This is a genomic window from Jhaorihella thermophila, assembly GCF_900108275.1.
In the GTDB taxonomy this organism is placed as follows: Bacteria; Pseudomonadota; Alphaproteobacteria; order Rhodobacterales; family Rhodobacteraceae; genus Jhaorihella; species Jhaorihella thermophila.
Window position 1 is genome coordinate 1 of sequence record NZ_FNVD01000017.1, and the last position, 49,051, is coordinate 49,051.

Here is a 49,051-nt window from a genome sequence, read left to right on the forward strand (position 1 = left end):
ATCCGGGCGAAGATGCCCTTGTCGCTCCACCGCTTCCAACGATTGTAGAGCGTCTTGTGCGGGCCGTATTCCTTGGGCGCATCGCGCCACCGCAAGCCATTGCGATTGATAAAGATAATCCCACTCAAGCCGCGCCATCTGCGCATCCGTCAGCCAGAAAAGATCAGACATGTTCACCGCTCGTTTTCGGAACGACGAATCACGCAGCAGACCGAAAATCAATGGGGCCTGACCCTACTTCATGCGCATCAGGAGGAAGCTGTATTACCTGGAGCGTCCAATCCCCTCGCACGCCAACGCGAACCGCCTCTACTATGGCTACAGCGCCTACGATCCCAAGAGAGTGGTTCAAAATCTGGAGATCTTTCGAGTGTAAACGAACTACATCCGGAGGGATGCGAAGGGTGAAACTCCGGCCAAGAAGTTCGGTTTGGCCAAGGGCCCGGTGAAATTCGAGGACATCCTTTATTGGCGGCCGTTTGGCTGATGTTGGCTCGAAGACCGCGGCAGCGCATCGGATGATCGCCGGAAAGGCGTTGACGCGGCGAGGCCAGACGCTGTTCGAGTGGTCAGGCAACGCCCGACATGATCGAGGAGGCTCTACTCATCAACAGGGCTGATTTGCCAACTACCGCCGAGTGTCATTTTTGAAGGTCTTTTCGACGATCCGTTGCCCAGATCGCCGCACTGTCGGTGGGCGGGCGCAGAGGCCCGCCCACCGCCCGCCTTGATTACTGGTCGCCGGCAAGTTGGCTGTAGAGGCTTTCCCCGCGCTGCAGAGGCGCCATGAAGTGGGGGTATTCGGGCGCCAGCGCGCTCACCGCGTCGAGCCGAGCCATCTCCTCGTCGCTGAGCGAAATCGCCGCCGCGCCGAGATTGTCGATGAGCTGTTCCTCCTTGCGCGCGCCGACGATGACGCTGGTCACGCCGGGCTTGTGCAGAAGCCAGGCCAGCGCGATTTGCGGCACCGAGGCGCCCTTGGCCGCGGCGATCTCGCGGAGGGTATCCAACACGTCATATCCCCGTTTCTTGTCCACCGGCGGGAAGTCGAAGCTCACGCGCCGGCCTGCGGCCTCGCCGTCGCGGGTATACTTGCCGCTGAGGAAGCCGCCCGCCAGCGGGCTCCAAATCAGCGTTCCAAGGCCCAGATCCATCGCCGCCGGGATGATCTCGCGTTCCAACTCGCGGCCCACGAGGCTGTAATAGGCCTGCACCGAGCAGAACCGTTCGGTGCCCATCTGCCGCGCCAGCCCGTCAGCCTTGGCGATCTGCCAGGCGGCGAAGTTCGACAGGCCGACATAGCGCACCTTGCCTTGGCGCACGAGGTCGTCGAGTGCGCGCAGGGTTTCCTCGAGCGGCGTGGTGGGGTCGAAACTGTGCACCTGGTAGAGGTCGATCCAGTCGGTGCCGAGGCGCTTGAGGCTGCCTTCGACCTCGCGCATGATCGCCAGCCTGCTGGTGCCCAGATCATTCGGTCCGGCGGTGCCGCTGAAATAGACCTTGGTGGCGATGATCGCGTCCTTGCGCCGCGCGCCCAGGGCCTTGCCCAGCATGATCTCGGATACACCATCGCTGTACATGTTGGCGGTGTCGAAGATGTTGATCCCGGCCTCCAGCGCCAGATCGACCATGCGGGTTGCCAGATCCTGACCCGTCGCGCCGAGGGTCTGGCCGAACGCGCTGTCTTCGTTGGCAAAGGTCATCGTGCCAAGGGTCAGTTCCGAGACGTAAAGCCCGGTCTTGCCGAGGGGTTTGTATTTCATGGGATTGCTCCTGTGGTTTTCTGGATGGAAATGTATGCGGGCACCACACCCGGTGCCCCGCCAGTCACTTGTCGAAGAACGCGGCCACGGCGTCGGTCGAGGCTTTCACGGCCTCGGGCTTGTAGTAGAAATCGACATGGCTGAATTCATCGAAGGCCAGTACCTCGTGATCATTCGTCAGCTTCTCGACGAATTGGGTTGAACACGGCGCGGTAAAGGCCGTTGCGCTGTAGACCACCAACGCGGGCTGCACGATCTTGTCGGCGTAGTGTTCGCTGAGCGAGAACATCGACTGCATGGCTTGATCGGCGATATGCATGTTGGTGAAACTCGGCACCGCCTTCGGCCCCTTGACGCCATCGCGGCCGTAGTAGTCATAGCTTTCGCCGGCCATCTCCGGATAGGCGGCCGCCGCGATGAATTCCTCGCGGGACATCTCGTCATTCAGGCCGAAGGGCGCGACGTAGATCGGCGCGCCGGTTTCATACATCTTCTGCTTTGCGGCATTCGCGGCGGTGATCTGCTGGTGTGCCGCCTCGCGGTCGGTCCACTGGAACGCATCGGCCGCCATCATGCCCGACACCATGGCGATCTTCTTGATGCGGTGGTCGGTCACCGCCGCCGAGGCGATGATCGCGCCGCCCTGGCAGACGCCGAGGCCGTAGATCTCGTCCACGAAGGGGAGCGCGCCCAGATAGGACACCGCGTCCCAGGTGTTCTCGATCAGCCGGAACATGTAGCGGGACTGCTTGTGCTCGCCGGGCAATGCGGGGCTTTCGCCCATGCCCAGGTAGTTGAAGCCCAGATAGATGAAGCCGCGCGCGGCCATTTCCGGTCCGTAGGTGGCCGGGATCTGGTCCTTGACCTGCGGGAACGGGCTGGCGCCGACGATGGCCTTGTATTTTTTGGACGGGTCGAAGCCTTCGGGAAGGTAAAGATCGCCCGCCAGATCCACGCCAAAGGATTTGAAGGTGACTGCGTCCTTGCCGGCAGTGAGGGTCATGGCTTGCGTCCTTGCTTGCATAAGTAAATCGTGGTGTTTACATATGTGGGGGGGTCGGATGTAAACGTTATTTTTTACTTTTCACGGCGCAGAAGGCGGAAAATCGTGAAACTCACTGAAAAGAAACGAAAAGATATCATCGAGGCGGCGATCGTCGAGTTCCGGGAAAACGGATTCCTGGCCGCCAAAACCACGAGCATCGCCAAGCGCGCGGGGGTGTCGAGTCGCACGCTCTACAAGCATTTCGAAACGAAAGAGGCGCTGTTCGACGCGATCACCGAAATCATGATCGAACGCAACGCGGCGATGGCCCCGGTGCCCTACGATCCGGGCCGCCCTGTGGCCGAACAACTGGTCGAGGCGCTGGAACGCTATGTGGCGGTGATCACCGAGCCCGAGGCGATGGGTCTGACCCGCATGGTGATTTCCGAGTTCTTGCGCGATCTGGACCGTTCACGGAAGTTCTTCGCCGAGTCCGCCAAACACGACTACCCCGTCAAGCGGCTGATCGAAGAGGCGATGGCCGCCGGCGCCCTGCGCAAGGCCGACCCGGAACTGGCCACGAACCAGCTGCTGGGGTTGGTGAAGGCCTTCTTCTTCTGGCCGGAATTCCTGGTCGGCGAGAAACCGGAAACCGAAGGCGTCATGCAGGATTGCGTCGCGATGTTCTTGTCGCACTATGGGGTCGAGGATTAGTCTGCCGTTCAGGTCCAAGAGGTCGTCATCGACGATTGATACTCGTAGTGGACCGAAGAGAACTGTTTTCAGAATTCGGCCGGAGAATAGCCTTTCACCACAATTTTTTATCCGGAAATACTACCTTAAGTGAGCTCTGGATATCGAACTACGAAATGTAGCCGCGACACTCCTGTCGCGGCTACGATTAAGTGGACGGCTGGGGTCAGATGTTGACCGGCCCCGTTCCTGGTTCCGCTCTTGCGGGCTTACTCGCGATTGCCGAGCAGCTGCAGCAGGAACATGAACATGTTGATGAAGTCCAGGTAGAGCTGCAGGGCGCCCATGATCGCGGCCTTGCCCAGCCACTCGCTGTCGCCCGAATGGGCGTGCTGCAGGTAGGTCACCTTGATGTTCTGGGTGTCATAGGCGGTCAGACCGGCAAAGATCAGCACGCCCAGCACCGAGATCGCGAAATAGACCGCCGGCGAGCCGAGGAAGATGTTGATGAGCGAGGCCACGATCAGGCCGATCACGCCCATGATCAGGAACGACCCCCAGCCGGAGATGTCTTTTTTCGTGGTGTAGCCCCACAGCGACAAACCCGCGAAGGAAATCGACGTCACCAGGAACACCTGTGCGATGGAAAAGCCGGTGAAGGCCACGAAGATCCAGCTGAGCGACAGGCCCATGACCGAGGCGAAGGTGTAGAAGAACAGCTGGGCGCCCGCCGCCGAGAGGCGGTTGATGGCAGCGCCAAAGGCAAACACCATGATCAGTGGCGCGAACATGACGATCCAGCCCAGGATGTTCGGGCTCATCGTCACCGGATCGCGGAAAATCCCCAGAAGCTGCGGACTGGATCCCACGGCCCATGCGACGAGGAAGGTCAGCAGCATGCCGACCGACATCGTTCCATAGACCTTGTTCATGTGAGCGCGCAGACCCTCGTCGATCTGGGCCGCGCGGGCGCCGGCCACCGTCTGGCCCGTCATCCGGCGAGTGTCGAAGTCAGCCATCAATTCCTCCTTAGCATACCTTTTCGGGCCGCCGGTGCATCCGGCGGCATCCATGGGCAACATATTGGGGCGAAATCACACTGTTTCAAGCGAGATTTTCGGAAACAATCCGGTTGCCGCGCAATTCCTTGCCCGGTTTCAAACCACCCGGTCGCGTGATGCAACAGGGCCGCCCCCAAGGGACGGCCCGCCAACCCGTTGTCGGTTCAATGCGCCGTCAGCAGCGCCAGGTATCCGGCGCGTCCCACAACGGGCGGGCGGCCTCTGCCTCGGCTTCGGCGCGGGTGATGCCGATGTCTTCCAGTGCCCGCGCATCGAGCTTGCGCAGCGCGCGGCGCTGCTGGCGCACGACGATCATGCGTTTCACTTGCGACCACAGATCGGTCAGGGCCGGACGGCGGGAGATACGGGTATCGGTAAAAAGAGTCATGAGTTTTGTCCTTTCCTTCATCTGTGATGCATTTTTCGGGTTGGATCAATTTCCTTGAACCATATGGCATTTCGTGGTTCATTTGGAAAACGAATGTTTTTGATCCCAATCATCAAGGATTGTGAAGGTGAGAAACCTGGACATCACGACGCTGCGGTCCTTCATCGCCGTGGCCGATTCCGGTGGCGTCACTCGCGCGGCGGGCTTTCTGCATCTCACCCAGTCGGCGGTGTCGATGCAGATCAAGCGGCTGGAAGAGACGTTGGGGGTGGAACTTCTGGACCGGTCGGGGAGGACCATTGCGCTGACCGCGGCGGGCGAACAGTTGCTGGTTTATGCGCGGCGGATGGTCGGGTTGAACGACGAGGTGGTCAGCCGCCTGACCGACCAGGCGTTCGAGGGCGAAATCATCCTCGGCGTGCCGCATGACATCGTCTATCCGGTGATCCCGCGCGTGCTGAAGCGGTTCAATGCGCTCTACCCCCGCATGCGGGTGCAATTGATTGCGTCCTACACCCGACGCCTGCAGGAACATTTCGCGCGGGGCGAATGCGACCTGATCCTGACCACGGAGCCGACCACCGGGACGGAGGCCGAAACCCTGACGGAACTGCCGCTTTGCTGGGTCGGGGCGCCGGGCGGCGCGGCGTGGCGGCGGCGGCCGCTGCGGCTGGCCTTTGGCCGGCAATGCATGTTCCGGCCCAAGGTGATCGCAGCGCTTGATCAGGCGGGGTTGCCGTGGGAATTGGCGGTCGAGACCGATTCCGACCGCACCATAGAGGCCACCGTCAGCGCCGATCTTGCGGTTCATGTGGTGCTGGAAGGCACCGAGCCGCCGCAGCTGGAGCGGATCGACCACGGCGGCGCACTGCCCGAACTGCCGGCGCATTTCATCAATCTCTACGGTGCCGAAGCGGCGGCCAGCAAGCCGGTCGAAGACCTCGTGGATCTGTTGCGCGACGGGTTCAGGCCGGCAGGCGCGGGGCGGATGCGGGCCGTGGGCTAGGGGTCAGGGCGTGATGATGACCTTGCCGGTCGCCTTGCGGCTGCGCAGCAGGCCCAGCCCTTCACCGGCCCTTTCCAGCGGCAGGACGTGGCTGACATGGGGTTTCAGCCGTCCCTCCGTAATCCAGCCGATCAGCGTCTCGAAGCTGCTGCGCACCACGTCGGGGCGAAACTTCAGGTAGCCGCCGATATAGAAGCCGATGACGGTGAGGTTCTTGACCAGCAGGTGATTGGCCGGGATCTGCGGCACCTCGCCCGAGGCAAAACCGATCGGCAAGAGCCGCGCCTCGGGCCTGCAGGCGCGGAAGGCGGCGGTCCAGGTGTCTCCGCCCACCGCGTCATAGACCACATCGGCGCCGCCCAGTTCCAGCACGCGGGCGCGCAGGTCTTCTTCGGCGTCGATCAGGTGGTCGGCCCCGGCCGCACGCGCGACCTCCAGTTTGTCACGGCCGCGGGCCTGGGCGATCACCGTCGCGCCCATCAGCTTGCCGATCTGCACGGCGCTCAGGCCCACGCCTCCGGCAGCGCCGGTCACCAGCAGGGTTTCGCCCGGTTGCATTTTCGCCCGGTGATCCAGCGCGATGTGGCTGGTGCCGTGGGCGATCTGAAAGGCCGCGGCGTCCTCGAAGTTCATCGAGTCGGGGATCCGCACGACGCGGGTGGCCTCGAAGACGCCGAAATCGGCAAGCCCCCCTTGGCCGGCATAGACGGCCACACGGTCGCCGGGGCGCAGACCTTCCACACCCGGGCCGACCGAATCGACAACACCCGATACCTCCATTCCCAAGGTGAAAGGGGCCTCTGGCGTGTCCTGATACGTGCCCTTGATCATCAGCAGATCGGCAAAGTTCAGCCCGCAGGCGCGGATGGCGACGCGGATCTGCCCGGGGCCGGGTTCCGGCGTTTCGATTCGCGTCAGTTCCGGTGTTGCGTTGGGTCTGGAAACTCGAAAGGCCCGCATTGATTTCCCCCTTGGATGGCGTGGCGAGAGAACCCCGGAAACCGGAGCAAAGTCAAACGCCTCTCGAAATCCGCCGCGCGAATCGCCGAGGCTGGGCCGGGCGGTGTCATCGAACCGGTCGGTTCAACCACAGGTCACTCTCGTCAGCGGTGGAAACAACTCACTTGAATTCAACCGCGAAGGTTGTAAAGTGATCACTCATGAATTCGTCCGGCGCGTTGTGGGTGGGTGCGCCTTCGGAAACTCTTCGACGACGCCGCCGGTGCGAACCGTTCGGGCCGGTCGGCCGGACGCAAGGTCAGTAACGTAGGAGTAACTCATGCCCCATCCCGTAGATGTTCATGTGGGCAAGCGTGTGCGGCATCGCCGGTGGCTGATCGGCATGACGCAGCAGCAACTTGCCGAAAAGGTCGGCATCAAGTTCCAGCAGATCCAGAAGTACGAAACCGGCGCGAACCGGATCAGCGCCTCGCGGCTTTGGGACATTGCTGAGGCGCTGGACGTGCCGGTAAGCTTTTTCTTTGAAGGTCTGGAAGAAGCCTCCAAGCCCGAGGCCGACAAGCCCGCGGTCCCGGCGGACCTGATGGGCGACAAGGAGGCACTGGATCTGGTGCGGTCCTACTATTCCATCCCGGAGAACCAGCGCCGCCGTCTGTTCGAACTCGCCCGCGTGTTGAGCGACGTCGCCTGAACGGGCATGGCCTTTGCCATCCGGCCGGACCGCGACGCGCGGTCGGCCCTATCCGTCTGCGGGGCTTGCATCGTCTCGCGGACAAGGGCTAACCCGTCCGCATGACTGACCCCGAACTCAGCGATCTGGAAGTGGCCCATCTGCTGGCGGACGCCGCGCGCGCGGCGACGCTGCCTTGGTTCCGCCGCCAGGGCCTGCGGGCCGAGGACAAGGGCTCTGCCGGCTACGACCCCGTGACTGTGGCTGACCGCGCCGCCGAGCGGGCGATGCGCGACATCCTTGCGCGGCACCGGCCCGACGACGCCATTCTGGGCGAGGAACTGGGCAACACCCAAGGCAGCAGCGGGCGGACCTGGGTTCTGGATCCCATAGACGGAACGCGCGGCTTCATTTCCGGCACGCCGACGTGGGGCGTCCTGATCGCGCTCGGCACCCCCGAGTGTGTCATTCTCGGCATCATCGACCAGCCCTATACGGCAGAACGCTTTGTCGGCGCCCCCGGCGTGGCAGCGGTCAGCGGGCCGTTCGGCACCGATCCGCTTGGAACGCGGCGGGGTTCGACCCTTGCGGACGCGATCCTGTTCAGCACTTTCCCCGAGGTCGGAACGCCGCAGGAGCGCGCGGGATTCGAGGCCGTGGCCGACAAGGTCCGGCTGACACGGTTCGGCATGGATTGCTATGCCTATGCGCTGGTGGCGGCGGGGCAGGTGGATCTGGTGATCGAGGCCGGTCTGAAGCCCTATGACATCCAGGCGCCGATCGGCGTGATCGAGGCCGCGGGCGGCATCGTGACCGACTGGCGCGGCGGCCCGGCACTGCAGGGCGGGCGGGTGATCGCGGCGGCGAATCAGAGGGTCCATGCCGAGGCGCTCGACATCCTGTCGAAGGTGCCTGCGGACTGATCCCGGCTTGTCCGTGTCGCGCCTGCCAGGGGGCCGATCGGCCGCCAGCCGCCGGCCTATAGCGGCCAGAAGAACGGGATCAGCGCGGATGCCAGCACGCCGATGCTGACATTCAGCGGCACGCCCACCCGCATGAAGTCGGTGAACCGATAACCGCCGGGGCCATAGACCAGCATGTTGGTCTGGTAACCAATCGGCGTGGCGAAGCTGGCCGAAGCGGCGATCATCACCGCCACCACCAGCGGTCGGGCGTCGATCCCCAGCCCGCCGGCAAGACCCACGGCGATCGGCGTCATTACCACCGCGACGGCGTTGTTGGATACCATTTCCGTCAGCACCGAGGTCAGGAGATAGACCGCCCACAGGATGAAAAACGGCGGCAGGCCGGCGATCAGGGGGGCGATCGTTCCCGCCACGAGGTCGATGCCGCCCGACGACTCGAGCCCGGTCGCAACCGCCAGCATGGCGAAGATCAGCGCCAGAAGGCGGCCATCGACAAAGGAAAAGGCCTCGTCCGAATCGATGCAGCGGGTCAGGAACACGACCGCCATCGCCAGCACCGCAAGCAGCAACAGCGGCGCCACGCCAAGGGCCGCCAGCAGCACGATCCCCGCCATGGCTGCCAAGGCGATCGGCGCGTGGCTGCGGCGATAGGCCCGTGCCGAAGGTTTGCTGACGTCCACCATTCCCATGTCGTTCGCCAGACGCTGGATGTCCTCGGGCGCGCCCTCCAGCAGCAGCGTGTCGCCGACCTTGACCTCGACATTGTCCAGCTGCCGGCCGATGTTCTGGTCGCGCCGGTGCACGGCCAGGACATAGACCCCATAGCGCCGCCGCAGCCGCAGATCGCCCAGCCTGCGCCCGACCATGCGGCAGCCCGGCGTGATCAGCACCTCGACGGTGGTGGTTTCCACGGCCGAGATCTGATCGACCCGCTTCAGTTCCTTGTTGCGTTGCAGGCTGAGCAGTTCCGATATCTGCGACCGCAGCACGACCCGGTCACCCACCTGCAGCCTGACCCCTTGGAGATTGCGGCGCAGCGAGGCATCGCCGCGGATCACGTCGATCAGCCGCACGCCGGGGCGTTTGAACAGTTGCACGCCGGTGACTTCGCGGCCGATCAGGTTGCTGTCGGGGGGGATCACGGCCTCGGTAAAGAACTTCTTCTTCGACTTGTCGCCGCCCAGCATCGCCGCCAGGCTGACCCGCTCCGGCAGCAGGCGCGGCGCGATGAAGCGCAGGTAGATCACCCCCCACAGCACCAGGATCGCCGCCAGCGGCGTGATTTCGAAGATGGTAAAGGGGCGCAGCCCCTGCGCCCGGGCCACACCATCCACCAGAAGGTTGGTGGAGGTGCCGATCAGCGTCAGCGTGCCGCCCAGGATCGCGGCGTAACTCAGCGGGATCAGCATCTTGCTGGGCGCGATCCCGAGCTTGCGCGACAATTGCATGAAGACCGGGATCATCACCACCACAACTGGGGTGTTGTTGACAAAGGCGGATGCCAAAATCACGAACAGCATCAACGCGCCGACGGCCAGGGCGGGCCGCGTTTCGGCTTGCGCTTCGGCGCGCCGGGTAAACCATTCCAGCGCGCCCGTGCGTACCAGCGCGCCCATGACCACGAACATCGACGCGATCGTCCACGGCGCCGGGTTGGACAGAACCCGCAGCGCCTCGTCATAGGGCAACAGGCCCAGCGCCAGCATCGCCGCCGCGCCGCCGATGGCGACGACTTCGGCGGGGTATCTTTCGCGCATGAACAGCGCGAACATCACCAACACCACCGCAAGCGCCGCAATCGCGCCGCCGGTATCGGAAAACTCAATCAGCTGCATCGTGTCGTCCGCTGCTCTGCCGGCGGCTCATCCTGACGGCCTTTGCCTCCGGGGGCAAGTGCCGAAGGATGGCAGTCGAAATCGGCCACGCCGCCAGTGCTTTCGGCCGTGCCGGACCTTGCCCGGCGCCGCCTGCGTCCAGGATCACGGCGTGGCCTGTTCCAGCCGCCCGCCGAGGCGGATCATGCGGGCGCGTTTCGCCGCACCGGTGCGGTCATCGGTTTCGACGAAGAGTCCCGACAGCGTAGCCTCGCCCAGCGCCGGCGTGAACCGGCCGCGTATCATGCCGGTCACAAAGCGGCGCATCGGTTCCTTCTTGTCCATGCCGATGACGGAATCGTAATCGCCGCACATGCCGGCGTCGGTCAGATATCCGGTGCCGCCCCCCAGCACCTGCGCATCGGCCGTGGGCACATGGGTATGGGTGCCCACCACCATGCTGGCGCGGCCGTCGCAATAATGCCCCATCGCCATCTTTTCCGACGTCGCCTCGCAATGCATGTCCACGATCACCGCCTGCGCCAGCCCGCCGCGCGGATGGGCCTTGAGCACCGGCTCTATCGCCGAAAACGGGTCATCATAGGGCTGTTTCATGAAGACCCGGCCCAGAACCTGCGCCACCAGCACCTTGCGCCCGCCCGCGGCGTCATACAACCGGTGCCCGCGCCCCGGCGCGCCCTTGGCCAGGTTCAGCGGGCGGATCACGCGCGGCTCGGTTTCGATGAACTGCAGCATGTCCTTCTGGTCGAAGGCATGATCGCCCAGCGTGACGCAATCGGCCCCCGCATCCAGCAGGGCGCGCGCGTGATCGGCGCTCAGCCCCATGCCGTTGGTCGCGTTTTCGCCGTTGACCACGACGAAATCCAGCCGCCATTCGTTGCGCAGACGCGGCAGGTTCTCGGTGATGGCCCGGCGCCCCGCGCGGCCCATCACGTCTCCCAAAAACAGAAGTCTCATGCAGGCGGTCCTAGGCGCTGGGGCCGCCAATCTCAAGCCGGAACCGTCCGGTCCGTGCACTCGTGCAGGGACAATCGCGCAGCGCCAAGGGGCGCCAGACGGCGTGGAACGGTTTGCCGGCGCGATCCTGCGCGGTTGGAAATATGCGCAAATAGTATCCAGTGGTGTTGATTTTTTGCTGTTTGTTTCCGGCCTTGATTGCGAATTTCGCCGTTGGCGGCGGCGGGCATCGAATCTCCCCCGATCCGCCGATTTCGTGCATAATTGCGAAAGGTTTCGCCTCGGTATTGGTTGCAAGGAGTTTTTCATGGCTGCCCCTGTTCTTCCGCTGGATCCCGAAACGCTGTCTCTTTCGACGGCTGCCGCGCGCGAGGCGGCCGCGCGATGTGCCGAGGACTACCAGTCTCGCTCGCCTTACCCCTATGGCGGCTATGACGATTTCCTGCCCGCCGAGATTCTCGACCGCGTCGTGGAGGAACTCGAAACACTGCCGGAACCCGAGGACAGCTTCGACCGCCCGCAAGAGAGGCTCAAGACCTCCTACATCCCCGAACGTCTGCCCGAATACACGCGGCGGCTGTTCTACGTTCTGAATTCCCGGCCCGTTCTGGCCTTTGTCGAGGAACTGACCGGCATCAAGGGGCTGATCCCCGATCCCTATTTCGCGGGAGGCGGGGTGCATGTGGTTTCCAATGGCGGGCATCTGGACATCCATGCCGACTTCAATCATCACGCTAAGCTGAACCTGGAACGCCGGGTCAATCTTCTGATCTACCTCAACCGCGACTGGAAGGAGGAATACGGCGGATCCTTCGAGATCTGGAACGACGACATGACCGCCAAGGTGGACAGCTTCGTGCCCGTCTTCAACCGCGCCTGCCTGTTCTCGACCAGTTCCTCCAGCTGGCACGGGAACCCCGAGCCGGTGAACCATCCCGAAGGCAAGCCGCGCATGTCGATCGCGCTGTATTACTACACGGCCACCTGGGACGCGACGCGCAAGTCGCACACGACCCTGTTCCGGCCCCGGCCGGGAACGGTGGACCGGCCCGACCGGCAGGTGGCGCGGCGCGAGGCGCTGGAGAATGTCCTGCCGCCCTTCATCTACCGGCGCGTGATCGGACGGTTGATGAAGTTGGGGTTCTGACGACCCCTTGCGGATGGCCGTGCGGGACGGGGACCGATGACATTTTCGGCATCGGGGGGCGGCGGCGCTCGGCCTGCGAGGCTTGGATGTGGTAGCCTGACGGGTATCGGTCCTTGTCCATGGCCAAGACAGGAGAGAAAGAGAGCAAGCCTTGCCGGATCAAGTTCCGCGATCACGGGCGATTGTCATTGTCGGCATCGTCCTTCTGCTCGGCGTCCTGGCCGGCGGGACGATACATGCGATCGGCCAGGGTATCCTGTCGGGGCCGGAGGAGATGGCCGACTGGGTGCGCGGCTTCGGGCCCTGGGCGCCTGCGCTTCTGGTCCTTCTGATGGTGGCGCACAGCTTTGCCCCCGTCCCCGGCGAATTGCTCGCGCTGGCTGCGGGCACGGTGTTCGGTCCCGTGGAGGGGGCGGCGCTGATCTGGATCGGGGCGATGATCGGGGCAGTTATGTCATTCTGGCTGGCGCGCTGGCTGGGGCGGGATTTCGTGGCCAGCCGATTGCCGGAACGCCAGCTTGCGCAACTGGAGGCGTGGAGCCGCGACTGGGGCGCGCTCACCCTGCTGAGTTGCCGGTTGATGCCGGTGATCGCGTTCAATCTGATCAATTATGCCGCCGGGCTGATGCCGGTGCGCTTCTGGACCTTTCTCTGGACCACGGCTATCGGGATTCTGCCGTTCACGCTGTTGATGACCTGGTTGGGCGCGCGCATAATGGAATTGTCCTGGCCGACGATCCTGGCGATGTCGGGGGCCGCGATTGCCCTGACTTGGTGGGGATATTGCCTGTCGCGGCGGAAGCGATGATCGCGGTTAGCGGGAAATGCCGATGACGCGGGTTTCGGTCACCACCATGTCCAACGGCTGATCGGTGGGCTCAAGCGGCAGGTTCTCGGCCTCCTGCGCATCATAGGCAAAGCCGATTGCGAGCGTGGCCCGTTTCGCGCGGAGCATCTCCAGCGTGCGGTCGTAGAATCCGCCGCCATAGCCCAGCCTCCCCCCGCGCGGATCAAAGGCCACAAGCGGCACGATCAAGATCTCGGGTTCGAAAAAGTCATCTGCCAGCGGCACCCTCGCGCCGAACGGCCCGTCGCGCATGGGCATGTCCGGCTCCCACCGGCTGAACTTCAGCGGCTGACCAGCGCCGATGATGACCGGCACGCCCACCGGGCCGTGGGCGGCGGCCTCGGCCATGGCGGGCAAGGGGTCGATCTCGGTGCGGATCGGCATGTAGCCGGCCAGCGGCACGCCGCGATAGCCGGCCAGTACTTCGGACAGCCGCCCGGCGGTGCCCGGTCCGGCGGCCTCGTGCGCGGCCTTGCGGCGGGCGAATGCGGCCTTGCGCGCCGCGGCCTTGATCTCGGCAAGATCAGTCACAACAGGATCCACCCCGCCAGCCCGAGGAACAGGAAAAAGCCCACCACGTCGGTCACGGTCGTCACGAACGGCCCCGAGGCCAGCGCGGGGTCGATGCCGATCCGGTCCAGCAGCATCGGAATGCCGAACCCGCCCAGCGCGGCCGCTACCAGAGTCAGCAGCATCGCCACGCCGATTACCGCGCCCAGCATCGGCACGCCGAACCAGAACGCCGCGACCAGCGCCATCGTCACCCCGAACAGCAGCCCGTTCAGGGCGCCGACCGAGATTTCCCGCCACAGCACCCGCAGGGCGTTTTGCGACGTGAGGTCGCGGGTGGCGATGGCGCGCACCGTCACCGTCATGGTCTGGGTGCCCGCATTGCCGCCCATCGAGGCGACGATTGGCATCAGCACCGCCAGCGCGACCATCTGGTCGATCGTCGCGGAGAAATAGTCGATCACCAGCGACGCCAGGATCGCCGTCAGCAGGTTCACGAACAGCCAGGTCGCCCGGCCCTGGACGGCCTCGAAGATCGTGTCCGACAGGCTGGAATCCTCGGCCACGCCGGCCATGCGCAGGATGTCTTCCTCGTGCTCTTCATCCAGCACGGTCATCGCGTCGTCGATGGTGATCTGGCCGATCAGGCGGCCTTCTCCGTCGACAACCGGGGCCGAGATCAGGTGATACTGGTTGAAGGCATAGGCGACGTCTTCCTCGTCCTGATCCACGGGGATGACCTGGAACACCTCTTCGGTGATGTCCTTCAGCGGGACGTCCCGGCGCGAACTCATCAGCCGGCCCAGTGTCACGCTGCCCACCGGGTGCAGGCGCGGATCCACCAGAAAGACGTGATAGAACTGTTCTGGCAGTTCCTCGGCATTGCGCAGATAGTCGATCGCATCGCCCACGGTCCAGTGCTCGGGCGCCATGACGACCTCGCGCTGCATGAGGCGACCGGCGGAGCCTTCGGGATAGGCCAGCGCCTGTTCCACCGCGACCCGGTCGGCATCCTCCAGCGCGCCAAGGATCGCCTCCTGTTGCGGCTCTTCGAGATCCTCCAGCAGGTCCACGACATCGTCGCTTTCCAGCTCCCGCACGGCTTCGGCCAGCACCTGCGGGTTGAGGATCTCGATCACGTCCTCGCGGACGCCTTCGTCAAGTTCCGACAGGATGTCGCCGTCGAACTCGGGGCCGTAGAGCTGGATCAGCGCGTCGCGGTCGTCGGCGTCGATCTGTTCCAGAAGGTCGGCGATGTCGGCCGCGTGCAGCGGCTCCATCAGGGCGACCAGCGCCTCGCGGTCGCCGCGTTCGACGGCATCAAGGATCGCCGCGACCGCCTTGCGGTCGAGCTCGTAAGCGTCGTCTCGGTGCGGCTCGTGTTCGAACTGCTTGCTGTCCGTCTCCATGATCCGCCCCCTGAATTGTCGATTGCGGGCATATAGAAGAAGGTAATGGAGAAAAACAATGAAAATGGTTCGATTTACCGCGGCCACCGGCGCGGCTAATGTGCCCGGCGGGCTCCACGGCACAGAGACACCAAGGCCATGAGCGGAAAGACTCTTCTGATCGGGCAGGTTCTGTCCTTTGACAACGACCCTTTCCAGGGCGCCCCGGCGCGGGCGGCGCGGCTTGACGGGGCGCTGGTGATCGCGGGCGGGCGCATCGTGGACCGGGGCAGCGCAGCCGATCTGCGGGCGCGGCATCCGCAGGCGCGGGTTGTGGACCACGGTGACCGGCTGATCATGGCCGGCTTTGTCGATGCCCATGTCCACTATCCGCAGACCGCGATCATCGCCAGTTGGGGCAAGCGGCTGATCGACTGGCTGAACACCTATACCTTCCCCGAGGAGATGGCCTTTGCCGATCCTGCCTATGCCGCCGAGATCGCCGCGCGCTATCTGGATCTGACCACGGCGAACGGCACCACCACCGTGTGCAGTTACGGCACCATCCACCCGGCCAGCGTGGACGCCTTTTTCACCGAGGCGCAGCGGCGCGGCCAGCGTGTGGCGGCGGGCAAGACCTGCATGGACCGCAACGCGCCCGAAGGGCTGCGTGACACCGCGCAGTCGGCCTATGACGACAGCCGCGCGCTGCTGGAAAAGTGGCATGGCTTGGACCGGCTGTCCTACGTCATCACCCCGCGCTTTTCGCCCACCTCGACGCCCGAACAACTGGGCGCGCTGGGTGCGCTTTGGGCGGAACATCCCGACTGCCTGATGCAGACCCATCTGAGCGAACAGACCGACGAGATCGCATGGGTCAAGTCGCTCTACCCGTCCGCCCGCGACTATCTGGACACCTACGAAGCGCACGGGCTTCTGGGCCCGAACGGGCTTTACGGTCACGCCATTCACCTTGAGCCGCGCGAACGCGACCGGCTGCGCGAGGTGGGCGCGGCGCTGATCCATTGCCCGACGTCCAACACCTTCATCGGGTCGGGGCTGTTCGATATGGCCGGCCTGATGGCCGAGGGGCAGCGGATCGGGCTTGCTACCGACACCGGCGGCGGATCGTCGTTCTCGATGCTGCGCACGATGGCCGCGGCCTACGAGATCGGCCAGCTGCGCGGCACGCCGCTGCACCCGGCGCAGCTGATGTGGCTGGCCACGGTCGGCTCGGCGCGGGCGATGCGGATGGAGGACAGGATCGGCAACGCCGCGCCGGGGATGGAGGCAGATCTGGTGGTGCTGGACCTTGCCTCGACCCCGGCGATAGCGCAGCGGGCGGCGCGGGCCGGGGATATCTGGGAGGCCGTGTTCCCCACCATCATGATGGGCGATGATCGCGCCGTCGCGCAGGTCTGGATCGGGGGCCGGGCGGTCGCCTGAGCCCTACGCCACATGCTGCGACCGGCCGGCGTTGCGGCCCGAGAAGATGCAGCCGCCCAGGAAGGTGCCCTCCAGTGCGTTGTAGCCGTGATAGCCGCCGCCGCCGAAACCGGCGACCTCGCCCGCCGCGAAGAGGCCGGGGACGGGCTGGCCGTCCGCGCCCAGCATCCGGCTGTCCAGATCGGTCTGCAACCCGCCCAGCGTCTTGCGGGTGAGGATGTGCAGCTTGACCGCGATCAGCGGCCCGTTTTTCGGGTCGAGGAACCTGTGTGGCTCGGCGGTGCGGATCAGCCGGTCGCCGCGATAATTGCGCGCGGCGAGAATCGCCATCATCTGCGAGTCCTTGGTGAAAGGATTGTCCACCTGCGCATCGCGCGCCTCGATCTGCGCGCGCAGGCGGCCTGCGTCCAGCGGGACTTCGCCCAGCCGGTTCATGCCCGCGACCAGCTCCTCCAGCGTATCGGCCACGACGAAATCCGCGCCGCGTTCCTTGAACGCCTCGACCGGCCCTGTTGCCCTTGACCCGGACAGGACGCGCTGACGGATCACCTCTTTCCAGCTGCCCGAGGTGAAATCGGGGTTCTGTTCGGATCCTGACAGCGCGAATTCCTTCTTGATGACCTTCTGGGTCAGGACGAACCAGCTGTAGTCATACCCGGTGCGCATGATCTCGCGCAGGGTGGAGAGCGTGTCGAACCCCGGCAGGCAAGGGGGCGGCAGGCGGCGGCCGGTGGCGTCGAACCACATCGACGACGGCCCCGGCAGGATGCGGATGCCGTGATCGGGCCAGATCGGATCCCAGTTGCGCACGCCTTCGGTATAATGCCACATCCGGTCGCGGTTGATGACATGGCCGCCGGCGGCCTCGGAAATGGCGATCATGCGGCCGTCCACATGGAAGGGCACGCCGGCCACCATTGTCTTTGGCGGCTCGCCCAGCCGGTCGCGCGGCCAGGCCTTGCGCACCATTTCGAAATTGCCGCCGATCCCGCCCGAGGTGACGATGACCGAAGGCGCGCGGACCTCGAATTCGCCCGCCGGGTCGCGGTTGGTCTTTTGCCCGCGCGCTGCGGTGTCGGGGGCCAGAACCGTCCCCGCCACGCCGCGCGCCGCGCCGTTTTCCATGATGATCCGGTCCACCTGATGGCGAAACCGCATCTCGATCAGCCCGGCCGCGACATGCGCGCGCACGCGGCGTTCAAAGGGCGCGACTGTGCCGGGGCCGGTGCCCCAGGTGATGTGGAACCGCGGGACCGAGTTGCCGTGCCCGTCCGCCCAGCCGCCGCCGCGTTCGGCCCAGCCCACCACCGGGAACCAGCGAAACCCCATCTCGCGCAGCCAGGGGCGCATCTCTCCGGCGGCGAAATCCAGATAGGCCTCGGCCCAGCGGCGGGGCCATGCGTCCTCGGGCCGGTCGAATTGCGCGCTTCCCATCCAGTCGCTCAGCGCCAGCGCGTGGCTGTCGCGGATGCCCATGCGGCGCTGTTCCGGCGTGTCGATCATGAACAGCCCGCCAAGGCTCCAGAACGCCTGACCCCCGAGGAACTGTTCGGGTTCCTGATCCAGCAGGATCACCCGCTTGCCCCGGTCCCCCAGCTCGGCGGCGGCGACAAGCCCCGCCAGACCGCCGCCCACGATGATCGCGTCCGCGTCGTCCATGTCTCGTCCTCCCGTCTTGCGGGAAAGCCTAGACCGGAAGGCGCGAAACGGGGAAGCCTGCCGTTGCGGCAGCGGGATCAGCCGTAACGGCGCGCAAAGCGGCGCATGATCTCTCCCGGCACGGTGACGGTGGCGGCGTGGCAGCGTTCGATCAGCTCATCGGCCTGTTCGGGCGGGAAATAGCCGTGGTTGCGATAGATACGGATGCGCTGTTCGAAATCGCGCGCGTCGGCCTCTGGGTGGAACTGGGTGGCATAGACGTTTTCGCCCCAGCGGATCATCTGGAACGGGCAGGGATCGGAGCGCACCAGATGCACGCAGCCCGGCGGCAGGGTCTGCACCGCCTCCTTGTGGCCGACGAAGGCGTCCCAGCGGGCCGGCAGCCCGGCGGTCAGCGGGTCGTTGGCCGCGTCCTCGGTCACTTCGCAGGTCGAGGGGCCCACGGGTTCGCCGTAGCGGTCCTTGCCGACCACTCCGCCCAGATGCGCGGCGAGAATGCCAAGGCCATAGCAGCACCCCAGAAAGGGATGATCCTCGGTCGTGATCTGCGGCATCAGCTCCATGATCGCCGCCTCCATCCGCGCGTCGAGCGGCGATTTCTTCTCGGGCGGGTCGCTCACGCAGCCGGGGCCACCGCCGACGATCATCCCGGCGAAATCGGTGACGTCCAGGGCTTCGGGCAGGGTTTCGCGGTCCAGCCGCACCCGCCGTGCGCGGTCCGCCGTCAGCCCGGACCGGTTCAGGATCGAGGCGAACTCGGCATCCGCGGCATCGGTTTCCGGGCGAAGCTGGAGGATCAGGAAGGGTTTCATGGGTGGCGACTTAACCCGCCGCCCATGGGGCATGCAACCCGTTCAGTCTTCGGGGTTGTAGCAGGCGATACCATGCGCGCCGCCGGACAGCTCGGGCCGGCTTTTGCGGCACTGGTCGGTGACGCGCCAGCAGCGCGGCGCAAAGGGGCAGCCTTCGATCAGGTCCATGGGCGAGGGCAGCTCGCCCTGAAGCTTGATCCGTTTCCGGCCGGATCCCGGCACCGCGCGCGGCGTGGCCGAAATCAGCGCCTTGGTATAGGGGTGGCGCGGGTTGGCAAAGACCTCTTTCGACGGTCCCTGTTCGACCACGCGGCCCAGATACATCACGATCACGTCGTCGCAGAAATGCCGCACCACCGACAGGTCGTGGCTGATGAACAGATAGGCCAGTCCCAGCCGCTCCTGCAATTCGACCAGCAGGTTCAAAATCTGGCTCTGGATCGACACGTCCAGCGCCGAGATCGGCTCGTCCAGCACCAGGATCGCAGGGTCCAGCATCAGCGCGCGCGCGATCGAGATCCGCTGCCGCTGCCCGCCCGAGAACATGTGCGGGAAGCGGTCGTAATGTTCCGGCCGCAGGCCCACCAGCGCCAGTTTCTCGCGCGCCAGCCGGTCGCGCTCTTCGGCGCTCATGTCCGGGCGGTTGATCTTGAGCGGCTCCTGCAGGATCGTACTGATCCGCTGGCGCGGGTTGAGTGACCCATAGGGATCCTGAAACACGATCTGCACCGAGCTGCGCAGGCTGGCCCAATGGTCGCGGGTGACCGCTTCGCCCTTGATGCGCAACTCGCCCCCGGTGGGTTCCTCGATCATGGTGACAAGCCGGGCCAGCGTGGACTTGCCGCACCCGGATTCGCCCACTACGGCCAGCGTCTGACCGGGGCGCAGGTCGAAACTGACATCCGACAGGGCGCGCACGGTGGCGGGCGCGGACAGGAACCCCTGTTTCACCTCGTAATGCCGGGCGAGGTTGCGGGCGGTGACGATCTGTTCGCTCATTGGCTCACCTCCTCAATCGGTGCGGCGACGGTCTTGCCGTCGGGCAAGAGCGGCGTGTGGCAGCGGGCATGGCCTTCGTCAGCGCCGCGCGGCAGCGGCGGGCGGGTCTGGCAGATCGCGCTGGCATGGGCGCAGCGCGGGGCAAAGAGGCACCCCGCGGGCCGGTCGAACTGGCCGGGCACGACGCCGGGGATGGTCGGCAGGATGCGCGAGGTCGCCCGTTCCGGCAGGGCCGCCAGCAGCGCCGCGGTATAGGGGTGATAGGGGCGGCCGAAGAGGCCTGCCACGGGCTGTTCCTCCACCTTCTGACCGGCATAGTGCACGGCGACGCGTTCGGCCGTTTCCGCCACCACGCCCATGTCGTGGGTAATCAGCGCCAGCGCCATGCCGTTTTTCTCGCGCAGCTCCAGCAGCAGGTCGAGTATCTGCGCCTGGATGGTCACGTCCAGCGCGGTGGTGGGTTCGTCGGCGATCAGAACCTTCGGGTTGCAGGCGATTGCCATGGCGATCATCACCCGCTGGTTCATGCCGCCCGACATCTGGTGCGGGAACACGTTCAGGCGCTTTTCCGGTGCGGGGATGCCGACCTGTTCGAACAGTTCGATGGCGCGGTTGTGCCGGGCCTTGCGGTCGAGCCCCAGATGCTGACGCAGCGCCTCCTTGATCTGGAACCCCACGGTGAAACAGGGGTTCAGCGACGACATCGGCTCCTGAAAGATCATGGCGATGTCCTTGCCGATGATCTTGCGCCGTTCGGCCGGGGTGATCTCGCGCAGGTCGCGGCCTTCGAACGCCATGCGGTCGGCGGTGATCGTCGCGGTCCAGGGCAACAGCCCCATCACCGCCAGCATCGACACGGATTTGCCCGAGCCGGATTCGCCGACGATGGCCAGCACTTCGCCCTTGTCGAGCGTCACGTCCACGCCTTCCACGGCGCGGAACTGGCCGGCCGAGGTGGCGAATTCGACGGTCAGGTTGCGGACTTCCAAAAGGCTCATGGCTCAGCTCCGCTTCAGCTTCGGGTCGAGCGCATCGCGCAGCCCGTCGCCCATCAGGTTGATCGACAGAACGGTGATCAGGATGGCAAGGCCCGGGAAGGTGACCACCCACCAGGCGCGCAGGATGAATTCGCGCGCCTCGGCCAGCATGGTGCCCCATTCCGGCGTGGGCGGCTGCGCGCCCATGCCGAGGAACCCCAGCGCCGCGGCATCGAGGATCGCGGTCGAAAAGCTCAGCGCCGCCTGCACGATGATCGGCGCCAGGCAATTGGGCAGCACGGTCAGGAACATCAGCCGCGGCAGTCCGGCGCCGACGACGCGGGCCGAGGTGACATAGTCCTTTTGCAGCTCGCCCAGCGCCGAGGCGCGGGTCAGGCGCACATAATGGGGCTGGGCCACGATGGCGATGGCGATCATCGCATTGGTCAGCGACGGCCCCAGGATCGCCACCAGCACCAGTGCCAGCAGCAGCGACGGGAAGGCCAGGATGATGTCCATCACCCGCATGATGATCGCGTCCAGCCATTTCGGGGCAAAGGCCGAGATCAGCCCGATGATGATGCCGCCGGTGGCCGAGACGGTGACCACGACGACGCCCACGAAGAACGAATAGCGCGCCCCGGTCAGAAGCCGGCTGAGCATGTCGCGGCCCAGCGGGTCGGTGCCCAGCGGAAAGGCCCAGTTGCCGCCTTCCTGCCACGCCGGCGGGATCAGGGTGAAGTCGCGGAACTGCTCGGCCGGGTCATAGGGTGCCAGCCACGGCGCGAAGGCCGCAACGAAGACGAAGCCGGCAAAGATCCACAGCCCGAACACGGCGCCGCGGTTTTCGCTGAAATAGTGGTAGAATTCCTTGAACCGGCCGGGCCGTTCCACGCCGTTGGCCGGGGTCTGGGCGGGGGCTGTCGCGGTCATCAGCGCCTCCGGATCTTGGGGTTGATGAGGCCGTAGAGCACGTCCACGGTCAGGTTCACGATCATCACCATCGAGGCGATCAGCAGCAGCCCGCCCTGCACGACCGGATAGTCCCGGCGGAAGATGGAATCGACCATCCATTTGCCGATGCCGGGCCAGCTGAAGATGGTTTCGGTCAGGATGGCGCCGGCCAGCAGCGTGCCCACCATCAGCCCGATCACGGTGACCACCGGGATCAGCGCGTTGCGCAGCGCATGCACGCCGTTGACGCGGGCCGGGGACAGGCCCTTGGCGCGGGCGGTGCGGATGTAGTCCTCGCCCAGCACCTCGAGCATGGCCGACCGGGTCTGACGCGCGATCACCGCCAGCGGGATCGTGCCCAGCACGATGGTCGGCAGGATCAGGTGGCTAACGGCCGAGCGGAACGCGCCTTCCTGTCCCGACAGAAGGCTGTCGATCAGCATGAAGCCGGTGACCGGTTCAAAGAAATACATCAGGCTCATCCGTCCCGATACCGGGGTCCAGCCCAGCATCCCCGAGAACAAGATGATGAGCAGCAGCGCCCACCAGAAGATCGGCATGGAATAGCCCACCAGCGCCGAGGACATGAACAGCCGGTCGGGCAGCTTGCCCCGGTTCACTGCGGCGATCACGCCCGCCGGGATGCCCAGGGCGACGGCAAAGATCATGGCGCAGATCGACAACTCCAGCGTCGCCGGGAACAGCGAGAAGAACTCGTCCCAGACCGGTTTCTTGGTCACGAAGGACGCACCCAGGTCGCCCTGCAGGACGCCGCCGAGATAGTCGACGTATTGTTGGAACACCGACTTGTCGAACCCGTATTGGCGCACGAGTTCCTGATAGCGTTCCTCGCTGAGGCCGCGTTCTCCGGCCATTACGATGATGGGATCACCCGGCAGCACCCGGATGAACGCGAACGAGATCAACGTGACGCCAAAGAAGGTCGGCACGAAGGTCAGGAGACGGGACAGAAGATATCTGAGCATGTGTCAGCCCACGATCATGAGGTCTTTTGGAAAGGTGGTCAGCGACCGGCAGCCCGTTTCGGTGACAAGAACGTCGTCCTCGATTCGGACGCCAAAGGCGCCGGGTCCATACAGCCCCGGCTCGTTTGTGTAAACCGTCCCGGCGGGCAGGGGCATGTGGTTCCCACGCATGATATAGGGCGCCTCATGCACGTCGCGGCCCAGCCCGTGGCCGGTCTTGGTGCGGATCCGGTCGGCAAAAGGCGAGGCCTCGAGCACCCCGGTCACCGCATCGTCGATCTCGTGCGCGGTTACGCCGGCGCGGGTGACCTCGAACCCCTTGAGGTTGGCGCGCAGCACGGTGTCGTAGACCGCGCGCGCCTCTTCCGTCGCTTGGCCGATGAACACGGTGCGGGTGATGTCGGCGCAGAACCCGTGCCTGGTGGCGCCAAAGTCGAACAGCAGCGCATCGCCGGGTTGAATGGCGTAGTCCGCGCGGGCATGGGCATGGGGGCGGGCCGAATTGTCCCCCGCGGCGACGATCGGCGGAAAGGCCATGCCGTCGGCGCCTTCGGCGAACAGCGCCTGGATCAGCGCGTGTTCGACCTGCGTTTCGGTCTGGCCGGGGCGGACGTCTTCCAACACGCGGGCAAGCGCCCGTTCGGAAATGGCGATGGCCTCTTCCAGCGCGGCGATTTCCTCGGCGGTTTTGACCATGCGCAGGCCCGAGATTTCCCGTTCCGCGTCGATGATCTCGAGGTCGGGCATCGCCGCCTTCAGCGCGTGATGGACGAAAACCCGCATCACCTGGCCCTCGACCGCGAGCCGCCGGACGGGGTGGCTTTGCGCCAGCGCGCGGAACGCGCCCATGTAACCATCCTGATCGCGCCAGTCATGGGTGGTGCCGGGAAAACCGACCAGTTCCCAGCTTTTCAATTCGAGGTTGGGCACGATCGCGGCGGGCGGGCCTTCGGCGGGGATCACGGCCAGAAAGGGGCGCTCGTTGCTCATGAAGCTGTGGCCCAGCGCGCGGGTAAAGTTGGGGCCGGGCACCAGCGCCACGGCATCGACACCCAGATCGCGGGCGACCTGGGCGTATTCGTCCAGACGGGGGGGCATGGGATGGGCTCCGAAAAGAGGCGGGGCCGCTCTTTGCCAGGCGGCCCCGCGGGTGTTGGTCAGATTACTCGACGCTCACGCCATAGAAGATGTGGCTGCCCAGCGGGTGGACCTTGTAGCCCTTCACCTCGGGGCGCATCGGCATGTAGACGACCGAATGCGCGATGGTGGCCCAGGGCGCCTGCTCCTTGAAGATGACCTGTGCCTCTTCATACAGCTTGGTGCGCTCGGCCTTGTCCGAGATGGTCTTGGCCTTCATCACCAGATCGTCGAAGGGCTTGTAGCACCACTGCGCGCGGTTCGACGCGCCGACGCCGTCACAGCCCAGCAGCACGGCCAGGAAGTTGTCCGGGTCGCCATTGTCGCCGGTCCAGCCCAGCAGAACCGCGCCGTCACGGTCCAGCGCCTTGGAGCGCGACAGGTATTCGCCCCATTCATAGGACACGATCTCGACCTTGACGCCGATCTTGGCCATGTCTTCCTGAATCAGCTCGGCCATGCGGCGGGCGTTGGGGTTGTAGGGACGCTGCACCGGCATCGCCCAGACCTTGAGCTCCAGATCCTTGATGCCTTCCTCTTCCAGCATCTTCCTGGCGGCTTCGGGATCATAGGGATCGTCCTGCACCGCGTCGTTGTAGGACCACATGGTCGGCGGGATCGGGTTCTTGGCGATCTGGCCCGAACCCTGGAACACCACGTCGATGATCGCCTGCTTGTCGATCGCCATGTTCAGCGCCTTGCGGACCTTGGGGTTGTCGAAGGGCTTCTGCTGGGTGTTGTAGGCCAGGTAGCCGACGTTCAGGCCCTCTTGCTCCATCACCACGATGTTCGGGTCATCCTTCATCGCCTGCACGTCGGCGGGGTTCGGATAGGGCATGATGTGGCATTCGCCGGCCTTCAGCTTTTGGTAGCGAACCGAAGCGTCGGGCGTGATGGCAAAGATCAGGTTGTCGATGTCGGCCTTGCCGCGCCAGTAGTCGGGGTTCGCCTTGTAACGGATCACCGCGTCCTTCTGATAGGCGACGAACTGGAACGGACCGGTGCCGATCGGCGCGGTGTTCAGCGCCTCAGGCGTGCCGGCGGCCAGCATCGCGTCGGCGTATTCCTTGGACATGATCGAGGCGAAATCCATCGCCATGTTGGCGATGAACGGGGCCTCGGGACGGTTCAGAACGAACTTGACCGTGTAGTCGTCAACCTTGACGATCTCCTTGATCAGGTCGCCCATGCCCATGCCGGCAAAGTATTCCCAGGTGCCGCCCGAAACCTTGTTGTAGGGGTTTTCGGGGTTCATCTGGCGGTCAAAGCTGAAGATCACGTCGTCGGCGTTGAAATCGCGGGTCGGCGTGAAATTGGCGTTCGAGTGGAACTTGACGCCCTTGCGCAGGTGGAACGTGTATTCCAGCCCGTCGTCAGAGACATCGACGCTCTCGGCCAGGCCGGGGATCACGTTGGTGGTGCCGGTCTCGAACTCCATCAGCCGGTTGTAGATCGGCTGCGAGGAAGCGTCGAAGGTGGTGCCGGCGGTGAACAGCGCCGGGTCGAACCCTTCGGGCGAACCTTCCGAGCAGTAGATCAGGTTGCCGCCGGCGAAGGCGGCGGACCCCAGCATCAGGGCAGCGGCCCCGGCCAGGAGAGTCGTCTTGATGGACATTTGGAAAATCTCCCCATTTTCCTTTGGTTTTGTATCTATCGTTACCGGATACGGTTAAGCTTCCCATACGGAAAGCTGAATATTGTATCCAATTTCGACATGGCAAACGGGCTACGGCCCGACGCGCCCGGAGTCAAGTCGGGAATCCCTGCATGCGCCGGCGACGGGAAAGGCCCGGCCTATTTCAGATGGTCGATCAGCGAGGCCTTGGCGCCCAGGATATGCTGCTGCGTCAGCCGACGCGCCTTTTCGGATTCGCCCGCTTCGCAGGCGGCCAGGATGGCGAGATGTTCTTTGTTGGCCCGCTCCATGCCCTTGCTGAGCAACAGCTGCGCCCGCAGGTAGCGGTCGATCTGGTCCATGGCGCTGTTGATGACCTTCATGTGATAGGGCAGGTTCGCCGCCGCATAGAGCGTGGCGTGGAACTTGCGGTTGAGATCCCCCCATTCCATCGGATCGCCCGAATCGTGGAAGGCATCGCAATAGCCGCGCGCCTCGGCCAAGATCGAAGGCGTCATCAGGGGAACGGCGCGCGCGATCACCTCGCCTTCGAGAAGGGCGCGGAAATCAAAGATCTCGGCGGCTTCGTCGGCCGAAAGCCCCGCCACGACCGCGCCCTTGTAGCGGACCGTGCGGACAAGCCCGTGCTGTTCCAGTCGCGTCAACGCCTCCCGCACCGGGATACGGCTGGTGTTGAACATCTTCGCCAATTCGTCCTGGCGCAGCGGTTCGCCATCCTTGAGGTCGCCTTCGATGATCGCCTTGCGCAGCGCATCGAAGATGATGCTGGCGGCCGAGGCCGTTCGTCCGATGTCAACAGCCTGAATTTTCACGTTTTCTCCTCCGGTTGCGCCAGACCTTACCAGCCGGGGCGAAAGATCTGCAATGCGTCGTAAGGAAATATATTGAAGATCGTATCCAAAACAACGGCGCCGACGACCGCGCCCCGGCGCGTCGCAGGCACGGGAAAACCATCTGCGACGCGTGACCTCGGGGAAGCCGGGGCCGTTGACTTTTGTCAATGCGGTTGCGCGACCGCTGCTATCTAACGGCCCCGACCGAAACGAACCGCGGTGCGGCGTCATGGAACCATTCACGGACAGAACGGCAGGCTGCGCGGGGATGCTGGGATCCCTTGCGGCGCTGTTCGTGCGTCTGGTGGTGATGGTGGCCCTGATCGTCGGGCCTGTCGCTCCCGGTCACGCGATGACGGTTCAGGCCGGGCAGAATCCTGCCGGCCCGGCGTGGATCGAGATCCGCGCCGACGGCGGTGCCGTCCTTGTCCGGGCCGAGGACGACTTGCAGGCCTTCGATACCGCGCCGTCCGATGATCCTTCACATGATGACTGCGACTGCGCGGCCTGCCTCTGCGGCATTCTCCAGGCCGGGATCGCCGCCCTTCCGGCGCCGGCGGGCTCCGGCGTCCCGCAGCGGACCGAAATGTAGGTTCCCTTGGAACCGGCGGAAGAATCCGAACTGCCGATGTCGGCTGAACAGTTCTGGTCGATTTCGCGCGGCCCTCCAGACCAGCAGGAAAAGAAAATCATGACTTGCATCATGCATGATCCGGCGGTTCGGAACGAACCGTCCGCCTTCGGCCCGGACGATGGGGGTTTCCCATGGGCATGAAGGCATCGAGCAGCAGCGTTTGCCGCGCATTTCGGGCATCCCTGACAATCCTTGTGCTGGCGCTCTTGCTGGGCACGGGTGCGACCCGGGCCCTGGCCGGGAACGTTCTTGAGCGCTTCTTGCCCGAGGTTGCCGCTTCGGACCTGGTGCCCGGCGCCACCGGATACGGCGCGATCCGCGAAGACATGCCCGTCGCTCCGGTTCTGAAGAACGGCGAGCGGATCGCCTGGGCCTACATCACCACCGATTTCGTTTCGACCATCGGCTATTCCGGCAAGCCGATCCATGTCCTCGTGGCGGTTGACGACGACGCGACCATCGTTGGCGCCGAGCTGGTCGAGCAATCCGAACCGATCATCCTGATCGGCATTCCCAACAGCGAGATGGTCGAACTGACCGAGGGCTATGTCGGCACCGACCTCGCCCGCGAGGCGACAGAGCGCGGCACGGCGCATGAGCTCGAGATCATTTCGGGCGCGACCGTGACCGTGATGGTGATGGACGATTCGATCCTGCGCTCAGGGGTCAAGGTGGCGCGCGCGCTGGGCCTGGGGGGCTTGCCCCGGCCGAGGACACCGGCCCGAAGGTCGAGATCGCCCCCGAAGCCGAGGTGGCCGCCGACTGGCTGAGCCTGACCGGGGACGGGACCGTGCGGCGGCTGTCGCTGGACGTGGGCCAGGTGAACGCCGCCTTCGAGGCGATGGGCGACCCGCGTGCCGTCAAGCGGCCCGAAAAGGGCGCGCCCGACGAGCGGTTCATCGACATGTATGCCGCCCTGGTGTCGGTGCCGCAGATCGGTCGCGCGCTGCTGGGGGATAACGAATACGCCAATCAGGAGAAGTTCCTGAACCCCGGCGATCACGCGATCGTCGTGGCCGGGCGCGGGCGCTATTCCTTCAAGGGGTCGGGCTATGTGCGCGGCGGCATCTTTGACCGTATCGCGCTGGTGCAGGGCGACATTACCGTGCGCTTCCACGACCGTGACCACCGTCGGATCGGGGCGCTGGCCGTCGAGGATGCGCCCGAGTTCACCGAACTGGACATCTTCCGCATTCCCGCCGACAGCGGCTTTGACCCGACCAGACCCTGGACGTTGCAACTGCTGGTGCAGCGGGCCGTCGGGCCGGTCGAGAAGGTCTTTACCACCTTCGAACTGGGCTATCGCCTGCCGGAGCGGTTCCTGCGCGAGGTGCCGGCCGAGCCGCAGGCGCAGGCTACGCCAGCCGAGGCGGCGCAGGACGAACAGGCTGCCCGCACGGGCCTGTGGAAACGGATCTGGCTGGGCAAGAAGGCCGAGATCGCGCTGCTTCTGGGCATGATCGGCGTGCTGACGGCGGTGTTCTTCTTCCAGATCTGGGCCACGCGCAACGAACGGATCTTCTTCTGGTTCCGCATGGGGTTCCTGGCGCTGACGCTGGTCTTTGTCGGCTGGATGCAGAATGCGCAGCTGTCGGTGGTCAACCTGATGGCGCTCTTTGCTTCGCTGCGCGAAGGCTTCACCTGGGAGGCCTTCCTGATGGACCCGCTGGTGTTCATCCTGTGGTGCTCGGTCGCGGCAGCGCTGATCTTCTGGGGGCGGGGGGCGTTCTGCGGCTGGCTGTGCCCGTTCGGCGCGCTGCAGGAGCTGACCAACCGCATCGCCCGCGCCCTGCGCGTGCCGCAGATCACGGTGCCCTGGGCGCTGCACGAACGGCTGTGGGCGCTGAAATACATCATCTTCCTCGCTCTGTTCGGACTGTCGGTGATCTCGCTGTCGCTGGCCGAGCTTTACGCCGAGGTCGAACCCTTCAAGACCTCGATCATCCTCAAGTTCATGCGCCCCTGGCCCTTCGTTCTGTTCGCGGTGGCGCTTCTGGTCGCAGGGCTGTTCATCGAACGGTTCTACTGCCGCTACCTGTGTCCCCTGGGCGGGGCGCTGGCGATCCCGGCGCGGATGCGAATGTTCGACTGGCTGAAACGCTACAGGGAATGCGGCAGCCCCTGCCACACCTGCGCGAACGAGTGCCCGGTTCAGGCGATCCACCCGACGGGCGAGATCAACCCCAACGAATGCATCAACTGCCTGCATTGCCGAGTGCTCTACCAGAGCAAGGCCAAGTGCCCGGTTGTCATCAAGCGACTGAAGCGGCGCGAGAGGGACCGCGCCGCACTGGAAGCCGCCAAGGGCGCAATGGATCAGGCCCTGGCCGGCAAACTCGAGAAGAAGGAGATCCCAAATGTCTGACACTGCTCACAAACGCGGCATTTCCCGTCGTGGCCTGTTCGGCGCGACCGCCGCCGGCGCGGTGGCCACCGCGACCGCCGGCAGCTGGTTGGCAATGGCCAACGAGGCCCGCGCCGCAGCCGGCAAGGCCGAGAAGGCGCCGGGCGAGCTGGACGAATATTACGGCTTCTGGTCCTCGGGCCAGACGGGCGAACTGCGCATCCTGGGCTTCCCGTCCATGCGCGAGCTGATGCGCGTGCCGGTGTTCAACCGCTGTCGGCAACCGGCTGGGGCCAGACCAATGAATCGCTGAAGGTTCTGACCGAGGGCCTGACCGATGAAACCAAGGCGTTCCTGGCCAAGCGCGGCAAGGTCACCTATGACAACGGCGACCTGCACCACCCGCATATGTCGTTCACCGACGGCACCTATGACGGCCGCTACCTGTTCATGAACGACAAGGCCAACACCCGCGTGGCGCGCGTGCGCTGTGACGTGATGAAATGCGACAAGATCATCGAGATCCCGAACGCGCATGACATCCACGGGATGCGCCTGCAGAAATACCCGCGCACCGGTTACGTCTTTGCCAACGGCGAACACGAAGGCCCGCTGGTCAACGACGGCTCGGTCCTCGACGATCCGTCGCAATACGTGAACATCTTTACCGCCATCGACGGCGACACGATGGAGATCGCCTGGCAGGTGATCGTGTCGGGCAACCTCGACAACACCGACTGCGACTATCAGGGCAAATACGCCTTCTCGACCAGCTACAACTCGGAAATGGGGATGAACCTGGCCGAGATGACGGCGAACGAGATGGACCACGTGGTCATCTTCAACATCAAGGAGATCGAGAAGGGCATCGCCAACGGCGACTATATCGAATTGAACGGCGTCAAGGTGATCGACGGCCGCAAGGGCAAGAACAAGAACTACACCCGCTACGTGCCGATCCCGAACTCGCCGCATGGCGTGAACACCGCGCCCGACGGCAAGCACGTGGTCATCAACGGCAAGCTGTCGCCGACCTGCTCGGTGATCGACGTGACCAAGGTGGATGCCCTGTTCGAAAGCAACGCGGATCCGCGCTCCTGCGTGGTGGCCGAACCGGAACTGGGCCTTGGGCCGCTTCACACCGCCTATGATGGCAAGGGCAACGCCTATACCACGCTCTTCCTGGACAGTCAGATCGTGAAGTGGAACATCGACAAGGCAATCCGCGCCTATGCGGGCGAGGACGTGGATCCGATCATCTCGAAGGTGGACGTGCATTATCAGCCCGGCCACAACTCGACCTCGATGGGCGAAACCAAGGAGGCCGACGGCAAGTGGCTGATCTCGATGAACAAGTTCTCGAAGGACCGGTTCCTGAATGTCGGCCCGCTCAAGCCCGAGAACGAGCAGGTTATCGACATCTCGACCGACGAGATGAAGGTGGTCCACGACGGCCCCACCTTTGCCGAGCCGCATGACAGCATCATCGTGCGCGCCGACATCGTGAACCCGAAACGGGTCTGGGACCGCAACGATCCCATGTGGGAAGACGCCCGCAAGCAGGCCGAGGCCGATGGCGTCGATCTGGAAGAAGGCGCCGAGGAGCCGATCCGCGACAAGGACGATCCCCGCAAGGTGCGCGTCTACATGACCAGCCAGGCGCCGACCTTCAGCCTTGAGAAGTTCACGGTGAAGGAAGGCGACGAGGTGACGATCTACATCACCAACCTCGACGACGTGGACGACGTGACCCACGGCTTTACCCTGTCGAACCACGGTATCGCCTTCGAGATCGCGCCGCAGGCGACCGCGTCGGTCACCTTCACCGCCGACCGTCCGGGCGTGCACTGGTTCTATTGCCAGTGGTTCTGCCACGCGCTGCACATGGAAATGCGCGGCCGGATGCTCGTCGAACCGAAAGGAGCCTGAAACCGATGCTGCGCCCCCTTGCCCTTGCGGCCCTGATGACGTTGCCCCTGCAGGTGCAGGCGGCGGTGATCGACGTGCCGGCGGGCGGGGGGGCGCTGGCAGAGGCTATGAAAACCGCCGGCGCGGGGGATACGCTTCGCCTCGCGCCGGGCATCCATGCCGGTCCGGTCACGCTGGACCGGCCGCTTTCGCTGGTCTGTGCGGAGGATGCCGTGATCGACGGCGGCGGGCAGGGCAGCGCCGTGACCGTTTCGGCGCCCGATTCGATGGTGCAGGGCTGCATCATCCGGGGGTCGGGCTCGTCGCATGACGCGATCGACAGCGGTGTGAAACTGACCAAGGGCGCGACCCGCGCCCGCGTGATCGGCAACCGGTTGGAAGGCAACCTTTACGGCATCGACATCCACGGCGCGCGCGATGCGCTGGTGGCGGACAACGTTATCCGTGGCCGGCGCGACCGGCACATGAACAGCCGCGGCAACGGGGTCTATGTCTGGAACGCCCCCGGCGCGCGGGTCGAGGAAAACGACATCCGCTGGGGCCGCGACGGGATCTTCACCAACTCGTCGAAGAAGAACATCTTTGCCCGCAACCTGTTCCGCGACCTGCGCTTTGCGGTTCACTACATGTATACCAACGACTCCGAGGTGATCGGCAACGTCTCGATCGGCAATCACCTGGGCTATGCACTGATGTTTTCCGACCGCATCACCGCGCGCGGCAATCTTTCGCTGCATGACCGCGATCATGGAGTGATGCTGAACTATGCCAACAAGTCCGACATCACCGGCAACCTGGTGCGCGGGGGGCAGAAGAAATGCACCTTCATCTACAACGCCCATCGCAACCTGATCTATGGCAACCGCTTCGAGGGCTGCGAGATCGGCATCCATTTTACCGCCGGGTCGGAACGCAACGCCGTGACCGGAAACGCGTTCATCGGCAACCGCACGCAGGTGAAATATGTCGGCACCCGCATGGTGGAGTGGAGCCTGGATGGCCGCGGCAACTACTGGTCGGACAACCCGGCCTTCGACCTCGACGGCGACGGGATCGCCGATGGGGTCTATCGCCCCAATGACCTGATGGACCACATCCTGTGGTCGCAGCCGGCGGCGCGGCTGCTGCTGGGATCGCCTGCGGTGCAGCTGGTGCGCTGGACCCAGTCGAGCTTTCCCGCGACCCTGCCGGGCGGGGTGGTGGACAGCCACCCGCTGATGACGCCGGTGGAGATCCCCGTGCCGGCGCAGGTCGAGGCGATGGAGGCCGAATATCTCGCCCGCAAGGAGGGCTCGTGAACATGGACAACCTGATCCTGGACAAGGTCTGCAAGCGCTTCGACGGGTTCGAGGCATTGAAGGACGTATCCTTCACCGTCGGCGCGGGGCAGAAGATTGCGCTTCTGGGTCACAACGGTGCGGGCAAGACCACGCTGATGAAGGCGATCCTGGGTCTGCAACCGCATGACAGCGGGCGGATAAAGGTGATGGGCGCCGCGCCGGGCAGTCGCGCGGCGCGGATGCAGGTGGCCTATCTGCCGGAAAACGTGGCGTTTCATTCCGCGCTGACGGGGCGGGAACAGATCCGGCTCTATCTGCGGTTGCGCCGCCAGCCGGTGAAGCTGGCCGACGAGCTGCTGGACCGGGTCGGGCTGGCCCATGCCGCCGGGCGGCGGATCGGCACCTATTCCAAGGGGATGCGGCAGAAGGTCGGGCTGGCGCAGGCTCTGATCGGCCGGCCGAAACTGATGATCTTGGACGAGCCGACCAGCGGGCTCGACCCCGTGTCGCGGCGCGAATTCTACGCGATCCTCGATGAGCTGGCCGCGCAGGGCACCGCGATCCTGCTGTCCAGCCACGCCCTGACCGAGGTCGAGGCGCGCACCGACCGGATCGTGATCCTGTCGCGGGGTCGGGTGGTGGCCGACGACACGCTGGCGGGGCTGCGCGAACAGGCCGGCCTGCCGACCCATATCCAGATCGCTGCCCGGCCCGGCGCCGCCGACGAGGTGGCCCAGGCGCTGCGCGGGGGGCGGAGCAACGGGGTCATCGTGGACCTGACCTGTTCGCCCGAGGACAAGCTGGCGCGGCTGCGCGAGATCACCGCGCTGAGGGCCAAGGTGCGCGATCTCGACGTGGTGCCGCCCAGCCTTGACGACATCTATGACCATTTCAGCCGGAGGGCCGGAAAATGAGCGGCATCATAGGCTTTGCGGATGCCGAATTCCGCATCGCGCTGCGCAACCGCTGGATCATCATCCTGACCGTGACCATGGCGCTGTTTTCGCTGGTTCTGACCCTTGCCGGCAGCGGGCCGACCGGCACCTTGGGCGCCGACCAGCTGTCGGTCACGGTGGCGAGCCTGACCGGGCTGGCGGTCTATCTCGTGCCGCTGATGGCGCTGCTGGTGAGTTTCGACGCCGCGGCCGGCGAGGTCGAGCGCGGCACGCTGGGGCTGACGCTGGCCTATCCGGTGTCGCGCCCGGCCGTGCTGCTGGGCAAAATCGTGGCGCATGTGGGCATCCTCGCGCTGGCGTTGCTGGTGGGCTATGGGGTGGCCGCGATCACCGCGTTCTGGCTGGACGAAGATGCGGCGCAGGGGCTGGCCGCGCTGGTGCGGCTCTACTGGTCGTCGGTGCTGCTGGGCGCGGGCTTCGTGGGGTTGGGCTATCTTGCCTCGGCGCTGTCGCGGCGCCCGGCCACCGCCGCCGGGCTGGTGATCGGCCTGTGGCTGGTGGCGATCGTGCTCTACGACCTTGGACTGCTGGCCGCGATCGTGGCCGACGATGGCGGCGCCTTCACTGAAACCGTGTTCCCGTGGTTGCTGATCGGCAACCCCGCGGACGCCTTCCGCCTGTTCAACCTCGCCGCCAGCGAGGCCACCGCCGCCGCGTCCGGCGTCAGCGGCGCGGCGCAGTCGATCGCGCCGATGCGGGCGCTGGCCAGCGTCGCCGTCTGGCCGCTGATCGCCTTTGGCCTTGCAGCCTGGCGGTTCCGGAGGATCGTGCCATGAAACCTGTCCTGATTCTTGCCGCCCTGCTGGTCGTCGCGGCCTGCAAGGATGAACAGGCCGCCATTCCACAGCCTGTGGCGATGACCGAGGATGCCTTGGGCTTTTACTGCCAGATGGCGCTGGGCGAACATGACGGACCCAAGGGGCAGGTGCATCTGGAAGGCGCACTGGCGCCGCTGTTCTTTGCGCAGGTGCGGGACGCGATCGCCTATGCCCGGATGCCTGAACAAGAGGCGGAAATCGCCGCGATCTATGTCAGCGACATGAGCCACGCACCCAGCTGGCAGAACCCCGGCGCCGACAACTGGGTTTTGGCGGCGGACGCCTTCTTTGTGCTGGGATCGGACGCGACAGGCGGCATGGGGGCCGAGGAGATCGTGCCGTTTTCGGTCCGCGCCGATGCCGAAGGCTTCGCCGCGAAACATGGCGGGCGCGTCGTGCGGCTGGCCGAGATCCCGGATGCGGCCGTTCTGGCCCCGGTGGCCGACCAGGGCGCCGATCCGGATGAAGACAACTATCTGGACCGCCTCAAAGCGGTCAGTCACAAGGGAAATGGTTGACATGACAGGGGTTTCACGCCGCCGCTTTCTGGCCATCAGTGCCGCTGCCTTCGCCGCGGGGCCGGCACGGGGCGAAGAGATTTTTCGCTGGCAGGGCATCGCGCTGGGCGCGCGCGCCTCGATCACGCTGGCGCACCCGGACGCTCGCCGCATCACCGCCCGCGCCCGGGCCGAGATCGACCGGCTGGAGGACATCTTCAGTCTCTACCGCCCGCGGTCTGCGCTGGCGCGGCTGAATCGGGACGGGCGGCTCGACAACCCGCCCTTCGAGTTGCTGGAGTGCCTCGGACTGTGCGGCGCGATCCATGCCGCGACCGGTGGTGCGTTCGACCCGACGGTGCAGCCGCTCTGGGCGCTCTACGCGGCGTGCGCGCAATCCGGCACGACGCCTTCGGCGGATGAGATTGCCGGTATTTCACAGCGGGTTGGATGGGAAAACCTCCGCTTCGACGGGGGCGGCGTCCGTTTCGCTCGTCCCGGTATGGCGCTGACGCTGAACGGGATCGCACAAGGCTACATTGCCGACCGGGTCGCGGCGATGCTTCGGGCAGAGGGGCTGACCGACGTGATGGTCGATACCGGAGAGCTGCACGCGCTGGGCGGACGGCCCGGCGGGGGCGACCGGCCGGTGGCGCTGCAAGCCGGCGGCCAGCGCATCCCGGATGCGGTCCACCTGCGCGACCGGGCGCTGGCGAGCTCCGCACCGACGGGGACGAGGATCGGCACGGCGGGGCATATCCTGAACCCCGAGACCGGTCGCCCGGCCCCGTCGCGGTGGACCCTGGTCAGCGTCGCCGCGCCTTCGGCGGCCATCGCGGACGGGCTCAGCACTGCCGGGTGCCTGATGTCGCGCAAAGCGTTCGCGCGGGCGGTGGGGGGCTTTGCGGGGGCGGAGATTGTCCATCTCGCCTGACGCAGCACCTACAGAGGCCAGAACAGCAGGATCGCCGGGATGCTGACCGCGATCACGAGGATTTCCAGCGGCAGACCCATCCGCCAGTAGTCGCCAAAGCGATAGCCGCCGGGGCCGAGGATCAGCGTGTTGTTTTTGTGCCCGATCGGGGTCAGAAAGGCCGAGGACGCCGCCACTGCCACCGCCATCAGGAACGGGTCCGGCGACACGCCCAGAGCATGCGCCATCTGGATGCCCACCGGGGCGGCGACGATGGTCGTGGCGGTGTTGTTGAGCACGTCCGACAGCGTCATCGTCACCACCATCAGCACGGTCAGCACCGCCCAGGCGGGCAGACCTTCGGTGAGCCGGATCAGACCACCCCCGATCAATGCCGTGCCGCCGGAGCTTTCCAGCGCCGCGCCCAGCGGGATCATCGACCCCAGCAGCACGACGACCGGCCACTCGACGTGGTTGTAGATCTCGGAAATCGGCAGGATCCGGGTCAGGACATAGCCCACCACCACCAGCCCCAGCGCGATGGGCAGGTAGATCAGCCCGAAACTCGCCGCGATCACCGCCGCCGCGAACAGCCCGATCCCGGCCCAGGTCTTTTCATTGGCGGTGACGGTCAGGCCGCGCTCGGCCAGCGGCAGGGCACCCAGCCATTCGGCCACGTCCGCTCCCGTCCCGCGCGGCACCAGCAACAGCAGCAGGTCGCCCGCCCGGATCGGCGTCTGGCGCACATGGGCCGTGATCCGCTGCCCATGCCGGGATATCCCCAACAGCACCGTGTTGCGCCGCCATGCCAGCCCCACGGCCTGTGCGGTCCTGCCGGCGATGCGGGCGCCTTCGGGCACCACGGCCTCTATCACGTCCAGCCCTTCGCCGGCGGCTGTCAGCAGCTCCTGGCGTTGCGCGTCCGAAAAATCGAGTTTCAGCGCGGCGCGGAATTCGTCCAGCGCCTCGGGCGTGGCCTCGATCACCAGCGCATCGCCCGCCCGCAGGATCGCGTTCGCGGCCCGGCCATAGCGCCGCTTGCCGTCGCGGATCAGGCCGAGGATGGCCAGGTCGGCCTTGTCGGTTACGGGGTAGAGTTCGGCCAGCCGCCGGCCGATCAGCGGGGATTCGGCGGGCACTGTCAGTTCGGCGATGTATTCGGCCAGATCCTGCGCCTTGCGCCCGGTGTCCCCGCGTTCCGGGATCAGACGCCAGCCGATCAGCGCGACAAAGACCAGCCCCGCCAGCGCGGCCAGACCGCCAACGGGGGCAAAGTCGAACATGTGAAAGGGGCTGCCGGTGGCTTCGGCCCGTATCTCGGCGATGATGATGTTGGGCGGCGTGCCGATCAGCGTGGCCATGCCACCAAGGATGGTGGCAAAGCTCAGCGGCATCAGCGACAGCGCCGGCGACCGCCCGGCCTTGCGCGCGGTCTGCACGTCCACCGGCATCAGCAGCGCCAGTGCCGCCACGTTGTTCATGAAGGCCGACAGCACCGCGCCGATCCCGCCCATGATGGCGATATGCGCCCCCAGCGACCGCGAGGCATCGACCAGCGTGCGGGTAATCAGCAGCACCGCGCCGGATCGCACAAGTCCGGCTGACACGATCAGCACCAGCGCCACCACCAGCGTCGCGGGGTGGCCGAAACCGGAAAACGCCTCTTTCGTTGGAACCACCCCCAGCACCACGCCGACCAGCAGCGCGGTGAAGGCGACCAGATCATAGCGGAACCGCCCCCAGAGCAGCAGGCCGAACACCGCGGCAAACAAGACGAACAGGGTGATCTGGTCAAATGTCATGGCAACTACCATATATGCGGCGCGGGGCCCGGCAAGCGTTGCCTTGAACAGATCCGCGACGGCGGTCTATATGGGCCCGATTCAGGAACCATCACGGGAAGAGATCATGGCAGGCCATTCCAAATGGGCGAACATTCAGCACCGCAAGGGACGTCAGGACGCCGCGCGGTCCAAGCTGTTTTCGAAACTGTCCAAGGAAATCACCGTGGCCGCCAAGATGGGCGACCCGGACCCGGACAAAAACCCGCGCCTGCGCCTTGCCGTGCGCGAGGCCAAGGCCCAGTCGATGCCCAAGGAAAACATCGAGCGCGCCATCAAGAAGGCGCAGGGTGGCGAGGCCGAGGCCTATGAAGAGATCCGCTATGAAGGCTACGGCCCCGGCGGCGTGGCGATCATCGTCGAGGCGATGACCGACAACCGCAACCGGACCGCGTCGAACGTGCGGTCGATCTTCAACAAGAACGGCGGCAATCTGGGCGAAACCGGCAGCGTCGGCTTCATGTTCGAACGCATGGGCCAGATCATCTATCCGCTCACTGTCGCCCCGTATGAAACCGTGTTCGAAGCCGCGCTCGAGGCGGGGGCCGAGGATGTCGAGGAAACCGACGACGGCTATTTCATCTATACCGACCCGACCGAGCTGGCCTCTGTCTCCACCGCGCTGGAAGAGGCGCTGGGGCCGGCGGAATCGACCAAGCTGATCTGGCAGCCGACCACCACGACCGAGCTGGACCTGGAAGGCGCCCAGAAGCTGATGAAGCTGGTCGAAGCGCTGGAGGATGACGACGACGTGCAGAACGTCACCACCAATGCCGACCTGTCCGAAGAGGTGATGGCGCAGATGTGATGCGCCGGTTCGCGAAGGACACGAGGGGCGCCGCTTCGGCGCCCCTTTGCGTTAGGCGCCATCCTGGCGCTGCATCCGGCGCAGCGTGCGTCCGGCCGAACGCGTGACGCTGGCCGTCACCGGTTCCAGCGCCGCGGCCATGACGCGGCTGACCTGCCAGAACAGGGGCACGTCCAGTGGAGTGTGCGGCACCAGCGGCACCAGCCGCCCCTTGCGCATGTGCCCGCGCACCATGCCCATCGGGTTCAGGCCCCAGCCGATGCCCAGCCGGGCGGCCTCGACAAAGGCTTGGGTGGAGGGCAGCACATGCGCGGGCGGCGAGACGCGTGCACCGTCAAAGGTCTGCGCGATCCAGTTGCGCTGCAGCGCGTCCTTGGGACCGAAGGAGAGGCAGGGCGCGCGGGCCAGCGCGCGGGGCGTCACGCCCTCGGGAAACCACCGCGCCATGAAATCGGGGCTGGCCACGGCGACATAGCGCATCTCGCCCAGGGCCGTGACGTCGCAGCCCGTCACCGGCTTGCCCACGCCGCAGACCGCGGCGCTGACCTCGCCGCGTTTCAGCCATTCGGCGCTGTGGTCCTGATCGTCCACCGCCAGTTCGAACAGAAGACCCGGCACCGAGGCCATGGCGCCCACGAACCAGGTGGCCAGGCTGTCGGCATTGACCGCGATCCTCAACCGCGTCGGCCCTGCATCCATGTCCAGCGCCAGTTCGCGGCTCAGCTGCGCCTCGAGCAGCCCGACATCCTCGGCATGTTTCGCCAGCCGCAGGCCGGCGGGCGTGCCGGTGCAGGGCGCGCCGCGGTTGACGAGCACCACGCCGACCCGGTCCTCCAGCGCCTTGATCCGCTGGGACACCGCCGAAGGGGTGACGGAGAGTTCGGCAGCGGCGGCCTCGAAACTGCCCAGCCGCAGCACCGCCGACAGGGCGGTAAGGTGATGGCGGTCGAATTGCATTAGCCTGACTTAATTTGGATCAAAACCTTTAATTTGATTACGAGATCGGCCGGGATTAGTCAAACCGTGCAGTCGAATCGAACGGAAAACCGCCATGCCAGCCGCCTTTCTGCCGGGCTTTGCGCTCGGCTTCAGCCTGATCCTCGCCATCGGCGCGCAGAATGCCTTTGTCCTGCGGCAGGGGTTGCGGCGCGAGCATGTGTTCTGGATCTGCCTGACCTGCGCGCTGTCGGACGCGGTGCTGATAGGGGCGGGCGTGGCCGGCTTTGGCACGCTGGCCGACGCCGCGCCATGGTTCGGGCCGCTGATGCGTTGGGGCGGGGCGGCATTCCTGCTGTGGTATGGCGCGGCCAGCCTGCGGGCGGCCTGGACCGGGGGCGCGGCGCTGAAGGCGGGGTGCGACCAGGGCCTCACGCTGGCCGCCGCACTGGCGACGGTGCTGGCCTTCACTTGGCTCAACCCGCATGTCTATCTGGACACGGTGGTGCTGATCGGGTCGATCTCGGCCCAGTATGACGACCGGCTCGCCTTTGGTCTTGGGGCGGCGTCGGCCTCCTTCGTGTTCTTCTTTGGCCTGGGCTATGGCGCGGGCCTGCTGGCGCCGGTGTTCGAGCGGCCAAGGGCCTGGCAGGTGCTGGATTTCGTCATCGGCCTGACCATGTGGGCGATCGCGGCGGGGCTGCTCTGGGGCGGTTGATTGTCATGTGAAGGACTTGCGCGGCGCCGCGAAAGGGTGTTCAAGGCTCGACATGAGTGATGCGCCCGCCTCCCGCCCGTTGCTTGGCATCTTCTGGATGCTGGTGACGGGGCTGTGCTTTGTTGCGGTGACGGCGCTGGTCAAGTATCTCGGTCCCCGCGTGCCGCCGCAGGAACAGGCCTTTCTGCGTTATGTGCTGGGGCTGGTGTTCATGCTGCCGGTGCTGCGCCCGATCCTGCGCCAGAGGACCGATCGGCGGCTGCTGGCCATGTTCGCCGGGCGCGGCCTGCTGCATGCGGGCGGGGTGATGCTGTGGTTCTTTGCCATGACCCAGATCCCGCTGGCCGAGGTCACGGCGATGAACTATCTCTCTCCGGTCTATGTCACCATCGGCGCGGCGCTGTTTCTGGGCGAGAAACTGGCAGCGCGGCGGATCGCCGCCGTTCTGGCGGCGCTGCTGGGCGCGGTGGTGATCCTGCGCCCCGGCTTTCGCGAGGTCAGCCCCGGCCATCTGGCCATGCTGCTGGCGGCGCTGGTGTTCGGCGGCTCCTACCTGTTGGCCAAGGTGCTGTCGTCGCGGGTCAGCCCGGCGCTGGTGGTGGCGCATCTGTCGATCTGGGTGACGCTGGCGCTGGCGCCCTTCGCCGCCGCCGTTTGGGTCACGCCGACGCTGAACGAACTGGTGATCCTGTTCGGCGTGGCCTGTTTCGCCACCGCGGGCCACTACACGATGACCCTGGCCTTTCGCGAAGCGCCCGTGACCGTAACGCAGCCGGTGACCTTTCTGCAGCTGGTCTGGGCCACGGCGCTGGGCGCGCTGGTCTTTGGCGAGCCGGTGGACATCTGGGTTCTGACCGGCGGCGGCCTCATCCTGGGCGCGGTCACCTTCATCACCTGGCGCGAGGCGGTCGTGCGCCGCCGCACCATCACGCCCCCGGCCCCCGCAACCAAGGTCTGACCCAAAATCGCCATTCGGAGCCGGGTCGTATTCCGTCCGGCACGTTTGTTGATTGACGAGTCAATAAACGAAAAATACAGTGGCCTCCGTTCTGGAACGGAGTCACCCGCGATGCCCAAGCTCGGCATGGAGCCCATTCGCCGCGAGGCGCTGGTCAAGGCGACCATCGCCGAGATCGGCGCGGCCGGGTCGCTGGACGTGACCGTCAGCCAGATCGCCCGCCGCGCCGGCATGTCCAGCGCGCTGGCGCATCACTATTTCGGCGGCAAGGAGCAGATATTTCTGGCCGCGATGCGCCGGATCCTGACCGATTTCGGCGAGGAGGCGCGTCGCGAACTGAAGGCCGCCGCCCCCGACCGGCGGGCCGAGGCGATCATCCGCGCCAGTTTCGCCCCCTCGAGCTTTACCCGCGCGGCGGTGAGCGCGTGGATGTCGTTCTATGTGCTGGCCCAGACCAACGACGCGGCGCTGAAGCTGTGGCGGATCTATCAGGCGCGGCTGAATTCGAACCTGACCCATGCATTGCGCGGGCGGGTGGCCGATCCGCGCGCCGCGGCGGAAACGCTGGTGGCGCTGATCGACGGGATTTACATCCGCGCCGCCCTGCACGCCCCGGAGGCGCCCGAGGCGGCGTTGGATCACGCGATGCGGGTGCTGGAGATGCTCAAGGCGGCGGGCTGATGACCCGCCCGGATCAAGACTGAACAGGGAAACGGGATGGAAGCGGATTTCGTCATCGTCGGCGCGGGTTCTGCGGGCTGCGCCATGGCCTACCGCCTGGGGGAATCGGGGGCGTCGGTTCTGGTGATCGAATATGGCGGAACGGATGCCGGCCCGTTCATCCAGATGCCGGCGGCGCTGAGCTATCCGATGAACATGTCCCGCTATGACTGGGGCTATGTGGCGGAACCCGAACCGGCGCTCAACAACCGGCGGCTGGTCTGCCCGCGCGGCAAGGTGATCGGGGGATCCTCCAGCATCAACGGCATGGTTTATGTCCGCGGTCACGCGATGGATTTCGACCACTGGGCCGAGCAGGGCGCGGACGGCTGGTCCTATGCCGACGTGCTGCCCTATTTCAAGCGGCAGGAAAGCTGGCATGACGGCGGGCATGGCGGCGACCCGGAATGGCGCGGCTCGGACGGGCCGCTGCATGTCACGCGCGGGCCGCGCCGGAACCCGCTCTACCACGCTTTCGTCGAAGCCGGCCGGCAGGCGGGCTACGAGGTCACCCATGACTACAATGGCGAAAAGCAGGAAGGCTTTGGCCCGATGGAACAGACCGTCTGGAACGGGCGGCGCTGGTCGGCGGCCAACGCCTATCTGAAACCGGCCATGCGGCGGGGCAACGTGGACGTGGTGCGTGGGCTCGCGACCCGCGTGGTGCTTGAAGAGAAACGCGCCACCGGGGTCGAGGTGATCCGCAAGGGCCGGGCGGAGGTGATCCGCGCCCGGCGGGAGGTGATCATCGCCGCGTCCTCGATCAACTCGCCGAAACTGCTGATGCTGTCGGGGATCGGCTCGGGGGCGCACCTGGCCGAACACGGGATCGAGGTGGTCGCCGACCGCCCCGGCGTGGGCGCGAACCTTCAGGATCATCTGGAGCTCTACATCCAGATGGCCTCGAAACAGCAGATCACGCTCTACAAGCACTGGAACATCTTTTCCAAGGCGGTGATCGGGGCGCAGTGGCTGTTCACGAAAAAGGGGCTGGGCGCGTCGAACCAGTTCGAAAGCGCCGCCTTCATCCGCTCGCGCCCAGGCGTGCCCTATCCGGACATCCAGTTCCATTTCCTGCCAATCGCGGTGCGCTACGACGGCAAGGCCGCAGCCGAAGGCCACGGGTTCCAGGCCCATGTCGGCCCGATGCGCTCGCCCTCGCGCGGGCATTTGCGGCTGCGGTCGGCCGACCCGGCCGAGGCGCCGATCATCCGCTTCAACTACATGTCCACCGATCAGGACTGGGAGGATTTCCGCACCTGCATCCGGCTCACGCGGGAAATCTTTGCCCAGCCGGCCTTTGAGCCTTACGCCGATTTCGAGATCCAGCCCGGCGACGCGGTGCAGAGCGACGACGAACTGGACGCCTTCATCGCCGAACATGCCGAAAGCGCGTTCCATCCCTGCGGCACCTGCCGGATGGGGCGGGCGGACGATCCGGACGCGGTGGTGGACCCCGAGGGCCGGGTGATCGGGGTGGAGCGGCTGCGGGTGGCCGACAGCAGCATCTTTCCGCGCATCACCAACGGCAACCTGAACGCACCGTCGATCATGGTGGGGGAAAAGATCTCGGACCATGTTCTGGGGCGCGATCCGCTGCCGCGGGCCAATGTGCAGCCATGGATTCACTCGAACTGGCAGACCGCGCAGCGGTAGGGTGGCCGGCACGCACCGCCGTTAACCTTGCGACAAGGATCGGTTTGATCTGCGCCGCGCCTCGGCGCAGATTGACCGGATGTTAAGGAATTGTTCTCTTCTTGTTCTTGTCGTCGCGGTTCTGCCCGTTTTGGCGCTCGCCGGACCGTCCGGCACCGTCCGCGTGATCGACGCCGACACCTGGCGGGTGGGCGGCGAGAAGGTGCGCCTGTTCGGCATTGACGCGCCAGAGCTGGGCCAGCCTTGCACATGGCCCGACCGCCGGGACCGCGATTGCGGGCGCTGGGCCGCGCAGGAGACACGTCGTCGCTTCGAGGGCAGGACGGCCATTTGCGAGCGGATCGCCACCGACCGCTACGGCCGGACCGTCGCGCGGTGTTTCGTGGAAGGCGCGGATGCGGCCCGCGTTATGGTTTCCGAAGGCATCGCCTTTGCCTATCGCCGGTATTCGATGGACTACGATCTGGACGAGAAACGCGCGGTGGTTACGGGGCGGGGGCTGCACGCGGCGACGCTCGACCGTCCGGCGGAGTTTCGCAGGGCGCGCGGTGCCCCGCCGCCGGCGCGGGGCTGCGTCATCAAGGGGAACATTTCGCGCGGTGGGCGCCGGATCTACCACGTCCCGGGTCAGCGCGACTATGACCGGACCCGCATATCGCCGTCGAAAGGCGAACGCTGGTTCTGTTCCGAGGCCGAAGCGCAGGCCGCAGGATGGCGTCGGGCGCGGAATTGATCGGCGTCTTTTGATCCGGGTCAAGGAAGGCGGCGACGGGACTGGGCTACCCTGCTTCCGAAATCGGAACCCAGTGAGAAAAAGGAGAGAGTGCATGTCCCACGTTCCGCACGAACTTGCCGAGGAATTCCCCGACAAGGTGGAGCTGATGCAGAAACTGAAGGTCAGCGATCAGCACTTCGCGCGGTTGTTCGACGAATATCACAAGATCAACAGGGCGGTGCATCGGGCCGAAACACTTGTCGAGCCGATGGAGGAACTGGCCGAAGTGGAGCTTCGCAAGAAGCGGGCCCATCTCAAGGACGAGATCTGGCGGATCCTTTCGGAGCATGGACAGGCCACTGCGTCCTGAGGTGCGGTTGGCGAAGGACCGGGGCGTTCCGCCCGCCGCTCAGCGCACGCGGTAGGGCAGAACGCTCCGTTCGTTTTCCTCGATGTTCAACCGGCGTTCCAACGGCGGCACCGACCGCTGGTGGCATTCGGCGCGCTCGCAAATGCGGCAGGAAATGCCGATCGGTTCATAGGCGGCGGCGTTGTTCACATCCAGCTTGTCCGCATAGACCAGCGAATCCGCGTGCCGCACCTCGCAGCCCAGGGCGATGGCATAGCGCCTGACGGGCGCGCCGAAGGAGCCGCCCGATTTCGACACGTCCCGGGCCAGCGAGATATAACGCACCCCGTCCGGCGTCTCGGCCAGTTGCAGAAGGAACCGGCCCGGCGTTTCGAAGGCGCGGTGGACGTTCCAGAGCGGGCAGGCGCCGCCGAACCGGGCGAATTGCAGGCGTGTGGCACTGTGGCGTTTGGTGATCGTGCCGGCCTGATCGACGCGGACGAAGAAGAACGGGATCCCCTTGGCGCCGGGGCGTTGCAGCGTGGACAGCCGGTGCGCGACCTGTTCGATCGAGGCACCAAAGCGGTTCGACAGGATCTCCAGGTCGTGGCGAAAGGCGCGGGCGGCCTCGAGAAACCGGCCATAGGGCATCAGCACGGCGCCGGCGAAATAGTTGGCCAGCCCTATCTTGGCGATGGCACGGGCCTCTTCGCTCTGGAACCGGGCCAGATCCAGCGTCGCCTCGAGCAGCTTGTCCTGCTGCAAAAGCGCCACCTGTAGCAGCATCTGAAAGGTCTGGGTCTGCGGCGCGGCGCGGGCCGACAGGCGCAAGGTCCGGGCGTCGGGGTCATAACGGCGCAGCTGCGGGATGTCGGCGATTTCGACTGCGACCCCTTGTGACCGCAGCCAGTCCCGCGCGATCTGGCGCGAATCGGCATCCGCGCCGCCGCTGGCGGCGAAATGTTCTGCCGCGCGGTCAACCGCGTCGATGTAGTTGTCGCAATAGTGGAAGAAGTCGCGCACTTCTTCCCAGGGACTGGCCTGCAACCGGGCGTCCTCGCGCCCCAGCGCCTCGTCCAGCGACGCCAGCCGCTCGTGGGTCTGGCGATAGCTGCGGTGCAGGGCCAGAAACGCCCGCGCCAACGCCGGCGCGTTCGACGCGGTCAGCCGCAGATCTGCCAGCGGCGGCATCGTGTCGGCAAAGACCGGATCGGCCAGCGCCTCGCGCATGTCGCTGACCAGCCGTTCGCTGTCGCCGGTCGACAGTTCCGTCACATCCACGCCGAATTCCTGCGCCAGCGCCAGCACCACCGTCGTGCTGACGGGGCGGTTGTTGTTCTCCATCTGGTTCAGATAGGGCAGGCTGACGCCCAGCTTGGTGGCAAAGTCCTTCTGGGTAAGACCCAGCCGCGTGCGGATCTCGCGCAGCTTGGCCCCAGCATAGAGCTTTTGTGTCGCCATCGGTCGCCTTCGCAGGTTTGCGTTTTCGGTATCTTATGTTTGCAAATCGACTCAGGCAAGCGGTCACAGCCCCAGTTGCCGCTCTCGTCGGATCACGACCGAGATCGCGGCCACCGCCAGCGCCGCCGTTGCCAGCATCAGCCACAGCAGCGGCAATGCGCCGGTTTCCGGCGTCAGCAGGGTGCCGGCCAACGCGCTCAGCCCCGCGCCGCCGCCCAGCATGATCGCGCCGCTCAGCCCGGATGCCGTGCCGGCCAGATGTGGCCGCACCGACATTGCCCCGGCGGTTGCGTTGGGGATCGACATGCCGTTGCCGAGCCCGACGAAAGTCATGAAGCCGAAAAAGGTGATGGCCGAGCCGCCGCCGCTGAGCATGATCAGCAGCGATGCGGTGATGCCCAGCCCGTTCGCCCAGCACCCCCACATCACCATGCGGTTCACGCCGAAGCGGACCGAGAACCGCCCGCTGATGAAGTTGCCCAGAAAGTAGCCCACGGCCGGCGCGCCGAAATAGAACCCCAATTCGCCGGGGCTCATGCCAAAGACTTCGGTGCCCACGAAAGGGGCGCCGCCGAGATAGGCAAAAAATGCCCCCGCCGACATGCCCGAGGCCAGCGAATAGCCCCAGAACCGGGGCGAGCGCAGCAGTTCGGGATACTCTCGGAACTGCTGCGCCAAGGTGAGCCCGCTTTTTCTGGCGGTTTCCCCGAAATCGATGCGCACCAGCGCCCAAGCGGCCAGGCCCAGAAGCAGGAGCAGCCAGAAATTCGCCTTCCAGCCAAAGAGTTCGTCCAGAATGCCGCCGACCGCCGGTCCAATCATTGGCACCACCGCCATGCCCATCGTGACATAGCCGATCATGCTGGCGGCCTTGTCCTGCGGATAGAGGTCGCGGATCGCAGCGCGGCTGAGCACCATGCCGACGGCGACCACCGCCTGGGCCATGCGAAAGGCCAGAAAAACCTCGACCGAGGGCGCCAGCAGACAGCCCAGCGTGGCCAGGCAGAACAGCGCCAGCCCCCACAGGATCACCGGGCGCCGCCCCATCTGATCGGCCACGGGGCCGACCAGGATCTGGATCACCGCGTTGACGCCCAGGTAGAGCGCGACCGACAATTGCATAAGCCGGTAGTCCGTCCGGAAATGCTCGGTCATGTTCGGCAGGCTGGGCAGAAAAATGTTCATGCACAATGCCGACAGACCCGACACCAGGACCAGGGTCAATATGTGTGGTGGGGTGGGCGGCAACGGCAAACCCGGCGAAAGATTGTTAACCTGATAACCGCGTTAGGCCAGCACGGCCCGTTTGTCCACCCGCTGCCAAAGTGCCGTCAGGTCAGAATGTCGTCAAAGACCTGCGAAACGGTTGCGTTGAGCACGGTCAGAACATCGCCGCCGCCAAAGTCGAACACGGCGTCAGACGCAACTTGCTGGGCCGTTGCCCGGACCTGTTCAACGCTTCCAAAGCCCGTGAACCGCAGGTCGTCGATGTTGTCCTGAAAGTCCGCAACAGTGTCCGCGCCATAGCCCTTGGAGAACAGGAACCTGTCCCACCCCGCCGCGCCGGTCAGAAGGTCATCGCCGGCCGCTCCGATCAGCGTATCGTTGCCCGAGCCGCCGTCCAGCGAATCCCGCCCCTTGTCGCCATAGAGCAGGTCATTGCCGGTCCCGCCTTCGATCACGTCGTCGCCGAATTGCCCGTTCAGGCGGTCATTGCCATCCTCGCCCTGAACCAGATCATTCCCGTTGCGGGCCCTGATCAGATCGTTGCCTCGTCCGCCTTTCAGAACGTTGTCCAGCCAGTTGCCGTTGATGACATCCGCGCCCGATCCGCCAAAGGCGTTCTCCATCCGCGTTCCATAGCCCATGGCCACATCGTCATGAGAACCGAACCGGGAGAAATGGAAATTGCGCAGATCCAGTTCGACCCCTTGCACATAGCCTCTGGCATCCAGGGCGTCGATTCCGCCCGAATCCCAGATCACGTCGATCGTGTTGGTGCGCGGGCCGGTGTAAAGGGTGTCGCCGGGGTTGGATTTCGCGCTTCCCCAGATGTCCTGCAACGCGAACGCATCATACAGCATCAGCGCGTCGCCGCGCGTGCCCGTGTCGGGATTGGCCGAGTAGGACATGATGGTGAACTTGTTGTTCTCCTCCGCTGCAGGCAGCGATGGAGCGCTGAAGGGGTGCTTCAGGCCCAGCGCGTGGCCCAGCTCGTGCAGGATCGTGTTGACGTTGGTCGGGGATGACAGGTCAAGCGTGTTCTTGAACACGACGAATGAATCATACTCCAGTCCGGTCTTACTCGAATAGCGGATCCCGTAGCCGCCGGTGCCCAGCACACCGCCGGACATGTTGACCTTGCCCACATTCATGTCCGGATCGGCGCGCCCGCTGACTTCGACAAAGTCCACGTTCAGGAAGGATTCGATATGCGCCAGCTGGGCCTCGAAGGCGGCTTTCTCGGCATTGGTGAAGCTGGTCCACCCGCTGTATCCCGAGCCGGTCGGAAGATCACCGGGCGCTCTTGTCCCAGCATACTGATAGGTGATCGTGTAGCGCCCGTCATTCGAGGTGTTCATGGGGGGATTCTTCGCGAAGAAGGAAAACTGCATCGCATTCAAAATGTCCGCCTTGCTCGTCATGCCCGAGTCTCCCGTTATTGGCCTCCGATACTCATAGGGGACTGGCGTGCCGGTTGCCCATCCCGGCGAATTCAAGACGGCAGAAAAGTGCCAAGCCATAGGCGGATTTGCGTAGTTTGCAGTTTGCGTTGTGCTTTCGGAAAAACATTTGCAAATTTTCGCAATTCAGCTTTGGCAAGATGTCCAGACCAAATGGTCCCGCAAAAATGCCAAAGGGGACACCGGATCATGAAGGACATTCTTTCCGAGCTTGAGCGCCGCCGCGAGACAGCCCGCATGGGGGGCGGTCAGCGCCGCA

The 49,051-nt window shown here is 65.4% G+C and carries 43 protein-coding genes and 3 pseudogenes; 22 read left to right on the forward strand and 24 right to left on the reverse strand.

What is annotated here, in order from left to right:
- The 3 genes and pseudogenes from C4S70_RS15155 to C4S70_RS15165 all read right to left on the reverse strand — a co-directional run.
- A pseudogene (locus C4S70_RS15155) lies at window positions 1-171 on the reverse strand (transposase); the annotation flags it as partial.
- Between the two features lie 560 nt (window positions 172-731).
- Entirely contained in the window at window positions 732-1,763 is a 1,032-nt protein-coding gene (locus C4S70_RS15160; protein WP_104008959.1) for an aldo/keto reductase, read from the reverse strand.
- A gap of 64 nt (window positions 1,764-1,827) precedes the next feature.
- On the reverse strand, window positions 1,828-2,766 hold the full coding sequence (locus C4S70_RS15165) for an alpha/beta hydrolase (protein ID WP_200822773.1): 939 nt from the start codon (window positions 2,764-2,766) through the stop codon (window positions 1,828-1,830).
- A 105-nt stretch (window positions 2,767-2,871) separates the two neighbouring features.
- On the opposite strand from C4S70_RS15165, the gene C4S70_RS15170 reads away from it, so the two are divergent.
- A complete protein-coding gene (locus C4S70_RS15170; RefSeq protein WP_146064231.1) occupies window positions 2,872-3,462 on the forward strand; it encodes a TetR/AcrR family transcriptional regulator in 591 nt (196 codons plus the stop codon).
- A 248-nt stretch (window positions 3,463-3,710) separates the two neighbouring features.
- Here the strand turns inward: C4S70_RS15170 and C4S70_RS15175 are convergent, their stop codons facing one another.
- Together C4S70_RS15175 and C4S70_RS15180 are read right to left on the reverse strand one after the other, a co-directional pair.
- Window positions 3,711-4,460: a Bax inhibitor-1/YccA family protein gene (locus tag C4S70_RS15175; protein WP_104008997.1), complete on the reverse strand. Its 750-nt coding sequence runs from the start codon at window positions 4,458-4,460 to the stop codon at window positions 3,711-3,713.
- A gap of 217 nt (window positions 4,461-4,677) precedes the next feature.
- The gene (locus C4S70_RS15180) at window positions 4,678-4,890 is read right to left on the reverse strand and encodes a DUF1127 domain-containing protein (RefSeq protein ID WP_104008998.1); all 213 of its coding nucleotides are present in this window, start codon (window positions 4,888-4,890) and stop codon (window positions 4,678-4,680) included.
- Window positions 4,891-5,017: 127 nt separating this feature from the next.
- Between C4S70_RS15180 and C4S70_RS15185 the strand changes: the two genes are divergently transcribed.
- A complete protein-coding gene (locus C4S70_RS15185) occupies window positions 5,018-5,896 on the forward strand; it encodes a LysR family transcriptional regulator (RefSeq protein ID WP_104008999.1) in 879 nt (292 codons plus the stop codon).
- 3 nt (window positions 5,897-5,899) lie between these two features.
- Here C4S70_RS15185 and C4S70_RS15190 read toward each other — a convergent pair whose 3' ends face one another.
- Complete coding sequence (locus C4S70_RS15190) at window positions 5,900-6,856, reverse strand: NADPH:quinone oxidoreductase family protein (protein WP_104008961.1); 957 nt, start codon at window positions 6,854-6,856, stop codon at window positions 5,900-5,902.
- A 319-nt stretch (window positions 6,857-7,175) separates the two neighbouring features.
- On the opposite strand from C4S70_RS15190, the gene C4S70_RS15195 reads away from it, so the two are divergent.
- Both C4S70_RS15195 and hisN read left to right on the forward strand, forming a co-directional pair.
- Window positions 7,176-7,547, forward strand: a complete 372-nt coding sequence (locus C4S70_RS15195) for a helix-turn-helix domain-containing protein (protein ID WP_104008962.1) — start codon at window positions 7,176-7,178, stop codon at window positions 7,545-7,547.
- 101 nt (window positions 7,548-7,648) lie between these two features.
- Complete coding sequence (gene hisN / locus C4S70_RS15200) at window positions 7,649-8,449, forward strand: histidinol-phosphatase (protein WP_104008963.1); 801 nt, start codon at window positions 7,649-7,651, stop codon at window positions 8,447-8,449.
- 56 nt (window positions 8,450-8,505) lie between these two features.
- Here the strand turns inward: hisN and C4S70_RS15205 are convergent, their stop codons facing one another.
- Entirely contained in the window at window positions 8,506-10,287 is a 1,782-nt protein-coding gene (locus C4S70_RS15205; protein WP_104008964.1) for an SLC13 family permease, read from the reverse strand.
- 144 nt (window positions 10,288-10,431) lie between these two features.
- A complete protein-coding gene (locus tag C4S70_RS15210; protein ID WP_104008965.1) occupies window positions 10,432-11,244 on the reverse strand; it encodes a TIGR00282 family metallophosphoesterase in 813 nt (270 codons plus the stop codon).
- A gap of 307 nt (window positions 11,245-11,551) precedes the next feature.
- On the opposite strand from C4S70_RS15210, the gene C4S70_RS15220 reads away from it, so the two are divergent.
- Both C4S70_RS15220 and C4S70_RS15225 read left to right on the forward strand, forming a co-directional pair.
- Entirely contained in the window at window positions 11,552-12,391 is an 840-nt protein-coding gene (locus C4S70_RS15220; protein WP_104008967.1) for a 2OG-Fe(II) oxygenase, read from the forward strand.
- A gap of 151 nt (window positions 12,392-12,542) precedes the next feature.
- Window positions 12,543-13,199, forward strand: a complete 657-nt coding sequence (locus C4S70_RS15225; RefSeq protein WP_104008968.1) for a TVP38/TMEM64 family protein — start codon at window positions 12,543-12,545, stop codon at window positions 13,197-13,199.
- A 6-nt stretch (window positions 13,200-13,205) separates the two neighbouring features.
- Here C4S70_RS15225 and C4S70_RS15230 read toward each other — a convergent pair whose 3' ends face one another.
- Window positions 13,206-13,769: a 5-formyltetrahydrofolate cyclo-ligase gene (locus C4S70_RS15230; protein WP_104008969.1), complete on the reverse strand. Its 564-nt coding sequence runs from the start codon at window positions 13,767-13,769 to the stop codon at window positions 13,206-13,208.
- Window positions 13,766-15,157: a magnesium transporter gene (mgtE, locus tag C4S70_RS15235; RefSeq protein WP_104008970.1), complete on the reverse strand. Its 1,392-nt coding sequence runs from the start codon at window positions 15,155-15,157 to the stop codon at window positions 13,766-13,768. Before mgtE ends, C4S70_RS15230 begins: the two co-directional genes overlap by 4 nt.
- Window positions 15,158-15,295: 138 nt before the next feature.
- Here mgtE and guaD point away from each other — a divergent pair, with 138 nt between their 5' ends.
- Window positions 15,296-16,582: a guanine deaminase gene (gene guaD, locus C4S70_RS15240; RefSeq protein ID WP_104008971.1), complete on the forward strand. Its 1,287-nt coding sequence runs from the start codon at window positions 15,296-15,298 to the stop codon at window positions 16,580-16,582.
- Between the two features lie 3 nt (window positions 16,583-16,585).
- Here the strand turns inward: guaD and C4S70_RS15245 are convergent, their stop codons facing one another.
- From C4S70_RS15245 to C4S70_RS15285, 9 genes are all read right to left on the reverse strand, one after another.
- Window positions 16,586-18,241, reverse strand: coding sequence for an FAD-binding dehydrogenase (locus C4S70_RS15245; RefSeq protein ID WP_104008972.1), 1,656 nt, complete (start codon window positions 18,239-18,241; stop codon window positions 16,586-16,588).
- A gap of 77 nt (window positions 18,242-18,318) precedes the next feature.
- Window positions 18,319-19,053 carry a glutamine amidotransferase gene (locus tag C4S70_RS15250; protein ID WP_104008973.1) on the reverse strand — a complete coding sequence of 245 codons (735 nt, stop codon included), beginning with the start codon at window positions 19,051-19,053 and terminating at the stop codon, window positions 18,319-18,321.
- Window positions 19,054-19,095: 42 nt separating this feature from the next.
- Window positions 19,096-20,052 (reverse strand): dipeptide ABC transporter ATP-binding protein, encoded by a 957-nt coding sequence (locus tag C4S70_RS15255; protein ID WP_104008974.1) that lies wholly within the window; start codon window positions 20,050-20,052, stop codon window positions 19,096-19,098.
- Window positions 20,049-21,050: an ABC transporter ATP-binding protein gene (locus tag C4S70_RS15260; RefSeq protein WP_104008975.1), complete on the reverse strand. Its 1,002-nt coding sequence runs from the start codon at window positions 21,048-21,050 to the stop codon at window positions 20,049-20,051. Before C4S70_RS15260 ends, C4S70_RS15255 begins: the two co-directional genes overlap by 4 nt.
- Before the next feature lie 3 nt (window positions 21,051-21,053).
- Window positions 21,054-21,962, reverse strand: a complete 909-nt coding sequence (locus C4S70_RS15265; RefSeq protein WP_104008976.1) for an ABC transporter permease subunit — start codon at window positions 21,960-21,962, stop codon at window positions 21,054-21,056.
- Window positions 21,962-22,969, reverse strand: a complete 1,008-nt coding sequence (locus C4S70_RS15270; protein WP_104008977.1) for an ABC transporter permease subunit — start codon at window positions 22,967-22,969, stop codon at window positions 21,962-21,964. The genes C4S70_RS15265 and C4S70_RS15270 overlap by 1 nt, the downstream gene beginning before the upstream one ends.
- A 3-nt stretch (window positions 22,970-22,972) precedes the next feature.
- Window positions 22,973-24,067, reverse strand: coding sequence for a M24 family metallopeptidase (locus C4S70_RS15275; protein ID WP_104008978.1), 1,095 nt, complete (start codon window positions 24,065-24,067; stop codon window positions 22,973-22,975).
- 64 nt (window positions 24,068-24,131) lie between these two features.
- The gene (locus C4S70_RS15280; RefSeq protein ID WP_104008979.1) at window positions 24,132-25,721 is read right to left on the reverse strand and encodes an ABC transporter substrate-binding protein; all 1,590 of its coding nucleotides are present in this window, start codon (window positions 25,719-25,721) and stop codon (window positions 24,132-24,134) included.
- Between the two features lie 179 nt (window positions 25,722-25,900).
- Window positions 25,901-26,554, reverse strand: coding sequence for a GntR family transcriptional regulator (locus C4S70_RS15285; RefSeq protein WP_104008980.1), 654 nt, complete (start codon window positions 26,552-26,554; stop codon window positions 25,901-25,903).
- Window positions 26,555-26,804: 250 nt separating this feature from the next.
- On the opposite strand from C4S70_RS15285, the gene C4S70_RS15290 reads away from it, so the two are divergent.
- The 8 genes and pseudogenes from C4S70_RS15290 (at window position 26,805) to C4S70_RS15325 (ending at window position 35,967) form a co-directional block, all read left to right on the forward strand.
- Window positions 26,805-27,167 carry a hypothetical protein gene (locus C4S70_RS15290; RefSeq protein WP_146064232.1) on the forward strand — a complete coding sequence of 121 codons (363 nt, stop codon included), beginning with the start codon at window positions 26,805-26,807 and terminating at the stop codon, window positions 27,165-27,167.
- A 179-nt stretch (window positions 27,168-27,346) separates the two neighbouring features.
- A pseudogene (locus C4S70_RS15295) lies at window positions 27,347-29,574 on the forward strand (4Fe-4S binding protein).
- Window positions 29,567-31,482 (forward strand): annotated as a pseudogene (nosZ, locus tag C4S70_RS15300) (TAT-dependent nitrous-oxide reductase). Before C4S70_RS15295 ends, nosZ begins: the two co-directional pseudogenes overlap by 8 nt.
- Before the next feature lie 5 nt (window positions 31,483-31,487).
- A complete protein-coding gene (locus C4S70_RS15305) occupies window positions 31,488-32,780 on the forward strand; it encodes a nitrous oxide reductase family maturation protein NosD (RefSeq protein WP_200822774.1) in 1,293 nt (430 codons plus the stop codon).
- Between the two features lie 2 nt (window positions 32,781-32,782).
- Entirely contained in the window at window positions 32,783-33,676 is an 894-nt protein-coding gene (locus C4S70_RS15310) for an ABC transporter ATP-binding protein (protein ID WP_104008982.1), read from the forward strand.
- On the forward strand, window positions 33,673-34,494 hold the full coding sequence (locus tag C4S70_RS15315) for an ABC transporter permease (RefSeq protein WP_104008983.1): 822 nt from the start codon (window positions 33,673-33,675) through the stop codon (window positions 34,492-34,494). Before C4S70_RS15310 ends, C4S70_RS15315 begins: the two co-directional genes overlap by 4 nt.
- Window positions 34,491-35,054, forward strand: coding sequence for a nitrous oxide reductase accessory protein NosL (locus C4S70_RS15320; protein WP_104008984.1), 564 nt, complete (start codon window positions 34,491-34,493; stop codon window positions 35,052-35,054). The genes C4S70_RS15315 and C4S70_RS15320 overlap by 4 nt, the downstream gene beginning before the upstream one ends.
- A 1-nt stretch (window position 35,055) precedes the next feature.
- The gene (locus tag C4S70_RS15325; RefSeq protein WP_104008985.1) at window positions 35,056-35,967 is read left to right on the forward strand and encodes an FAD:protein FMN transferase; all 912 of its coding nucleotides are present in this window, start codon (window positions 35,056-35,058) and stop codon (window positions 35,965-35,967) included.
- An 8-nt stretch (window positions 35,968-35,975) separates the two neighbouring features.
- On the opposite strand, the gene C4S70_RS15330 is transcribed toward C4S70_RS15325, so the two are convergent.
- On the reverse strand, window positions 35,976-37,748 hold the full coding sequence (locus C4S70_RS15330; RefSeq protein WP_104008986.1) for an SLC13 family permease: 1,773 nt from the start codon (window positions 37,746-37,748) through the stop codon (window positions 35,976-35,978).
- A gap of 106 nt (window positions 37,749-37,854) precedes the next feature.
- Between C4S70_RS15330 and C4S70_RS15335 the strand changes: the two genes are divergently transcribed.
- Complete coding sequence (locus C4S70_RS15335; protein WP_104009001.1) at window positions 37,855-38,595, forward strand: YebC/PmpR family DNA-binding transcriptional regulator; 741 nt, start codon at window positions 37,855-37,857, stop codon at window positions 38,593-38,595.
- Window positions 38,596-38,646: 51 nt separating this feature from the next.
- On the opposite strand, the gene C4S70_RS15340 is transcribed toward C4S70_RS15335, so the two are convergent.
- On the reverse strand, window positions 38,647-39,552 hold the full coding sequence (locus tag C4S70_RS15340; protein ID WP_104008987.1) for a LysR family transcriptional regulator ArgP: 906 nt from the start codon (window positions 39,550-39,552) through the stop codon (window positions 38,647-38,649).
- Window positions 39,553-39,646: 94 nt separating this feature from the next.
- Here C4S70_RS15340 and C4S70_RS15345 point away from each other — a divergent pair, with 94 nt between their 5' ends.
- The 6 genes from C4S70_RS15345 (at window position 39,647) to C4S70_RS15370 (ending at window position 44,668) form a co-directional block, all read left to right on the forward strand.
- Window positions 39,647-40,249, forward strand: coding sequence for a LysE/ArgO family amino acid transporter (locus C4S70_RS15345; protein WP_104008988.1), 603 nt, complete (start codon window positions 39,647-39,649; stop codon window positions 40,247-40,249).
- 52 nt (window positions 40,250-40,301) lie between these two features.
- Window positions 40,302-41,207 (forward strand): DMT family transporter, encoded by a 906-nt coding sequence (locus C4S70_RS15350; RefSeq protein WP_235003846.1) that lies wholly within the window; start codon window positions 40,302-40,304, stop codon window positions 41,205-41,207.
- A 111-nt stretch (window positions 41,208-41,318) separates the two neighbouring features.
- Window positions 41,319-41,888: a choline-binding transcriptional repressor BetI gene (betI, locus tag C4S70_RS15355; RefSeq protein WP_104008989.1), complete on the forward strand. Its 570-nt coding sequence runs from the start codon at window positions 41,319-41,321 to the stop codon at window positions 41,886-41,888.
- Between the two features lie 36 nt (window positions 41,889-41,924).
- Window positions 41,925-43,583, forward strand: a complete 1,659-nt coding sequence (betA, locus tag C4S70_RS15360) for a choline dehydrogenase (RefSeq protein WP_104008990.1) — start codon at window positions 41,925-41,927, stop codon at window positions 43,581-43,583.
- Window positions 43,584-43,662: 79 nt separating this feature from the next.
- Entirely contained in the window at window positions 43,663-44,316 is a 654-nt protein-coding gene (locus C4S70_RS15365) for a thermonuclease family protein (protein ID WP_104008991.1), read from the forward strand.
- A 94-nt stretch (window positions 44,317-44,410) separates the two neighbouring features.
- The gene (locus tag C4S70_RS15370; protein ID WP_104008992.1) at window positions 44,411-44,668 is read left to right on the forward strand and encodes a YdcH family protein; all 258 of its coding nucleotides are present in this window, start codon (window positions 44,411-44,413) and stop codon (window positions 44,666-44,668) included.
- 39 nt (window positions 44,669-44,707) lie between these two features.
- Here C4S70_RS15370 and C4S70_RS15375 read toward each other — a convergent pair whose 3' ends face one another.
- The 3 genes from C4S70_RS15375 to C4S70_RS19415 all read right to left on the reverse strand — a co-directional run bounded on the left by C4S70_RS15375 (window position 44,708) and on the right by C4S70_RS19415 (window position 48,690).
- On the reverse strand, window positions 44,708-46,108 hold the full coding sequence (locus C4S70_RS15375; protein ID WP_104008993.1) for a helix-turn-helix domain-containing protein: 1,401 nt from the start codon (window positions 46,106-46,108) through the stop codon (window positions 44,708-44,710).
- 63 nt (window positions 46,109-46,171) lie between these two features.
- Entirely contained in the window at window positions 46,172-47,362 is a 1,191-nt protein-coding gene (locus C4S70_RS15380; RefSeq protein ID WP_268807792.1) for a multidrug effflux MFS transporter, read from the reverse strand.
- A 77-nt stretch (window positions 47,363-47,439) separates the two neighbouring features.
- Window positions 47,440-48,690, reverse strand: a complete 1,251-nt coding sequence (locus C4S70_RS19415; protein ID WP_327315738.1) for a M10 family metallopeptidase C-terminal domain-containing protein — start codon at window positions 48,688-48,690, stop codon at window positions 47,440-47,442.
- Window positions 48,691-49,051: the final 361 nt, after the last annotated feature.

Coding starts and splice junctions, on each gene's coding strand:
- C4S70_RS15160 (WP_104008959.1), bottom strand. CDS start 1,763: ATGAAATACAAACCCCTCGGCAAGACCGGGCTTTACGTCTCGGAACTG.
- C4S70_RS15165 (WP_200822773.1), bottom strand. CDS start 2,766: ATGACCCTCACTGCCGGCAAGGACGCAGTCACCTTCAAATCCTTTGGC.
- C4S70_RS15175 (WP_104008997.1), bottom strand. CDS start 4,460: ATGGCTGACTTCGACACTCGCCGGATGACGGGCCAGACGGTGGCCGGC.
- C4S70_RS15180 (WP_104008998.1), bottom strand. CDS start 4,890: ATGACTCTTTTTACCGATACCCGTATCTCCCGCCGTCCGGCCCTGACC.
- C4S70_RS15190 (WP_104008961.1), bottom strand. CDS start 6,856: ATGCGGGCCTTTCGAGTTTCCAGACCCAACGCAACACCGGAACTGACG.
- C4S70_RS15195 (WP_104008962.1), top strand. CDS start 7,176: ATGCCCCATCCCGTAGATGTTCATGTGGGCAAGCGTGTGCGGCATCGC.
- hisN (WP_104008963.1), top strand. CDS start 7,649: ATGACTGACCCCGAACTCAGCGATCTGGAAGTGGCCCATCTGCTGGCG.
- C4S70_RS15205 (WP_104008964.1), bottom strand. CDS start 10,287: ATGCAGCTGATTGAGTTTTCCGATACCGGCGGCGCGATTGCGGCGCTT.
- C4S70_RS15210 (WP_104008965.1), bottom strand. CDS start 11,244: ATGAGACTTCTGTTTTTGGGAGACGTGATGGGCCGCGCGGGGCGCCGG.
- C4S70_RS15220 (WP_104008967.1), top strand. CDS start 11,552: ATGGCTGCCCCTGTTCTTCCGCTGGATCCCGAAACGCTGTCTCTTTCG.
- mgtE (WP_104008970.1), bottom strand. CDS start 15,157: ATGGAGACGGACAGCAAGCAGTTCGAACACGAGCCGCACCGAGACGAC.
- guaD (WP_104008971.1), top strand. CDS start 15,296: ATGAGCGGAAAGACTCTTCTGATCGGGCAGGTTCTGTCCTTTGACAAC.
- C4S70_RS15245 (WP_104008972.1), bottom strand. CDS start 18,241: ATGGACGACGCGGACGCGATCATCGTGGGCGGCGGTCTGGCGGGGCTT.
- C4S70_RS15250 (WP_104008973.1), bottom strand. CDS start 19,053: ATGAAACCCTTCCTGATCCTCCAGCTTCGCCCGGAAACCGATGCCGCG.
- C4S70_RS15255 (WP_104008974.1), bottom strand. CDS start 20,052: ATGAGCGAACAGATCGTCACCGCCCGCAACCTCGCCCGGCATTACGAG.
- C4S70_RS15260 (WP_104008975.1), bottom strand. CDS start 21,050: ATGAGCCTTTTGGAAGTCCGCAACCTGACCGTCGAATTCGCCACCTCG.
- C4S70_RS15265 (WP_104008976.1), bottom strand. CDS start 21,962: ATGACCGCGACAGCCCCCGCCCAGACCCCGGCCAACGGCGTGGAACGG.
- C4S70_RS15270 (WP_104008977.1), bottom strand. CDS start 22,969: ATGCTCAGATATCTTCTGTCCCGTCTCCTGACCTTCGTGCCGACCTTC.
- C4S70_RS15275 (WP_104008978.1), bottom strand. CDS start 24,067: ATGCCCCCCCGTCTGGACGAATACGCCCAGGTCGCCCGCGATCTGGGT.
- C4S70_RS15280 (WP_104008979.1), bottom strand. CDS start 25,721: ATGTCCATCAAGACGACTCTCCTGGCCGGGGCCGCTGCCCTGATGCTG.
- C4S70_RS15290 (WP_146064232.1), top strand. CDS start 26,805: ATGGAACCATTCACGGACAGAACGGCAGGCTGCGCGGGGATGCTGGGA.
- C4S70_RS15305 (WP_200822774.1), top strand. CDS start 31,488: ATGCTGCGCCCCCTTGCCCTTGCGGCCCTGATGACGTTGCCCCTGCAG.
- C4S70_RS15310 (WP_104008982.1), top strand. CDS start 32,783: ATGGACAACCTGATCCTGGACAAGGTCTGCAAGCGCTTCGACGGGTTC.
- C4S70_RS15315 (WP_104008983.1), top strand. CDS start 33,673: ATGAGCGGCATCATAGGCTTTGCGGATGCCGAATTCCGCATCGCGCTG.
- C4S70_RS15320 (WP_104008984.1), top strand. CDS start 34,491: ATGAAACCTGTCCTGATTCTTGCCGCCCTGCTGGTCGTCGCGGCCTGC.
- C4S70_RS15325 (WP_104008985.1), top strand. CDS start 35,056: ATGACAGGGGTTTCACGCCGCCGCTTTCTGGCCATCAGTGCCGCTGCC.
- C4S70_RS15330 (WP_104008986.1), bottom strand. CDS start 37,748: ATGACATTTGACCAGATCACCCTGTTCGTCTTGTTTGCCGCGGTGTTC.
- C4S70_RS15335 (WP_104009001.1), top strand. CDS start 37,855: ATGGCAGGCCATTCCAAATGGGCGAACATTCAGCACCGCAAGGGACGT.
- C4S70_RS15340 (WP_104008987.1), bottom strand. CDS start 39,552: ATGCAATTCGACCGCCATCACCTTACCGCCCTGTCGGCGGTGCTGCGG.
- C4S70_RS15345 (WP_104008988.1), top strand. CDS start 39,647: ATGCCAGCCGCCTTTCTGCCGGGCTTTGCGCTCGGCTTCAGCCTGATC.
- C4S70_RS15350 (WP_235003846.1), top strand. CDS start 40,302: ATGAGTGATGCGCCCGCCTCCCGCCCGTTGCTTGGCATCTTCTGGATG.
- betI (WP_104008989.1), top strand. CDS start 41,319: ATGCCCAAGCTCGGCATGGAGCCCATTCGCCGCGAGGCGCTGGTCAAG.
- betA (WP_104008990.1), top strand. CDS start 41,925: ATGGAAGCGGATTTCGTCATCGTCGGCGCGGGTTCTGCGGGCTGCGCC.
- C4S70_RS15365 (WP_104008991.1), top strand. CDS start 43,663: ATGTTAAGGAATTGTTCTCTTCTTGTTCTTGTCGTCGCGGTTCTGCCC.
- C4S70_RS15370 (WP_104008992.1), top strand. CDS start 44,411: ATGTCCCACGTTCCGCACGAACTTGCCGAGGAATTCCCCGACAAGGTG.
- C4S70_RS15375 (WP_104008993.1), bottom strand. CDS start 46,108: ATGGCGACACAAAAGCTCTATGCTGGGGCCAAGCTGCGCGAGATCCGC.
- C4S70_RS19415 (WP_327315738.1), bottom strand. CDS start 48,690: ATGAACACCTCGAATGACGGGCGCTACACGATCACCTATCAGTATGCT.